The organism is Bradyrhizobium sp. WSM2254 (assembly GCF_000472645.1).
Lineage (GTDB): Bacteria > Pseudomonadota > Alphaproteobacteria > Rhizobiales > Xanthobacteraceae > Bradyrhizobium > Bradyrhizobium niftali.
In genome coordinates this window covers 115,344-169,744 of sequence record NZ_AXAB01000020.1, presented here as the reverse complement: position 1 = coordinate 169,744, position 54,401 = coordinate 115,344, and the positions used below count along the sequence as shown (strand labels likewise).

The 54,401-nt window shown below is 64.4% G+C and carries 48 protein-coding genes and 1 other RNA gene (1 of these 49 only partly in view); 14 read left to right on the top strand and 35 right to left on the bottom strand.

Annotated elements, in window-relative coordinates; all coding sequences use genetic code 11:
* A partial coding sequence (locus tag A3M7_RS44210) for an IS30 family transposase (RefSeq protein WP_210164296.1) occupies positions 1-334 on the top strand: 334 nt, incomplete at its 5' end.
* Positions 335-336: 2 nt separating this feature from the next.
* Here the strand turns inward: A3M7_RS44210 and A3M7_RS0115575 are convergent.
* Both A3M7_RS0115575 and A3M7_RS0115570 read right to left on the bottom strand, forming a co-directional pair.
* On the bottom strand, positions 337-2,049 hold the full coding sequence (locus A3M7_RS0115575) for a sulfatase-like hydrolase/transferase (protein ID WP_027544770.1): 1,713 nt from the start codon (positions 2,047-2,049) through the stop codon (positions 337-339).
* A 198-nt stretch (positions 2,050-2,247) separates the two neighbouring features.
* Positions 2,248-2,898 carry a TetR/AcrR family transcriptional regulator gene (locus tag A3M7_RS0115570; protein ID WP_049823428.1) on the bottom strand — a complete coding sequence of 217 codons (651 nt, stop codon included), beginning with the start codon at positions 2,896-2,898 and terminating at the stop codon, positions 2,248-2,250.
* A 106-nt stretch (positions 2,899-3,004) separates the two neighbouring features.
* Here A3M7_RS0115570 and A3M7_RS0115565 point away from each other — a divergent pair, with 106 nt between their 5' ends.
* On the top strand, positions 3,005-3,625 hold the full coding sequence (locus A3M7_RS0115565; protein WP_027544768.1) for a hypothetical protein: 621 nt from the start codon (positions 3,005-3,007) through the stop codon (positions 3,623-3,625).
* A gap of 9 nt (positions 3,626-3,634) precedes the next feature.
* Here A3M7_RS0115565 and A3M7_RS0115560 read toward each other — a convergent pair whose 3' ends face one another.
* The gene (locus tag A3M7_RS0115560) at positions 3,635-4,486 is read right to left on the bottom strand and encodes an SDR family oxidoreductase (protein ID WP_027544767.1); all 852 of its coding nucleotides are present in this window, start codon (positions 4,484-4,486) and stop codon (positions 3,635-3,637) included.
* On the opposite strand from A3M7_RS0115560, the gene A3M7_RS0115555 reads away from it, so the two are divergent.
* The gene (locus A3M7_RS0115555) at positions 4,485-4,667 is read left to right on the top strand and encodes a hypothetical protein (RefSeq protein WP_027544766.1); all 183 of its coding nucleotides are present in this window, start codon (positions 4,485-4,487) and stop codon (positions 4,665-4,667) included. The genes A3M7_RS0115560 and A3M7_RS0115555 overlap by 2 nt on opposite strands.
* 224 nt (positions 4,668-4,891) lie before the next feature.
* On the opposite strand, the gene A3M7_RS0115550 is transcribed toward A3M7_RS0115555, so the two are convergent.
* The 10 genes from A3M7_RS0115550 to miaA form a co-directional block, all read right to left on the bottom strand.
* Positions 4,892-5,992, bottom strand: a complete 1,101-nt coding sequence (locus tag A3M7_RS0115550; protein WP_027544765.1) for a DUF2336 domain-containing protein — start codon at positions 5,990-5,992, stop codon at positions 4,892-4,894.
* Positions 5,993-6,044: 52 nt separating this feature from the next.
* A complete protein-coding gene (locus A3M7_RS0115545) occupies positions 6,045-9,428 on the bottom strand; it encodes a PAS-domain containing protein (RefSeq protein WP_245284253.1) in 3,384 nt (1,127 codons plus the stop codon).
* A gap of 357 nt (positions 9,429-9,785) precedes the next feature.
* Entirely contained in the window at positions 9,786-10,805 is a 1,020-nt protein-coding gene (gene ilvC / locus A3M7_RS0115540; RefSeq protein WP_027544763.1) for a ketol-acid reductoisomerase, read from the bottom strand.
* Between the two features lie 132 nt (positions 10,806-10,937).
* Positions 10,938-11,540 carry a LysE family translocator gene (locus A3M7_RS0115535; RefSeq protein WP_027544762.1) on the bottom strand — a complete coding sequence of 201 codons (603 nt, stop codon included), beginning with the start codon at positions 11,538-11,540 and terminating at the stop codon, positions 10,938-10,940.
* Positions 11,541-11,547: 7 nt separating this feature from the next.
* Complete coding sequence (locus A3M7_RS0115530; protein WP_027544761.1) at positions 11,548-12,423, bottom strand: EamA family transporter; 876 nt, start codon at positions 12,421-12,423, stop codon at positions 11,548-11,550.
* Between the two features lie 48 nt (positions 12,424-12,471).
* The gene (locus A3M7_RS0115525) at positions 12,472-13,167 is read right to left on the bottom strand and encodes a class I SAM-dependent methyltransferase (RefSeq protein ID WP_027544760.1); all 696 of its coding nucleotides are present in this window, start codon (positions 13,165-13,167) and stop codon (positions 12,472-12,474) included.
* Positions 13,168-13,170: 3 nt separating this feature from the next.
* On the bottom strand, positions 13,171-13,713 hold the full coding sequence (gene ilvN / locus A3M7_RS0115520) for an acetolactate synthase small subunit (RefSeq protein ID WP_011089241.1): 543 nt from the start codon (positions 13,711-13,713) through the stop codon (positions 13,171-13,173).
* A gap of 151 nt (positions 13,714-13,864) precedes the next feature.
* Positions 13,865-14,818 (bottom strand): threonine dehydratase, encoded by a 954-nt coding sequence (locus A3M7_RS0115515; protein WP_027544759.1) that lies wholly within the window; start codon positions 14,816-14,818, stop codon positions 13,865-13,867.
* Between the two features lie 206 nt (positions 14,819-15,024).
* Positions 15,025-16,800, bottom strand: coding sequence for an acetolactate synthase 3 large subunit (locus tag A3M7_RS0115510; RefSeq protein WP_027544758.1), 1,776 nt, complete (start codon positions 16,798-16,800; stop codon positions 15,025-15,027).
* Positions 16,801-17,129: 329 nt separating this feature from the next.
* Positions 17,130-18,086 (bottom strand): tRNA (adenosine(37)-N6)-dimethylallyltransferase MiaA, encoded by a 957-nt coding sequence (miaA, locus tag A3M7_RS0115505; protein WP_027544757.1) that lies wholly within the window; start codon positions 18,084-18,086, stop codon positions 17,130-17,132.
* Between the two features lie 11 nt (positions 18,087-18,097).
* Here miaA and serB point away from each other — a divergent pair, with 11 nt between their 5' ends.
* On the top strand, positions 18,098-19,003 hold the full coding sequence (gene serB / locus A3M7_RS0115500; protein WP_027544756.1) for a phosphoserine phosphatase SerB: 906 nt from the start codon (positions 18,098-18,100) through the stop codon (positions 19,001-19,003).
* Positions 19,004-19,098: 95 nt separating this feature from the next.
* Here serB and A3M7_RS0115495 read toward each other — a convergent pair whose 3' ends face one another.
* From A3M7_RS0115495 to A3M7_RS0115440, 12 genes are all read right to left on the bottom strand, one after another.
* The gene (locus A3M7_RS0115495) at positions 19,099-20,625 is read right to left on the bottom strand and encodes a Do family serine endopeptidase (protein WP_027544755.1); all 1,527 of its coding nucleotides are present in this window, start codon (positions 20,623-20,625) and stop codon (positions 19,099-19,101) included.
* Between the two features lie 143 nt (positions 20,626-20,768).
* Positions 20,769-20,975, bottom strand: coding sequence for a DUF2065 domain-containing protein (locus A3M7_RS0115490; protein ID WP_027529575.1), 207 nt, complete (start codon positions 20,973-20,975; stop codon positions 20,769-20,771).
* 69 nt (positions 20,976-21,044) lie between these two features.
* The gene (hflC, locus tag A3M7_RS0115485; RefSeq protein ID WP_027544754.1) at positions 21,045-21,941 is read right to left on the bottom strand and encodes a protease modulator HflC; all 897 of its coding nucleotides are present in this window, start codon (positions 21,939-21,941) and stop codon (positions 21,045-21,047) included.
* Positions 21,938-23,080 carry an FtsH protease activity modulator HflK gene (gene hflK, locus A3M7_RS0115480; RefSeq protein WP_027544753.1) on the bottom strand — a complete coding sequence of 381 codons (1,143 nt, stop codon included), beginning with the start codon at positions 23,078-23,080 and terminating at the stop codon, positions 21,938-21,940. Before hflK ends, hflC begins: the two co-directional genes overlap by 4 nt.
* Before the next feature lie 153 nt (positions 23,081-23,233).
* Positions 23,234-23,743, bottom strand: coding sequence for a dihydrofolate reductase (locus A3M7_RS0115475; RefSeq protein WP_027544752.1), 510 nt, complete (start codon positions 23,741-23,743; stop codon positions 23,234-23,236).
* Positions 23,743-24,228, bottom strand: a complete 486-nt coding sequence (locus A3M7_RS0115470) for a GNAT family N-acetyltransferase (protein ID WP_027544751.1) — start codon at positions 24,226-24,228, stop codon at positions 23,743-23,745. Before A3M7_RS0115470 ends, A3M7_RS0115475 begins: the two co-directional genes overlap by 1 nt.
* A gap of 5 nt (positions 24,229-24,233) precedes the next feature.
* The gene (locus A3M7_RS0115465; RefSeq protein WP_011089252.1) at positions 24,234-25,028 is read right to left on the bottom strand and encodes a thymidylate synthase; all 795 of its coding nucleotides are present in this window, start codon (positions 25,026-25,028) and stop codon (positions 24,234-24,236) included.
* A 171-nt stretch (positions 25,029-25,199) separates the two neighbouring features.
* Positions 25,200-26,183, bottom strand: a complete 984-nt coding sequence (locus A3M7_RS0115460; RefSeq protein WP_027544750.1) for a tripartite tricarboxylate transporter substrate binding protein BugD — start codon at positions 26,181-26,183, stop codon at positions 25,200-25,202.
* 122 nt (positions 26,184-26,305) lie between these two features.
* Entirely contained in the window at positions 26,306-27,820 is a 1,515-nt protein-coding gene (locus A3M7_RS0115455; protein WP_027544749.1) for a tripartite tricarboxylate transporter permease, read from the bottom strand.
* Between the two features lie 7 nt (positions 27,821-27,827).
* Complete coding sequence (locus A3M7_RS0115450) at positions 27,828-28,589, bottom strand: tripartite tricarboxylate transporter TctB family protein (RefSeq protein WP_027544748.1); 762 nt, start codon at positions 28,587-28,589, stop codon at positions 27,828-27,830.
* Between the two features lie 94 nt (positions 28,590-28,683).
* Positions 28,684-29,214: a chromate transporter gene (locus tag A3M7_RS0115445; protein WP_027544747.1), complete on the bottom strand. Its 531-nt coding sequence runs from the start codon at positions 29,212-29,214 to the stop codon at positions 28,684-28,686.
* Positions 29,211-29,816 carry a chromate transporter gene (locus A3M7_RS0115440; protein ID WP_027544746.1) on the bottom strand — a complete coding sequence of 202 codons (606 nt, stop codon included), beginning with the start codon at positions 29,814-29,816 and terminating at the stop codon, positions 29,211-29,213. Before A3M7_RS0115440 ends, A3M7_RS0115445 begins: the two co-directional genes overlap by 4 nt.
* Positions 29,817-29,912: 96 nt before the next feature.
* Between A3M7_RS0115440 and ssrA the strand changes: the two genes are divergently transcribed.
* The 7 genes from ssrA to A3M7_RS0115410 all read left to right on the top strand — a co-directional run bounded on the left by ssrA (position 29,913) and on the right by A3M7_RS0115410 (position 35,451).
* Positions 29,913-30,280: a transfer-messenger RNA gene (gene ssrA, locus A3M7_RS45865) on the top strand.
* A gap of 114 nt (positions 30,281-30,394) precedes the next feature.
* Positions 30,395-30,913, top strand: a complete 519-nt coding sequence (locus tag A3M7_RS0115435) for an SspB family protein (RefSeq protein ID WP_027544745.1) — start codon at positions 30,395-30,397, stop codon at positions 30,911-30,913.
* 89 nt (positions 30,914-31,002) lie between these two features.
* Positions 31,003-32,436, top strand: a complete 1,434-nt coding sequence (fumC, locus tag A3M7_RS0115430) for a class II fumarate hydratase (RefSeq protein ID WP_027544744.1) — start codon at positions 31,003-31,005, stop codon at positions 32,434-32,436.
* A 278-nt stretch (positions 32,437-32,714) separates the two neighbouring features.
* Entirely contained in the window at positions 32,715-32,903 is a 189-nt protein-coding gene (locus tag A3M7_RS0115425; protein WP_027544743.1) for a DUF4169 family protein, read from the top strand.
* Positions 32,900-33,151, top strand: a complete 252-nt coding sequence (locus tag A3M7_RS0115420; RefSeq protein WP_018640860.1) for a ribbon-helix-helix domain-containing protein — start codon at positions 32,900-32,902, stop codon at positions 33,149-33,151. The genes A3M7_RS0115425 and A3M7_RS0115420 overlap by 4 nt, the downstream gene beginning before the upstream one ends.
* 115 nt (positions 33,152-33,266) lie before the next feature.
* Positions 33,267-33,542 (top strand): FeoA family protein, encoded by a 276-nt coding sequence (locus A3M7_RS0115415; RefSeq protein WP_011089262.1) that lies wholly within the window; start codon positions 33,267-33,269, stop codon positions 33,540-33,542.
* A gap of 37 nt (positions 33,543-33,579) precedes the next feature.
* Positions 33,580-35,451 (top strand): ferrous iron transporter B, encoded by a 1,872-nt coding sequence (locus tag A3M7_RS0115410; protein ID WP_027544742.1) that lies wholly within the window; start codon positions 33,580-33,582, stop codon positions 35,449-35,451.
* A 211-nt stretch (positions 35,452-35,662) separates the two neighbouring features.
* Here the strand turns inward: A3M7_RS0115410 and A3M7_RS0115405 are convergent, their stop codons facing one another.
* From A3M7_RS0115405 to A3M7_RS0115390, 4 genes are all read right to left on the bottom strand, one after another.
* Entirely contained in the window at positions 35,663-39,910 is a 4,248-nt protein-coding gene (locus tag A3M7_RS0115405) for a patatin-like phospholipase family protein (RefSeq protein WP_027544741.1), read from the bottom strand.
* Positions 39,897-41,108, bottom strand: coding sequence for a caspase family protein (locus tag A3M7_RS0115400; protein ID WP_027544740.1), 1,212 nt, complete (start codon positions 41,106-41,108; stop codon positions 39,897-39,899). Before A3M7_RS0115400 ends, A3M7_RS0115405 begins: the two co-directional genes overlap by 14 nt.
* 40 nt (positions 41,109-41,148) lie before the next feature.
* Positions 41,149-42,627 (bottom strand): hypothetical protein, encoded by a 1,479-nt coding sequence (locus A3M7_RS0115395; protein ID WP_156936884.1) that lies wholly within the window; start codon positions 42,625-42,627, stop codon positions 41,149-41,151.
* Between the two features lie 525 nt (positions 42,628-43,152).
* Positions 43,153-43,908 (bottom strand): outer membrane protein, encoded by a 756-nt coding sequence (locus A3M7_RS0115390; RefSeq protein ID WP_027544738.1) that lies wholly within the window; start codon positions 43,906-43,908, stop codon positions 43,153-43,155.
* A 619-nt stretch (positions 43,909-44,527) separates the two neighbouring features.
* Between A3M7_RS0115390 and A3M7_RS0115380 the strand changes: the two genes are divergently transcribed.
* Positions 44,528-45,025: a GNAT family N-acetyltransferase gene (locus A3M7_RS0115380; protein ID WP_027544736.1), complete on the top strand. Its 498-nt coding sequence runs from the start codon at positions 44,528-44,530 to the stop codon at positions 45,023-45,025.
* A gap of 13 nt (positions 45,026-45,038) precedes the next feature.
* Here A3M7_RS0115380 and A3M7_RS0115375 read toward each other — a convergent pair whose 3' ends face one another.
* Positions 45,039-45,407, bottom strand: coding sequence for a cupin domain-containing protein (locus A3M7_RS0115375; RefSeq protein ID WP_027544735.1), 369 nt, complete (start codon positions 45,405-45,407; stop codon positions 45,039-45,041).
* Positions 45,408-45,431: 24 nt separating this feature from the next.
* Complete coding sequence (locus tag A3M7_RS0115370; protein ID WP_027544734.1) at positions 45,432-46,031, bottom strand: TetR/AcrR family transcriptional regulator; 600 nt, start codon at positions 46,029-46,031, stop codon at positions 45,432-45,434.
* A gap of 99 nt (positions 46,032-46,130) precedes the next feature.
* Here A3M7_RS0115370 and A3M7_RS0115365 point away from each other — a divergent pair, with 99 nt between their 5' ends.
* Entirely contained in the window at positions 46,131-46,868 is a 738-nt protein-coding gene (locus A3M7_RS0115365; RefSeq protein WP_027544733.1) for an SDR family oxidoreductase, read from the top strand.
* A gap of 295 nt (positions 46,869-47,163) precedes the next feature.
* Here A3M7_RS0115365 and A3M7_RS0115360 read toward each other — a convergent pair whose 3' ends face one another.
* The 4 genes from A3M7_RS0115360 to A3M7_RS0115345 all read right to left on the bottom strand — a co-directional run bounded on the left by A3M7_RS0115360 (position 47,164) and on the right by A3M7_RS0115345 (position 53,988).
* A complete protein-coding gene (locus A3M7_RS0115360; RefSeq protein WP_027544732.1) occupies positions 47,164-47,406 on the bottom strand; it encodes a hypothetical protein in 243 nt (80 codons plus the stop codon).
* Positions 47,407-47,506: 100 nt separating this feature from the next.
* A complete protein-coding gene (locus A3M7_RS0115355) occupies positions 47,507-48,625 on the bottom strand; it encodes a DUF2336 domain-containing protein (protein WP_027544731.1) in 1,119 nt (372 codons plus the stop codon).
* Positions 48,626-48,977: 352 nt separating this feature from the next.
* Positions 48,978-52,610 carry an AsmA-like C-terminal region-containing protein gene (locus A3M7_RS0115350; RefSeq protein WP_027544730.1) on the bottom strand — a complete coding sequence of 1,211 codons (3,633 nt, stop codon included), beginning with the start codon at positions 52,608-52,610 and terminating at the stop codon, positions 48,978-48,980.
* 145 nt (positions 52,611-52,755) lie between these two features.
* On the bottom strand, positions 52,756-53,988 hold the full coding sequence (locus A3M7_RS0115345) for a cytochrome P450 (protein ID WP_027544729.1): 1,233 nt from the start codon (positions 53,986-53,988) through the stop codon (positions 52,756-52,758).
* 133 nt (positions 53,989-54,121) lie between these two features.
* Between A3M7_RS0115345 and A3M7_RS0115340 the strand changes: the two genes are divergently transcribed.
* On the top strand, positions 54,122-54,401 hold the start of the coding sequence (locus tag A3M7_RS0115340) for a TetR/AcrR family transcriptional regulator (RefSeq protein WP_027544728.1). Its footprint extends 332 nt past the window's final position; only the first 280 of its 612 coding nucleotides appear in the window; it begins with the start codon at positions 54,122-54,124; its stop codon lies beyond the right edge, outside the window.

The following is a 54,401-nucleotide window of genomic DNA, read 5'->3' as shown; positions in this document are numbered from 1 at the left end:
CGCCCACCTTTCCTTGCAGAGCCTCTTGATGAAGACCTTCTTCTGCGACCCCCACGCGCCGTGGCAAAAGGGCGGCATCGAGAACGCCATCGGCCGCTTGCGCCGCTTCATCCCCCGAAAGACCGACCTCGAAAAGCTCCCAACCAAGCGCTTCCGCCAGTCCGTTGCCACCTACAACAACACCCCGCGCAAATGCCTTGACTTCAGAACCCCGGCAGAGGCCTTCTCCTCTCAACTGTTGCACTTCGAGTGTGAATCCACCTCCTGGCTTTCGCCAGGACGACAGTCGAGAGACATGGACGCTCCAAAAAACGCCCGCTCGCAAAACGCGTGAGGCTACAGCCCCCGGATCATCCCGGCATTGATCAGCAGCCGGTTCAGGCGCCGCGCTTCGGCGCCGTCCTTGCAGCCGTAGAAGATGCCCTTGCAGCGGAGCATGATGTCTTTCTGCTCGGCGAAGGACGGGTCGAGGGGGATGCCGGCGGCTTCCTGGATCACCAGCGGCAGATACGCGCCGTCGATCGTGTCCATCACGGCCTCGCTCTTCACCGGCTCGAAATTGACGGCGTCGATCGCGTAGTAGGTCGCGTAGAGGCGCGGATCGTAGGCGTCGAGCTTCTTGCCGAGAGCTCCCTCGTCGAGCCCGGGCTCGAGCAGGTTCGGCGCAAACTCGGGCTGGTGATCGCCGTAGCGCACGATCAGGAAGGGCTCGCCGGGAAAGGTCTTCTTGAGGCCGGCGACGAAAGCCTTGTACTGCTCGGCGCTCATCGCCTGCCGGCGCAGATATTCGTCGATGGAAGCCACATTGCCCGGCGCGCGCCAGTTCGGCAGCAAATCGGGACGGAAGCGCGTCTCCCAGGGGAAATGATTGGCGCCGAGATAGACGAAGGTGAACAGCGGCTTGTTCGGCGTCCGCTCGCCCATCAGCCGGAGCGCCTTGTCGTAGAAGAACGAATCCGGCTCGACGTCCTTGGCGCCGAGATCCTTCGAATCGAGGAAGCGCTCGACGCCGGTCGTCATCTGGAAGCTGCGCGCGCCCATGAAGCCGCCATAGGCGGGATAGAGCGACAGGGTGTCGTAACCGCAGCGGCGCAGCGCCAGCGGCAGGCCGCGCTCGACGCGGCCTGTTGCGATGCGCGTCACGAAATAGGCGAAGCGCCCGAACGAGCGCGAGGAGAGGCCGGCGAGCACGTTGTATTCGGTGAACCAGCTCGGCCCGCCATTGCTCTCGGCCATAAACGTGCGCTGCTTGCCGTCCCACGACTTGAAGTGGTTGCCATAACCCTGTGGCACCTTGATGCCCTGGGCGGCGCGGATGTCGAAGCTCGATTCATCATGGATCATGATGATGTTCGGCCGGCGGCCTGCGGGATGGCAGGCGTCAACCAGCGGCATGTTGAGCCGCTCATTGGTCGAGGCGGCCGATTCCATGAAGCCGTACTGCGCGAAGTCGGACACCGCGCTGACGCCGGAGCGGAAGAACTTCGACAGATAGCCGTCGTCGTAATAGCCGCGCCAGGCCTCATCCGGATGATAGAGCGAATAGCCGACCAGCGCGGCAAGACAAGCGAGCTTGCAGGCGAGCGCCGGCAGGCGGCGGATGCGGAACGGATCGAGCCACCACAGCGCGTACATCAGCGGCAGCGTGACGAGACCGGCCAGGATCACCGACCAGCGCAAATTCGGAAAAATCGTGAACAGGAACGCGACGGTGTCGCGGTCGATCATCATCAGGTCGATGAAGTTCGCCGTCATCTGCACGACGTCGTGCTTCAGCCGCGACAGCAGCACCAGCACGACGACCATGGTCAGCGACAGCGCGCCTGACAGCGCCGGCCGGCGCAGCAGCGTGATCCAGAAGAAATTGAGGATGCCCCAGGCGAGTGCGAAGGAGAGGCGCGAGCCGAAATCGGTCTCGGTCTCGTACATCAGCGCGAGCGCCGCCAGATGCGGCGCGGCGACCGCGAGCAGCCGCCAGATGCCGAGCGCAGCGACGCTCGCCAGCACGGCAGTCGTGGCAGAAGGACCTGGATTGGGCGCGGACGCCATCGACACACGCAACTGCTGGTCCGGCGCGATGATCCTAGCCGTCTGGCCGGCCCGAAGGCGGCTAGGGCATCCGGCGCAGCCGGAAGCCTGCACCGTGTCATAAAACTGTAACGGAACAGTCAAGGACAGGCAACGCGCGCACGCGATCCAACCTTCTTAATCTTAGCGGCGGGCGAATGTGTCGCGCGGCAAGCAACTCTAGGGTTTGGCGATCCCGGCGATGAACAGGTCGATGACCCCCTCCGCCATCCGCTCGATCTCACCCTCCTCCACGCCCCAGCGCGGAAAGTGGCCGTCGAGATTCATCCGGGCAAAGCCGTAGACCAGGGCGCGGCCGGCGATCTGGATCCGCTTGAGGTCGGCCGGCCGCAGCAGGCCCTGCTCCGCCGCCTCGGCCAGTATTCGCTCCGTCAGGGCGATCAGCTCGGCATTGTCGCGCGTCAGCTCCGCGGAGCTGCCATGGGCGAAATAGCGCCCCGTCGAGATGATCTCGAAATGCGCGGGATTGCGCATCGCCCAGCGCAGATAGGCGAGGCCGAAGGCCCGGAAGCGGCCGAGCGGATCGGCGACCGGAGCCTCGCCCATCGCCCCCTCGATCTCGGCACGAAAGCGCCGCTGCGCCTCCCCGGCCACCGCGGCCATCAGGGCATCGCGGTTGGGGAAGTGCCGGAACGGCGCCCCCGGCGATACCGCGGCCCGGCGCGCGGCCTCGCGCACGGAGACCTCGGCCCCCTCAGCCGCCAGTTGCAATGCGGCATCGATCAGCACGCGGCGGAGGTCGCCGTGGTGGTACGACCGGGCTTTGGGTGTTTGGCGGGCGCGCGGCCTGGAGGTCTGACGGGCGGGCATTCGGCCTTCTAGCATCACCCGAACGTGAATGTAAGCAGCGATTACACCATTGACGGATATGCCGGCTGTAAATGTAATCGATGATTACATAATGGAGGAGACCACCATGTCACAACGTCAAAGCTGGCTCGAAGGCTGGCGGCTGCTGGCTGCCCTCACCCTCAGCCTGGTCGTCCTCAGCCTGTGGATCGCCTCGATGCGGCAATTCGAGGCCGAGGGCGTGCGGATGGTGATCCGCTTCACGGCGCGCAGCTCGCTCACGCTGTTCTGCCTCGCCTTCAGCGCCGCGGCTCTCGCCCGGCTCCGGCCCAATGCCTGGACGCGCTGGCAGCGTCGCAACCGCCGCTATCTGGGCTTGAGCTTCGCGGCCTCCCACGCGATCCACGCGGTCGCGATCGTCGCGTTCGCCAACATGGATCCGGCCGGCTTTGCGGAGGCGACTTCCGCCGCCTCCTACATCTTCGGCGGCATCGGCTATGCGTTCATCATCGCCATGAGCGCGACCTCGTTCGATCGCACGGCAGCGCTGATCGGGCCGCGCGCCTGGCGCGCGCTGCACCTTGTTGGCGGCTATTACCTCTGGTTCCAGTTCATGGTGTCGTTCGGCAAGCGCATCCCGGCAATGCCGCTCTATGCCGCGTTCCTCGTCCCCTTGCTCGCCGTGATGGCGCTGCGGCTGATCGCGATGGCCGCCCAACCGCGCGGACGGACGGCCGTGGCAGGCTGAGCGGCCGGTTCAGCTCTGCGGCAGTAGCCCGAGCCGCTTGGCGATAATGCGGTCGAGCATCCGTTTCGGCAGCAGGGGCCCGATCAAATGGCGCATTCGGTCGGGCGTGATCTGGTAGCGGACCTTGGGATTTGGGCTGGTCAGCGCCTCGAACACGATTTCGGCGATGCGCTCGGCGGGCAGGCCCTTGGCGCCGAGCGCCATCATGAAGGCCATGACCTTGTTGAGCGCCGGCAGATAGGGCGAGTTCTGGTAGACGGAGAGATCGATCTGCTCCGCCTTGCTCCAGATCGGCGTCTTCACCGCGCCGGGGGCGACGATGATGACGTCGATGCCGAACAGCATCAGCTCGCGGCGCAGGCTCTCCGACAGGCCCTCGATCGCGTGCTTGGAGGTGCAATAGGGCGCCGACAGCGGGTTGCCGTTCTTGCCCGCGACCGAGCTGATCATCACGATCCGCCCCTTCGGCCCCTTCAGCGACGGGTCGGCGCCAAGCAGCGGCCCGAACGCCTGCGTCGCGATCACAGGGCCGATGACGTTGATGTCCATCTGGCGGCGGAAATCATCGGCCGACAATTCGAGCACGGGACCTGCGACCGCGATGCCGGCATTGTTGACGAGGCCGGCCAATGTCTCGCCGCCCAGCGCCTCGCGCACCTTGCGCGCGGCGGCCAGCACGGCCGCCTCGTCGGTGACATCAAACAGCAGCGGCGTGAAATTGGCGCCGAATTCACCCTTGAGCCGGTCGGCGTCGGCCTGCTTGCGGACGCTGCCGAACACGCGATAGCCGCGCCCGACCAGGAATTTCGCAATGGCCGAGCCGATGCCGGTGGACGCGCCGGTGACGACGACAGATCGCATGTGTTTCCCCCTCAAGTTCCCGCAATCATGTAGCAGGAAGGCGCTGGGGCGCAATGCCGCTCAAACTCTCAAGCAGGCGCAGCAGGTGTCGATTCTTAAGAAGAAGTGCCACGCGAACGTCGCGCTGCAAGAATCATCGCGCGATCAGAATGCGGATGAAGAGCCGATTCTTTGCCCCTGAAGGCGCTAGGGTTTTGCGGTTTGAACGCTGGAAGAAACGCAGGAGAAACGATGCGAGACCAAGAATGTGCTTTAAGCGCCAATTCTTCGTCTTGAGCGCAGGCTTCAAACATCGAAGAGTTTGAATGAAGCAACAAAGCTTGAGAGGAGATGCAAACGGCGAGACGTCCACCTCATCACGGTTCGAATATACCGGATGAGCGCTTAATGATTGGTTTGCTTGCGCTAGTGGACAGGACCCTGGCCGGCCCGCTCGCGGAGCCGGTAGAATTGGAGCGCAGCCTTCGCGGTACTTGGCTTCAACCGGAGGAAGCTCGCAAAGCACTCGTCCAATCGCTCCTTCGCCTCATGGGCCGAACCAGGCTGAAACGTCAAGATCGCCTTCGTCGTGTCCCAGGACAGACCGATGGCCTTCGCGAGAATGAGAATCTGCTCGGGCTCAGAACGAACCAGCGCGCGCTCGATCGCTCCGATCGGCAGACTGCTCATGAGCGACAGCGCGACGGCGGTCTTGTCGAAGCTTCGCTCGCCGATGAAGCCGAGGACGCGTGCCTCGTCCAGTTGCCCGCTCGAATGCAGGGAGCTCACCTCGGCCCACGCCCGGGCATGCTCGCTCGAGCCTGCCCGCGCCACCGTCTGAAGCTCATCGGAGCTCTCCGCAATGGCACTCCGGATCAGCGCCGCCTGGCGCGGATCGGCCGCCTCCAGCTTGCGCCTCACCATCTCGGACGCATGGGCGAACAATTTCAGCAAGCTCTCGCGGGGGATATCGGGGCGAGCCCAGATGCACATGGCGAGCGCGCCATTGTCCCGGGCCCGGCTGGTGAGCCTGGACATTCCCTGGACCGAGAACCTGGCCCCACCGTTACCGGCTGTCCGCATCGCAACGTCACTGTTGCCGCGCTCGACCAGGACGTCGGTGACGGGTTCCGTCAACCGGCTGCGGCCGGCGATGGCCAGCAGGTGATCCTGGCTCTTGGTCCGCGCGTTCTCCGCCAAGCTCGCCTCGTCGAGCTGTGGCGAGTGCTCCAGGACCGGCACCGCCACCTCTGGCGCGTCGTCAAACGCCAGCAAGCGGATCGTCCGGCGCGGCGCGTCAGGCAATCTGGAAAGCCGGCTCCCGAAGGTCGCCCGGGCGGCGCATTCGATATTCTTCAGGAGCGTGCTCATCACCCCGTCGAACAGACCGATCTGCTCGTCGGTGAACTTGCCCGAACCCAGCACGAAGAGATCGGCGACCTGGCGCAGGAGTTCGGCGCGCTTCGACAGCTCCGGGCTCGCCAGCGCGATCTCGAGTTGATCGATCAGGCCGGTCTCCAAATTCATCTCTCGTGACCTCGTGGGTTGAGTTGCCTGTGTTCCGACGGAGGTCATGAGATCACGCGACGTTTTGTGCCGGCAACGGCATATCGAAACTGACTTCAGAGTTCGGCACGGGTCGCCCGAACAGATATCCCTGGACCAAGTCCACTCCCGCCGCTCGAAGGGCCTCGAATTGCGCAGGGGTCTCGACCCCCTTGGCGACCGTGGCGACATCGAGACCGCGCGCCAATGCGACGGCAGAGGCGACGACTGCCGCGCAGTCCTTTCGCGTTGCGCAGCCCTGCGCGATCGTCCGGTCGATCTTGAGCTTGTCGAACGGGAAGCTCTGGAGGTAGCTCCCCGCGGAATAACCCACGCCGCAATTGTCGAGGACGACGCCGACGCCAAGGTTCTTCAGTTGCCGGACAGTGAGCAAGTGAGCCGACAGATTCCCCTCCAGGAGCGCAACGTCCGGTATTTCGAGCTCAAGGCGCTCCGGCGACAACCCCGACTCGACCAGCGCGCACAGGACGACGTCGAGCACGTTGCTCCTGTGGAACTGGGCGGCGCTCACGTTGACGGCGACCCTGATGTGCGCTGGCCAGGCAGCCGCGTCCAGGCAGGCCTGTCGCAATATCCATTCACCGAGCGGCACCATCAGTCCGGCCTGCTCGGCGACATCAAGGAACTGCAAAGGCGCCAGCACGCCCTTCGACGGGTGATGCCAGCGCACGAAACATTCCAGCCCCGTCATCTTGCGCGTCCTGGCGTCGATCACCGGCTGGTAGTGCAGCTCGAACTCGTTGCGGGCCATCGCTTCCCGCAGTTCGCCTTCCATCGACTTCTGTGTGTCGGCAGCCTGCGTCATTTCGGGCTGGAAGATGCGGAAATCGTTTCGGCCCGCAGATTTCGTCACGTAGAGCGCGACATCCGCCTTCTGCAGCAACGTCTCGGCGTCGGCGCCGTGCTCCGGCGCGAAGGCGATGCCGACGCTGGTGCCGACGCTGACGCGATGGCCGCCAAGATCGAAGGGTTGCTCGATCAGGCCGATGATCCTCAGAGCGAGAGCAATCGCGCCCTCGCTCTGATTTTTTTCGTTCTCCTGGATGATCGCGAATTCGTCGCCACCGAGCCGCGCCAGCACATCGGTATCCCGCAACGATGAACTCAACCGCCGCGCCACCTCGACCAGCAGCTGGTCGCCCGCGGCGTGACCGAGCGTATCGTTGACGGCCTTGAACCTGTCGAGATCCAGCATCAGCACGGTGAACGTCGTGCCATGACGCTGCGACCGCTTTGCAGCATCGTCGAGCTTTTCGGAGAACACGGCGCGGTTCGCAAGACCCGTGAGCAGATCGTGCTGCGCCAGATAGGCGATACGCTTCTCGTTTCTCGCTCGATCGGTAATATCCTCGTGGGTCGTGAGCCAGCCGCCATCCTGCATCATGTGGCGCGCAATCGCGACCACCCTGCCGTCGGCAAGTTCCCGGATCTCGCTCAGCTGCTTCACGTTCTGGCTGAGGTAGACGTCCGGCGCCACGTCGGCAAAATACGTCCCTTTTTCGCGGCGATATTCGAGAATCTGCGCCAGCGAAGTACCTGGCCCGATCTGATCGCCGCTCAGATGATAAATTTCGGCATAGCGTGCGTTTGAGACCACGATCCTCTGGTCCGCATCGAACATGCAGAGCCCCTGGGACATGTTGTTGAGGGCGGCATCGAAGCGCGTATTGATCGCCTCCAGCTCCGCTGCCTTCTGGGCCAGCATCTGCTCGCCGCGTTTTTGCTCGGTGACGTCTTCGTGCGTCGCGACCCAGCCGCCATCCGGCAGCGGCTTGCGCTGGATCAGGATCTGGCGGTGGTCTTTCAACGCGTAGTCCTGCTGCCGCTGGGTCGGCATGAACTGGACATGCTGGTCGACCGTCAGAGAGCTCGTTTCGCCGCGATCCGCATAGTATTGCAATATCCGTTGCAGCGGCGTGCCTGGCCGCACCAGCTCGTCCGGCAGATCGTACATCTGCTGATAGCGGCTGTTGGAGACGACCAGGTTCTTGTCGGCATCAAACAGGCACAGACCCTGATGCATGTTGCTGATTGCGACATCGAACCGCGTGTTGATGAGCTTCAGCTCGGCGGCATTTTCGGCCAGCAGGATCTCGTCTCGCCGCCTCTCGGTGATGTCCTGATGGGTCGCGACCCAGCCACCGTCGGCCATGGGCGTGCGCAGGATCGAGATGATCCGGCCGTTGCCAAGCGTGAAGATTCGTTGCGCCCGGTGCTTTGCCCCCTCGAGGAATTCCTCCGCATCGAGGTCGGCTCCCGTCGCCTTGTAGTGGCCGACGATGCTGCTGAGCAGCGTTCCAGGTTCGACCTGCGACTCCGTGAGATCGTACATCTCGCGGTAACGGCTGTTGGCGACCAATAGCCTCTCGTCGGCGTCAAACATGCTGAGCCCATGCGGCATGTTGCTCAACGCGGCGTCGAACCGGGCACTCGCAGCAGCAAGCGCATTCGTTTGCCGCCGCAGCAGGAATGTGCCGATCAGAATAATGGTGACGATCGCGGCGGCTAGCGGGCCGAAGGTGTAGAGATGGCGGTACCATGGCTGCAACGCGTAACTGCGCGTGTAGGTCACGACCATGACCAGCGGCAGGCCGGGCACGGCCTTGTAGCCGGCAATGCGCGCGATGCCATCGATGGGGCTCGTGAGCTCGTATGAGCCCACCTCGGAGACCGGCAGATACTTGGTAAACAGCGGGCCGCCGGCGACCGACTTGCCCAGGACATCCTTCTGTTCCGGTACGCGCGCGAGGACCCGTCCGGTGCGATGGAGCAGGACCACCGAGCCGTCCGGGCCCAGGTCGATCTTGCGATAGATCTTCAGCAGAAAGGATTGGTCCAGCGGCGCAGTAACGATGCCCGCAAAGCTCCCATCCGGGTTGTTCAACCGGCGCGACGCAGCACTGAACCATTTGTCGCCGCCCGCCGAGCGATAGGGTGGCGCAACGAACAGTCCGGTGCCGGTGCCGTCGCGTTGCGCGATGAAGTGCGACATGTCTGAGATGTTGCTGCGCGGCAGCGCGTGATCATAGGAATGTGCAACGACGGCGCCGGACGCATCGGTCCAGCCGACCGCGACGAGAATCGACGAGCTCCTGACCAGTTGACGCAGCGCGATATTGGCCGCACCGGGATCAGCGTATTTTCCGGACAAAGCGTCCTTGCGGATCGCCTGCGCCTCAAGCAGCACGCGATCGATGTCTTCGAACGTCACCGCGGCATGCTCGGCCAGAATGGCCGAGAGATTGAGCGCGTCGGTTTTCGCAGATGCGACTGCTTCTCGATAACGGATGCCCAGATCAACGAGGAACAAGGCGAAGACAACGAGCGAAAACACGACGCCCAGGATCGTGACGGACGATCCAGGCGATCCGGCCAGCCTTCGCCAAGCGTTCAGCATTGTCCATCTGCGGTACGAGCAATGGCTCACCCTCGCCCGGCCGCGCTAAGATTTGGTTGATCTGCCCATCGCAATTCGATCCCGTAGTCGTACGGAAATCAGGTCAGCAATGGTGTCCTAATACTTGGGGGCGCTGAAAAACAGCCGATGCTGCTGCAAAACCGAAGCCGGTTTGGGCCGGAGCCTCGCGCGACACGGGGGACCGGCGCGCACGATCAGCGAGCTCACACCGGCGCGAGGCGGACATCGCCTCCCCGCGTCATTCCCAGGGCTGGCGTCCGTGCAAACCCGGGAAACTCATGAACATGGATCGAGGTCCGGGGGCGCGAGGTCGTCGCGCCCCCGGAATGACGGTGCTTAGTTCTTGCTCTTGTCGACCAGCGCGCCCTTCTTGATCCAGGGCATCATGTCGCGCAGTTTGGCGCCGACTTCCTCGATCGGGTGCTGGGCGAGCTTGGCGCGGGTCGCCTTGAACGAGGTCTGGTTGACCTTGTTCTCGAGCATCCAGTCGCGGGCGAACTTGCCGCCCTGGATGTCGGCGAGAACGCGCTTCATCTCGGCCTTGGTCTCCGCGGTGACGATGCGCGGACCGGTGACGTATTCGCCATACTCGGCGGTGTTGGAGATCGAGTAGTTCATGTTGGCGATGCCGCCTTCGTAGATCAGGTCGACGATCAGCTTCACTTCGTGCAGGCACTCGAAATAGGCCATCTCCGGGGCGTAGCCGGCTTCGACCAGCGTCTCGTAGCCACCCTTGATCAGCTCGACCAGGCCGCCGCAGAGCACGACCTGCTCGCCGAACAGGTCGGTCTCGCACTCTTCCTTGAAGGTGGTCTCGATGATGCCGGCGCGGCCGCCGCCGATGGCGGAGGCGTAGGACAGGCCGAGGTCATGGGCGTTGCCCGAGACGTCCTTGGCGATCGCGATCAGGCAGGGCACGCCGCCGCCGCGCTGATACTCCGAGCGCACGGTGTGGCCGGGGCCCTTCGGCGCGATCATCAGCACGTCGAGGTCGGCGCGCGGGTCGAGCAGGTTGAAGTGGACGTTGAGGCCGTGCGCGAAGACGAGGGCGGCGCCCTTCTTCATATTGTCGTGCAGGTGCTCGCGATAGATGTCGCCCTGGAGTTCGTCCGGGGTCAGCATCATGACGAGGTCGGCCCATTTCGCGGCTTCGGCGACTTCCATCACCTTGAAGCCGGCGGCTTCCGCCTTCTTGGCCGAGGCCGAGCCCTTGCGCAGCGCAATGGCGACTTCCTTGACGCCGGAATCCTTCAGGTTCAGCGCGTGGGCGTGGCCCTGGCTGCCATAGCCGACGATGACGACCTTCTTGCCCTTGATCAGGTTCAGGTCGGCGTCGCGATCGTAATAAACACGCATAGTCGTTTCCTCATTCAGGGCCAGAATCGGCCAAAGCTCAGTGTCCGAAGGGTGAAATTTGCGGATTTCGGGGGCTGTCTAGAGCATTTTCAGCCCCTAGGGAAACCCGTTTCTGCATGGAAATCCGCGACATCATGCATCCATGAAAACGGGGTAGAGGGAGGCGAGCAGCAGGAGTGCCATCACGACGTTAAAGGCGCGGACCAGCCGCTCGGAGGTCAGGACCGGCCGCAGCGCAGTGCCGAACAGGGCCCAGACCACGGTCGAGACCGTGCCGACGAGCAGGCTGATCAGGGTCTGGATCGCGATGTTGACCGGAAACTGGGCAATCGCCGCATAGGCGGTGATGGTGCCGATCACGATCACCCAGCCCTTGGCGTTGATCCACTGGAACATGGCCGCGCCCCAAAAGGTCATCGGGCCGCGGCCGCTCTCGCCGTCCGGCGTGGTCGGGCCGGACATGGCGATCACGGCAGCAAGATAGATCAGGTAGACCGCACCGGCATATTTCAGGATGGTCTGGAGGATCGGATAGGCCAGGAACACGGTCCCTAGCCCGAGGCCCACCGCGGCGACCATGAAGGCAAAGCCGATGACGATGCCGGCGATGTGGGGGATGGTGCGCCGGAAGCCGTAGGTCAGGCCCGACGCCAGCAGCATGATGTTGTTCGGCCCGGGGGTGAAGTACATCACCACCATGAAGGCGAGGAAGGCATAGAAGAGCGAGTAAGCCATATTCACCTCACGCGATCTTCGGCAGGACTTGCGGGCGCTTCGCCAGCACCATCACCGCGATACCGCCGATCACGGTCAGCATGCCGGCGAGCCTCAGGGGTCCGAAGCGTTCGCCGAACACGATGCTGGAGGCGGCCGAGCCGACGAACGGCACCAGCAGAGCGAACGGCACCACTTGGGCAGCTGGATAGTCGCGCAGCAGCCGGCCCCACAGCCAATAGGCGATGCTGGTGGAGATGGCGCCGATCATCAGCAGGCAGACGAGACCGGTCAGCGACATGTGGATCAGGGACTGGAAGGTCGGCGCCGGCCCGTTGACGACGAGCGAGAGGGCGAACAACGGGACCGCAGTGGCAAGGCAAAGCCAGGCAAACAGGTCGAACATCGGAACGCCGCGCGCGCCGCGCAGCAGAATGTTGCCGACGGCAAAGCTGACCGGCGCGATCATCAGCACCGCGAAGGCGCCGACGCTGAAATCGTAGCCGACGGTGCCGCAAATCATCAGCAGGCCGGCTGCGGCGATGACGATGCCGAGGGTCTGCATCGGCGTCGGCCGTTCGCCGAAGGCGATCGCGGCAAAGCCGATCGTGAACAGCGCCTGGCTCTGCACGACGACGGAGGTCAGCCCCACCGGCACGCCATGGGCGATGCCATAGGCCTGGCTCAGGAACTGGCCGAGAAACAGCGTGAAGCTGATCGCGATCAACAGCGACCAGGCGACCTTCGGCTTGGGAATGAACAGGCACGGTACCGCGGCAATAATGAAGCGCATCGCCGTCATCAGCTCCGGCGAAAACTCGTCGAGCGCGATCCGGCTCGCCACGAAGGCAAGCCCCCAGATGATCGCCACCAGGAGGGCGATGAGGATGTCGGCCGGCTTCATTGTTGTTTCCGGTTCTGCCCTGTCGTGCAGCCCTGTTTCTTTTCTGGTCTAGCCTTGCTCGCCGGCTTTCGGTTTCCGCAGCAGATAAGTGCCGTGCATCGGCGCGTGATAGTCGGCCGAGACCAGCGTGAAGCCGACGTCGGTCAGCATCCGCTCCATCACCCAGCCGAAGGTGGAATACTCGTCGCGCATATGCGTGACCACGCCCTCGCGCGAGAAATCGTGGTTCTTGATCTGGAATTCTGCCCACTGCTCGACGTCGCGCTCGACCGCGTCGGGCATCGAGGCATAGACGATGTCGCGCAGATAGAAGCTCGCCCCCGGCTTCAGCGCGCGAAAGATCCGCGACATCGCCACCACTTTCCAGAAATCAGGCAGATGATGCAGCGTGAACTCGCTGACGATCAGATCGTAGGATTCCGGCCGGTAGGCGAAGCTGAGCAGGCCGGCCGATTGCGTGCGCACGGGCGCCTTGCGGTCCCGCGCATAGATCTCGGCGAGCGCCAGCATCGCCGGCGAGATGTCGATGGCGTCGACCTCGGCGCCCATCAGCGCAGCTTCGGTGGCGAGCACGCCGTTGCCGCAGCCGATGTCGGCGATGCGCCAGCCGCGCTGGACACCGAGCATTTTCAGGGCGGCGCGCGCCCGCAGATCGGCATCGTCGTGGCTGTCGTAGATCGACGCCACCGCGGGCTCGATGCCCATCCGGTTCCGCTCGTTATAGTACCAGTCGCGCGCCAGCATGGCTCACATCCCTTCAGGCCCGCGGCCGATCGCGGCAACGCCCGTGCGCGACACCTCGACAAGGCCGAGCGGGCGCATCAGATCGATATATTGATTGATCTTGTCCGTATTGCCTGTGATCTCGAACACAAAGCTCTCGGTGGTGGCGTCGATCACGCGGGCGCGGAACGCATCCGCCAGCCTGAGCGCCTCGACCCGGTGCTCGCCCTGCCCACGCACCTTCACCATCGCAAGCTCGCGCTCGATCGAGCGCTTGGTCTGGGTCATGTCGACGACGCGGTAGACCGGGATCATGCGGTCAAGCTGGTGCTTGATCTGCTCGATCACCATCGGCGTGCCGGTGGTGACGATGGTGATGCGCGACAGATGCTTCTGCGCCTCGGTCTCCGAGACCGTGAGGCTCTCGATGTTGTACCCGCGCCCGGAGAACAGGCCGATGACGCGCGCGAGCACGCCGGGCTCGTTCTGCACGAGCACCGAAAGCGTGTGCGTCTCGTTGGGATCGTGACGGTCTTCGATGAAGTAGGCGGATGCGGGCTGGTTCATTGTCGTCCCCTCTATTCTTTCCTGTCATGCCCCGCGAAGGCGGGGCATCCAGTAGTCACCGGCATAGTGAGTCTCACATCTGCCGCGGCGTACTGGATCGCCCGGTCAAGCCGGACGATGACAGTAGTGCAATTGGCGAGCGCTCGCGCAATCATGCGACCACCCATCGCTTGAACAGATCGAAATCGATATTGCCGCCGGACAGCACGAGACCGACGCGCTTGCCTGACAATTTTGTCTTTTCCTGAAGTGCCGCGGCGAGCGGGGCTGCTCCGGCGCCTTCGGCGAGATTATGTGCATCGGTCCAGAGCGCACGGATCGCGAGCGCTATCTCATCGTCCGTCACCTGGACGATACGCGAGGCACCATTAACGATGAGCGCGAGCGCATCCGCATCGGGAGCACGGGTCGCCATGCCGTCAGCGAGCGTGTTGCTGCTGTTGGTGTTCACCACGGCGCGCGCGGCAAAGGACAGAGCGTAGGACGGCGCCTCGGTCGACTGCACGCCAACGATCTCGGTCTTCAGGCCGAGCAGGTCACGGGCCATGATGCAGCCGCAGATGCCGGAGCCCTGCCCGATCGGCACATAGAGAATGTCGAGATCCGGTGCGGCCCGGAACAGTTCGAGCGCATAGGTCGCCACGCCAAGCACGACGTTGGGGTGGAAAGCCGGCACCATGTGAAGGCCGTCGCGCTCGGCCCGACGATAGGCTTCTTCGCGGGCCTCTTGGAAGTCGTCGCCATGCTCGACGAGGTCGCCACCGAAGGCGATCATCGCGCGGTTCTTCTCGATCGAATTGCCGCGGGGCACGTAGATCGTCACCGGCAGACCGTGACGACGCCCGGCAAAGGCGATGCTCTGGCCGTGATTGCCGCGCGTTGCCGAGATCAGGCCACGTGTTGCAGGCTGCTCGCGCTTGAGATGGTGGACGTAGGTGAGCCCGCCGCGCACCTTGAAGGCGCCAGTCGGTGTGTGGTTCTCGTGCTTGACCACGACCTGCGTGCCGAGCCGCTGGCTCAGCAGCGGCCAGGCATGCGCCGGCGTCGCCGGCACCGCCTGCCGCACGATGTCGTGTGCGTGCTCGAGCTCGTTCAGGTCGAACATTGTAACCCCGCATGCGGTCTGCTCCCTCGCCCCGCTTGCGGGGAGAGGGTTGGGGTGAGGGGGACTCTCCGCGGGGACGGTGACAGAGAGACTCGCGGAGACTCCCCCTCACCCGGATTGCGCTCGCGCGCAATCCGGCCTCTCCCCGCATGCGGGGAGAGGCGAAGAAAGAGCGCTCGTCGCTGCTGCGTCATGACCCTACCGACTCACACCAGCGCCTTGCCGCCCGCGAACGCCTTGGCCGTCGCCTCGTCGTTCGCCTGCTCCGGCAACAGCATCTCGTTATGCGCCTTGCCGGAGGGGATCATCGGGAAGCAGTTTTCGAGCGCCGCGACGCGGCAGTCGAACAGCACCGGACGCTTGACCGAGATCATCTCCTGGATGGCGCCGTCGAGATCTGAAGGCTTGTGCACCTGGATGCCGACGCCGCCATAGGCTTCCGCGAGCTTGACGAAATCCGGCAGCGCTTCCGAGTAGGAATGCGACAGGCGGTTGCCGTGCAGCAACTGCTGCCACTGCCGCACCATGCCCATGTACTGGTTGTTCAGGATGAAGATCTTGATCGGCAGTTCGTACTGGACCGCCGTCGACATCTCCTGGATCGTCATCTGCACCGAGGCATCGCCGGCGATGTCGATGACGAGGCTGTCCGGGTGCGCCACCTGCACGCCGACCGCGGCCGGCAGGCCGTAGCCCATGGTGCCGAGCCCACCCGACGTCATCCAGCGATGCGGCTCCTCGAAGCCGTAGAACTGCGCCGCCCACATCTGGTGCTGGCCGACCTCGGTCGTGATGTAGGTATCCCGGCCCCGCGTCGCCTCGAACAGGCTCTGGATCGCGTGCTGCGGCAGGATGACGTCGTTGCTCTTCCTGTAATAGAGCGAGTTGCGGGCGCGCCACTGCGCGATCTGCTGCCACCACGCCTTGATGTCGGGCTTCTTCGCCTCCGCCTTGAACACCTGGAGGATGTCGCCGAGGATGTTGCCGCAATCGCCGATGATCGGCACGTCGACCCGGATGTTCTTGTTGATCGAAGACGGATCGATATCGATGTGGATCTTCTTCGAGCCCGGCGAGAACGCATCGACGCGGCCGGTGATGCGGTCGTCGAAGCGCGCGCCGACGCACAGCATGACGTCGCAATCATGCATCGTCATGTTGGCCTCATAGGTGCCGTGCATGCCGAGCATGCCGAGCCAGTTCTTGCCCGACGCCGGGTACGCGCCGAGGCCCATCAGCGTGGAGGTGATCGGAAAACCGGTGACCTCGACCAGCTCGCGCAGCAGCTTGGTCGCTTCAGGGCCGGAATTGATCACGCCGCCGCCGCTATAGATCACGGGACGCTTGGCGTTCGCGAGCAGCGAGACGGCCTTGCGTATCTGCGTCGCATCGCCCTTCACGCGCGGCGCGTAGGAGCGGTGCACGTCGGACTTGCGCGGCGGATGATAGGTGCCGGTCGCGAACTGCACGTCCTTGGGCACGTCGACCAGCACCGGGCCCGGACGGCCCGTGGTCGCAACGTAGAACGCCTCGTGCAGGACCTTTGCGAGATCGTTGACGTCGCGCACCAGCCAATTGTGCTTGGTGCAGGGACGCGTGATGCCGACCGTGTCGCATTCCTGGAACGCGTCGTTGCCGATCAGATGCGTCGGCACCTGGCCGGAGATGCAGACCAGCGGGATCGAGTCCATCAGCGCGTCGGTCAGCGGCGTCACCATGTTGGTGGCGCCGGGACCGGAGGTCACCAGCGCAACGCCCGGCTTGCCGGTCGAGCGCGCATAGCCCTCGGCGGCGTGGCCCGCGCCCTGCTCGTGCCGGACCAGGATGTGCTGGACCTCGCTCTGCTGGAAGATCTCGTCATAGATCGGAAGCACCGCGCCGCCGGGATAGCCGAAAATGTCGGTCACGCCGTGATCGATGAGCGCGCGGACGATCATCGCGGCGCCGGTCATCTGGTTCGGATCGTGGCTCTTGTCGGTCATTGGCTTGCTCCGGATGCGCTGTTGCCAGCGGCTTCGTTCGTGTCGGGTTCAGGAAATAAAAAAGGCCCCGAAGAGGGCCCATGCACACCGCCTGTCATGTGGATGGCAGCTAGCCATCCCCGGCGGTGTGCCTGGGTACGACGGCGATAAGGAGCTTGGTAATAATGTTACGCATGGCAGGTGCCCGGCTTCCCAAAGGTTGCGCGAAACATAGCGACCAAAGCCTGGATGTCAAGGCAATGCGGCCGTTCCCGCGCGATTTTGGCAGTGTAGCGGTGTTCCCGGGGTTCGGCGAGAGGTAAAATTCGGGAACCCGGCACAAAAGCACGTCAGTCGGGGTCCTGCGCCGCGTTCACGGTCGCCGCCAGCCAGCCCCTCGCCTCCTCCAGCTTCACCCATTCGAACTCCGGCAATTGGTGCCGGAACCAGGTGAACTGGCGCTTGGCGTAGTGGCGGGTATCGGCGCGGCCGATCGTGGCCGCCTCGTCCAGGCTGAGCTCACCGCGCAAATGCCGGATCAGGGCCGGCACGCCGTGGGCCTTCATCGCCGGTAGCAAGGGATCGAGCTTTCGGGCGGTGAGGCGCTCGACCTCCCTCAAGGCGCCGGCACCAAGCATGGCGTCGAAGCGGGCATCGATGCGGGCATAGAGCTCGTCACGCTCGGGGGCGAGGAACACCGCGCGAAAACTGTCCTGCGGCAACAGCGGCGGCTGACCCTCCTGGTGCCAGTCGAGCAGCGAGCGCCCGGTCGCCTCGACCACTTCGAGCGCGCGCGCGATCCGGGTGCGGTCGCGCAGGTTCAATCGCTCGGCCGCACGTGGATCGCGGGCCGCGAGTTCCGCATGCAACGCCTCGACACCGTTCCGCTCCAGCCGCGCGCGCACGTCTTCGCGCACCTCGGCGGGGATCGGCGGCACCACGGAGAGGCCCGCCGTCAGCGCCTTGAAATAGAGCCCGGTACCACCGATGAAGATCGGCAGGCGGCCTTGGGTTCTCGCCTCTTCGAGCGCCGTCGCCGCATCGTTCACCCAGGCGCCGGCCGAGAAATTCACGGCGGCATCGACGTGGCCGTAGAGGTGATGCGGCACGAGCGCCTCGTCTGCCCGTGTCGGGCGCGCCGTAATGATGCGCAGGTCGCGGTAGACCTGCATGGAATCGGCATTGATGACAACGCCGCCGGTGGCGAGTGCCAGCTCGAGCGCCAGCGCCGACTTGCCGCTGGCGGTCGGGCCTGCGATAAGCACGGCCTTGCCGACATGGCTTCTGCTGACTTGCCTCTCGCTCACGAAAACCTCAAATGTCCCTCGTCGCCACGCTGATCTGCAATCCCGATAGTCCCGCGCTCGACTCTACCATCGTCGACGGCGCCCGCGCCGTGCTGCCTCAGGCGGCGCCTGCGCACTGGCTGTTCGACGGGGTTGCGGTCGACATTCCCTTCAGCGCCGACAGTAACCTCGAAGGCGACCGTCACGCCATCGAACAGCGGTTGCGCGAGCTTCGCGGCGACCTGCCGATCGACATCGTCGTGCAGCCTGCCGGCGCCCGGCGCAAGAAGCTTTTTCTCGCCGACATGGATTCCACCATGATCGGCCAGGAATGCATCGACGAGCTCGCCGATCTCGTCGGGATGAAGGCCCATGTCGCCGCCATCACCGAGCGCGCGATGCGCGGCGAGATCGAGTTCGAGCCGGCGCTGCGCGAGCGCGTTGCGCTCTTGAAGGACCTGCCCGCCAGTGTCGTCGACGAGGTGCTGGAAAAGCGCATCACGCTGACCCCGGGCGGCCGCGCGCTGGTCGCGACCATGCGAGCGCACGGCGCCTATACCTGCCTCGTCTCCGGCGGCTTCACGCTGTTCACCAGCGCGGTCGCCGCCAAGATCGGCTTCCAGGAGAACCGCGCCAACGAGCTGATCGTGCGCGACGGCAAGTTCACCGGCGAGGTCAAGGAGCCGATTTTGGGCCGCGCGGCCAAGCTCGCGACGCTGGTGGATCTGATGGAGTCGTTCGATCTCGACGACATCGACTCGGTCGTGGTCGGCGACGGCGCCAACGATCTGGCGATGATCCAGGCGGCGGGACTGGGTGTGGCCTATCACGCCAAGCCGGCGGTGGCCGCCGCCGCCGCGGCACGGATCGACCATGGCGATCTCACCGCGCTGCTGTATGCGCAGGGGTATCGGCGCGAGGAGTTTGTGGAGGCCTGACACAATCGTCGTTCCGGGATGGTGCGAAGCACCAGACCCGGAACCTCGAGATTCCGGGTTCGATGCTTCGCATCGCCCCGGAATGACGGATGAAGTTACTGCACGCTCAGCGCAACAAACCGCAGCTCGCCGTCGGCGTTGGAGACCAGCAGCAGCACCGACTTCTTGCCGTCCTTCTTGAGCTGGTCGACCCGCTTCTGGATGTCGGCGCCGCTGGAGACGGCCTCCTGCGCCACCTCGACGATGACGTCGCCGGCGGACAGGCGCTTCTCGGCAGCATCGGAATTGGCGTCGACATTGGTGACGACCACGCCCTTGACGCTGTCCTTGATCTTGTAGCGCGTGCGCAGGTCCTTGTTCAGCGCGGCGAGATCGAGGCCGAGCGCTTTCTGCGTCACCAGCTTCTCGGGCGGGGGCTCGTCGGTCTTCACCGCGGCCTGCACCTTGTCGGGATCCTGGAGGCGGCCGAGCGTGACCTTCTTGGTCTGCTCTTCGCCCTTGCGGATGATGATGACGTCGACTTCCTTGCCGACCGCCGTGTCGGCGACGACGCGGGAGAGATCCTTCGGATCCTTGACGTCCTTGCCGTCGAACTTGACGACGACGTCGCCGGGCTCGATGCCGGCGGGCTTGGCCGGGCCCTTGTCGTCTACGCCCGCAACCAGCGCGCCGCGCGGCGGCTTGATGTTGAGGCTCTCGGCGATCTCGTCGGTGACGCTCTGGATGCGCACCCCCAGCCAGCCGCGGCGCAGTTCGCCGAACTGGCGGAGCTGGTCGACCACGCCCACGACCGTCTTCGACGGCACGGCAAAGCCGATGCCGATCGAGCCGCCGGAGGGCGAGATGATCAGCGTGTTGACGCCGATGACGTCGCCATCGAGATTGAACAGCGGACCGCCGGAATTGCCGCGGTTGATGGCCGCGTCGGTCTGGATGTAGCTGTCATAGGGACCCGAGGAGATGTCGCGGTTCTTGGCCGAGACGATGCCGGCCGTCACCGTACCGCCCAAGCTGAACGGGTTGCCGATCGCGACCACCCAGTCGCCGAGGCGCAGCTTGTCGGAGTCGCCGAACTTCACCGCGACCAGCGGCTTCGACGGCTTGAACTTCAATACGGCGAGGTCGGTCTTCTTGTCGACGCCGACCAGCTCGGCCTTGATCTTGGTGCCGTCGTTGAGGATGACGTTGATCTCGTCGGCGTCCGCAATGACGTGGTTGTTGGTGACGACGACGCCTGACGTGTCGATGATGAAGCCGGAGCCGAGCGAGTTGGTCTTGCGGGGCGGGCCGTTGTCGCCGCCCTTGCCGCCGCCGCCGGGACCACCGGGACCCCTGCGGTTCTTGAAGAAGTCGTCGAAGAACTCCTCGAAGGGCGAGCCGGGCGGCAGTTGCGGCATGGTGTTGCTGCCGCCGCCCTTGGCTTCGACGGTCTGTGAGGTCGAGATATTGACGACCGCGTCGATCACCTTCTCGGCGACGTCGGCGATGCCCTCCGGCCCGCGCGCATGAGCCGGCGAGCCGAACGCGCCGAAAGCACTAACGGCGAGCGCGGCCAGCCCAATTCTCACGCCAAGTCGCGCACGATGGCGCAAGCGGGACGGGGCAATGATGGCAGCGGTCATAGCGATCTCCAGAGAAAGGGATTCGGCGCCAAGACTGCGCTCGAACGGGGGCACGGCGCAAGCGCGGAGCTTCACGGGCCTCAAGACCCGCATAATACGGCGAAAACCGGTTCCTTGCCTTCACTTTGGCGTTGGCGCGAGGTCTAGATCGGGCGCCGCATCACCCAGATCAGGATCAGGCCGGCCACGGCCGAACCGATCCCGACCACCCGCAGGATGTTGTCCGGCGTGGCGATGGCGCTCTTCATGGCCTTGCGCATCCAGTTCGGACTTGCCGCGAACATCAAGCCTTCCAGCACGAACAGGATGCCTAAGCCGATGAGGAAGTCGGCGAACGCAATGGACCTCATCGGATTGGAACCTCCCGTTGTACTGTTCTTCTGGACGAAGGGCGGCCAGATCTGCCGCCCTTGTCAGGCTTACGGCTTTGCCGGCGCCGCGGTCGCCGCCTTGCCGGACGGGTTACCAAAGAACCGGAAGAAATCCGAGTCCGGCCGCAGCAGGAAGCGGGTGTCGTTCGCGCGCAACCCGTTCTCGTAGGCCGTCATCGACCGGTAGAAGGCGAAGAAGTCGGCATCCTTGCCGTAGGCTTCCGCGAACAGGCGGTTGCGCTCGGCGTCGCCGACGCCGCGGGTCTGCTCGGCCAGCGACCTGGCTTCCGCCTCGATCACGGTCGCCTCGCGGTCGGCCTTGGAGCGGATCTCCTGTGCCTTCTGGCCGCCCTGCGCCCGGAACTCGGCGGCTTCCCGCTCGCGTTCCGTCTTCATGCGCTGGTAGACCGCCTGGCTGTTCTGCTCCGGCAGGTCGGCGCGCCGGATCCGGACGTCGACGACCTGGATACCGTAACCGTCGGCCTCGCGATCGAGCTGGTCGCGGATGCGCAGCATCAGCTTCTCGCGGTCGTCCCGCACCACGTTGATGAAGGTGACCTCGCCGAGCACGCGGCGCAGCGCCGCGTTCAGAAGCGTGGTGAGCTGGATGTTGGCGGCCTGGATCGAACCGACGCTCTGATAGAAGCGCAGCGCATCCTTGATGCGATAGCGCGCGAAGGCGTCCACCACGAGCCGCTTCTGGTCGGATGCGATCGCTTCCTGCGACGGGTTCTCCAGATCGAGGATCCGCTTGTCGATGTTGATCACCGAGTTCCACGGCGCCTTGAAGTGCAGGCCGGGATCGGTGACGACGTCGACGGGCTTGCCGAACTGAAGCACGATGGTCTGCTCGGTCTGCTGCACCGTGAACAACGACATGTAGCCGACGATCACGACGAGCAGGAGCCCGAGGAGGGTGACGATACCTGTGACCGGAGACCTCATCGGCTACCTCCGCCCGTTTGCTGACCGGCGGCAGGAGGCCGCTTCGTCGTCAATTCGCCGAGCGGCAGATAGGGCACGACGCCCTGGCCCGAGGGGCCGCCGTCATAGACGAGCTTGTCCGCGCCGCCGAGCACGCGCTCCATCGTCTCCAGGTAGATCCGTTCACGCGTCACTTCGGGCGCCTTCTTGTATTCCTCGTAAACCTTCAGGAAGCGCGAGCTCTGGCCCTTGGCCTCGGCAACCGCCTGCTCCTTGTAGCCTTCGGCGGCCTGCATGATCTGCGCCGCACGTCCGCGTGCCTGCGGCACCACCTGGTTGGCGTAGGTCTGTGCTTCGTTCTGCAACTGCTCGAGATTGGCGCGCGCCGCCTGCACGTCGCGGAAGGCGTCGATCACCTGCGCCGGCGGATCGACCTTCTGCATCTGCACCTGGCTGATCTGAATGCCGGCGCCGTAGCTGTCCAGAGTCTTCTGGATCAGTTCCTGCACGCCCTGTTCAGTGACGTTGCGCGCGCCGGTGAGGATCGGCTGGATCTGCGAGCGGCCGATCACCTCGCGCATCGCGCTCTCGGCGACCGCCTTCACGGTGCCTTCGGGATTCTGGATGTTGAAGAGGAAGTCGCCGACGCCGCCGGTGTCGGGCTTGATGCGCCATAGCACGGTGAAGTCGACGTCGACGATGTTCTCGTCACCGGTGAGCATCAGGCTCTCTTCGGGCACGTCGCGAATGGAGCGGCCGCGCCGTGCCGGATCGTCGATCAGCGTCATGCCGATGGAGATGGTGTTGACGCGCAGCGCCTTGGGCAGCAGCACTGTCTCGATCGGATAGGGCAGATGATAGTTCAGGCCCGGATCCACGGTGCGGACATGCTTGCCGAAGCGCAGCACGACGCCGCGCTCTTCGGACTGCACGCGGAAGAAGCCCGACAGCAGCCAGAACGCGAGGATGATCAGGATGATCAGCGTGATGCCGACGCCGGAGAAATAGCCGCCCGGCATGATCTGCTGGAGGCGGTCCTGGCCACGCCGCAGAAGGTCTTCCAGATCCGGCGGCCTCGGCCCGACCGGTTGCGGGCCTGAGCCCCATGGTCCCTTTGGACCCGAGCCCCATGGGCCACCGCCCTGATTCTTCCACGGCATTCGACGCTCTCCTCGGCAGGGTGGAATTGCCCCTGCCCGCTTTGTCCGGTCCGGCTTTATAGGGGACAGGCAGGTCCCTTACAACGCAACCCGGGCTGTCTTTGCAGCTAAGCCCGGGGGCGGAAAAGTCAATGTTAACATTGGCGAATGCGGTTAATGGCGCGGCCGCCGACGATATGTCACATAGGAGAAATCGGCGCTGTCGTCCGGTCCGGCAGGATGACGGATGCGCGCCGTCTCCTCCCATTTTGCCGTGTCGATGGCGAAATGCGTGTCGCCTTCGGGGCGCGCATGCACTTCGGTGATTTCGAGGCGATCGGCACGATCCAGCCATTGCCGATAGATCTCGGCGCCGCCGATCACCGCGATCTCGGTGACCGAACGCCGCAGTGCATCGCCGCGCGCAACCGCCTCCGCATCCGCGGCCGATATCGTGACGACGGCCCCGGCGGCGCGATAGGCCGCATCGCGCGTGATCACGATGTTGGTGCGGCCCGGAAGCGGCCGGCGCAGGGATTCGAACGTCTTGCGGCCCATGATCACGGGCTTGCCGATCGTGAGCGCCTTGAAGCGCGCCATGTCGGATTTCTGCCGCCACGGAATCGCGCCGCCAGCGCCGATGACGCCGTTCTCCGCAATCGCGACGACGAAGACGATCTCCATCAGGTCTCGCTCCCGGCAAGCCGCGTCAGCGCAGGACCGGTGACTCGGCACAGCGTCCAGTCGTCCATCATGACGGCGCCGAGCGACTTGTAGAACGCGATCGACGGCACGTTCCAGTCGAGCACCGCCCATTGCAGGCGCGACCAGCCGTTCTCGACGCATTCCTTTGCGAGATAGACCAGCAGCGCCTTGCCGAGGCCTTTGCCCCGATGCGACGGCCGCACATACAGATCTTCGAGATAGATGCCGTGACGGCCGCTGAAGGTGGAGAAATTGGCGAACCAGACCGCAAAGCCGACCGCCTCGCCGTTCCACTCGGCGATCGCGCAATAGAGCTGCGGTCTGTCGCCGAACAACGCGTCCGCGATGTCAGCCTCGGTCGCCTCGACCTCGTGCGAGAGCTTTTCGTATTCGGCGAGCTCGCGGATGAAGGAAAGAACGAGCCCGGCTTCCCCCGGACGCACGCGGCGGATGTTGAGCGACATCTGCGCTAGACCGCGACTTCCGCCTTGATGTGCGGATGCGGATCGTAACCGACGAGCTCGAAATCCTCAAAGCGGAAGGAGAAGATGTCCTTCACGTCGGGGTTGATCCGCATCACCGGCAGCGCACGCGGCGCGCGCGTGAGCTGGAGCTTCGCCTGCTCCAGATGGTTGGAATAGAGATGGGTGTCGCCGAACGAATGCACGAAGTCGCCGGGCTTGAGGCCGGTGACCTGCGCCACCATCATGGTCAGCAGCGCATAGGAGGCGATGTTGAAGGGCACGCCGAGGAACACGTCGGCCGAGCGCTGATAGAGCTGGCACGACAGCTTGCCGTTGGCGACATAGAACTGGAACAGGCAGTGGCACGGCGGCAGCGCCATCTTGTCCACCTCGGCCGGATTCCACGCCGAGACGATCAGGCGGCGTGAATCCGGATTGCGCTTGATCATGTCGACGACATTGGCGATCTGGTCGATGCTGCGTCCGTCCGGCGCCGGCCACGAGCGCCACTGATGACCATAGACCGGGCCGAGGTCGCCATTGGCGTCCGCCCACTCGTCCCAGATGGTGACGCCGTTGTCGCGCAGATATTTGATGTTGGTGTCGCCCTTCAGGAACCACAACAGCTCGTGCACGATCGCCTTCAGCGGCAGCCGCTTGGTGGTCAGCATCGGGAAGCCGGCCGACAGATTGAAGCGCATCTGATGGCCGAACACCGAGAGCGTGCCGGTGCCCGTCCGGTCGGTCTTCTCGGCGCCGTCTGAAAGAATCCGCTCGAGCAGGTCCTGATACTGGTGCATGTGCCATAGAGCCTTTGGGGAGGCGGCGAACTTAGCGGCCACCCCCGCGCTGCGACAGCGGCGATTCGCTGCCTGCACCGATTATACCCGGAAAAAGTGAGCGTTTCCGGTGCAAACGGCAAGGGGCGGAACTCGCGTCCCGCCCCTCCTCTATCGGCTTGAAAGTGCTGCCTAACTTGCCGGCTTGAGCACCGGGGTCCACTTCGCGATCTCGTTCTTGACGAGAGTGGCCAGCGCCTCCGGCGTCCGGTCCGCGGGACCGGGGATGACGCTGCCGAGCTCGAGCAGCCGCTTGCGCACGGTCCCGTCGTCGAGCGCCTTGACGGCGGCGGCGTTCAGGCTCGCCACGATCGCCGGCGAAGTTCCCTTCGGGGCGAACATCGCGTTCCAGGCCTGGGCCTGGAACGCAGGCAGGCCGGCTTCCGTCGTCGTCGGCACGTTCGGCAGCGACGGATTGCGCTCGACCGTTGCGATCGCATAGGCCTTGATGGTGCCGGCGTTGATCTGCGGCACGGCGTTGACGATCTGGTCGCACATGTAGTCGACCTGCCCCGCCACCAGCGCGTTCATCGCGGGGCCGGTGCCGTTGAAGGGCACGCCGACCGGCTTGATGTCGAGGATGGAGTGCAAGAGTTCGCAGGACACGTGCGAGACCGAGCCGACGCCGGCATGCGCCGCGTTCACCTTCTCGGCATTGGCCTTCACGTAGGTGACGAACTCCTTCAGGTCCTTCGGCGGAAAATCCTTGCGCGCGAGGATCAGGATCGGCGTGCCCGCGAGCAGCGCGATCGGCTCGAAGTCTTTCTCCGGATGATAGGCAAGCTTCGGATAGAGCGGCACGGATGCGGCATGGGTGCCCATATGCCCGGTGATCAGCGTATAGCCGTCATTGGCCGCGCGCGCGGCCCGCGCAGTCGCGGTGGTGCCACCGGCGCCGACCACATTCTCGATGATGATGCTCTGCCCGAGCGTCTGCGCCATGTGCGCGGTGACGATGCGCGAGATCACGTCGGTCGGGCCGCCGGCTGCGAACGGCACGATCATGGTGATGCCGCGCGTCGGATAGGTCTGCGCCTGAGACGGTGCGACAAACGCGCACAGCGATGCAAGCGCGACGGCACATGCGCCCGTAGCGAGCGCGCGAATAGAAGTCATGTCGTTTCCCCGGGACGCAAACAAAAATGCCGGCCACAAGGGCCGGCATTTTCATGTCACGAAGTCATCACACAAGTCGATTCGACTTCCGAATGCGGCGCGCGAACGCAGGCGCGACGCGATCAGTTCTCGGATTCGGTGAACACCTCGTCGCGCTTGGCGCGCAGCGCAGGCAGCACCGTGAGGATCAACAGGCTCGCCGCGATCGCCAGCAACACTGCCGACAGCGGACGCGTCAGGAACACGCTCCAGTCACCGCGCGAGATCAGCAGTGCGCGGCGCAGGTTCTCTTCCATCAGCGGTCCGAGCACCATGCCGAGCAGCAGCGGTGCCGGCTCGAAATCGTGCTTGATCAGCCAGTAGCCGACGAGACCGAACACGCCGGCGAGGATGACGTCGACCGGCGCGTTGTTCACCGAGTAGATGCCGATCGCGCAGAAGATCACGATCGAGGGGAACATCAGCCGGTAAGGCACGCGCAGCAGGCGGACCCAGATTCCGACCAGCGGCAGGTTGATGATGATCAGCATCAGGTTGCCGATCCACATCGAGGCGATCATGCCCCAGACGAGGTCCGGCTGCTTCTGCATCACCTGCGGACCCGGCACGATGCCATGGATGGTCATCGCACCCACCATCAGCGCCATCACCGCGTTCGGCGGGATGCCGAGGGTGAGCAGCGGGATGAAGGAGGTCTGCGCCGCCGCGTTGTTGGCGCTCTCCGGCGCCGCCACGCCCTCGATCGCGCCACGGCCGAACCGCGACGGGTTCTTGGCGATCTTCTTCTCGAGCGTATAGGCCGCAAAGGACGCGATCACGGCGCCGCCGCCCGGCAGGATGCCGAGGATCGAGCCGAGCACGGTGCCGCGCAGGATGGCAGGCGCGGAGTCGCGCAGATCCTTCCTGGTCGGCATCAGGCCGGTGATCTTCTGCTGCACGAGGTCGCGGTTCATCTCGGCGCCGGCGTCGAGGTTGCGGATGATCTCGGCAAAGCCGAACACGCCCATCGCCACCGTCGCAAAGCCGAGACCGTCGGCGAGCTCCGGAATGTTGAAGGCCATGCGCGAGGCGCCGGTCTCGATGTCCGAGCCGACCATCGACATGAGCAGGCCGAGCACGATCATCGCGATCGCCTTCAGCACCGAGCCCTTGGCCAGCACGACCGCGAAGATCAGGCCGAGCACCATCAGCGAGAAATACTCGGCCGGGCCGAAGGCCAGCGCGAGCTTAGTCAGCGGCGCGCCGAGCACGGCGATGAGCACGGTCGCGACGCAGCCGGCAAAGAACGAGCCGATCGCGGCGATCGCCAGCGCCGGGCCGGCACGGCCCTGCTTGGCCATCTGGTGACCGTCGATGGCGGTGACGACCGATGTCGCCTCGCCGGGTATGTTGACCAGGATCGACGTGGTCGAGCCGCCATATTGCGCGCCGTAATAGATGCCGGCGAGCATGATCAGCGCGCCGACCGGCGGCAGTCCGAAGGTGATCGGCAGCAGCATCGCCACCGTGGCGATGGTGCCGATACCAGGGAGAACGCCGACCAGCGTGCCGACGAGGGCGCCGATCAGACACATCAGGAGGTTGATCGGAGAAAGCGCGACGGCGAAGCCGTGGGCGAGGTTGGCAAAAATATCCATCACGCCCTCACTGGATCAGGAAACGCGGAAACATCGGCATCGGTAGCCCGAGCACGTAGGGGAAGAGCAGCGCGCAGCCGAGCGTCAGGCAGGCGCCGACGATGGCGGCCTCCAGCCAGCGCGTCTCGTGCGAACCCATCGCCGCGATCATGAAGCTCACGAAGGCGGAGACCACGAGGCCGAGCGGCCGGATCGCCAGGGCGAAAAACACGATCGAGGCCATCACGAACAGCGGCCCGCGCCAGGAATAATGGGCCATCGCCGGCCCGTCGGTCAGAAGGCCGGTCAAGGCGATGCCCGCGGACAGCGCGACCAGCAGCCCGCCGAACATGCGCGGCGCGGTGCCCGCACCGAAGGAGAAGCCGCGCATGCCCTGCAAATCGCTCGAGGCCCACAGCGCGAACAGCGCGAGCGCCATCAGAATGACGCCGCCGACATAATCCTGAGCCGACCGGATCGTCATGAATAGAGAGACGATGGCCACCACAAGGATCGGGTAGGAATAGATCAGCGCCAGCAGCACGTCGGATGACGCCTTCTTGGTCTCACCGCCGACCGATCCGATCAGTGCCGCGGGAGCGCCCGCGACCAGCGCGGTGGCGTGGCTGATCAGGACGGTGGCCGGGCCGCGTCCCGCGCCCCAGCCAAAAATCGTCCCGATCGACCAGATGAATTCGAATATCTGCGGCGCAATGGCCAGCAGACAAAAGCCGAGCGCCACCGAGGTGTTTCGGGTGGCTGTCGCTGAGTGGCCCATCGTATCGGCCATGCATGTCTCCTCCGCGACCCGTAAGTCACGCGCAGTGTTGTTCTAATCGGCTGGAAATGGATCCCTCGCCCGGATCACTGCCTAGCGATTTTCATTACACAATGCCAGCAAAACCCATCAAGCCTCCGGCGAGCAGGAGCCACAGTGGATTGATGCGCGAGACCGCTGCGAGCACCGCAACCATCGCGGTCAGAAGCACCGCGGCAATTGTGCGATCGGTCGCCTGGGCCAGGATCAGCGCACTCGCCGCCATCAATCCGATCGAGAGCGGAACCAGTGCAGCCTGGATCAGGCCGGGCCAGCGCGATTGGCTGGGCCGGTTCAAGAGCCGGCTGACATAATAGGCAACCAGCGCGGTCGGCAGGCACATCGCCAGCGTCGCTGCCAGCGCGCCGGGGATGCCGGCGACCGCATAGCCGATTAACGTCACGATAAGCACGTTCGGACCTGGCGAGAGCTGCGCGATCGCGTAGGCATCAGTGAACTGCTTGTCGGTCATCCAGTGATGCACATCGACCGCGATGCGGTGCATCTCGGGCACCGCCGCCGCGGCGCCGCCGACCGCGAACAGCGACATCAGAGCGAAGGTGGAGATCAGCGCCCAGATCGGGTTCTCGGCGTTCACGCTGCTACCTTCCGCCGCAGGAGGAAGGTGGCGCCGACACTCACGGGGATCGCGACCAGCAGCACCGCCTGGAGCGGCAGGCGAAGCACGCCGATGGCGAGGAACACACTGAGCATCAGGATGAGCGCAACCGCGTCCATCCGCTTGAGCAGCGGCGTCATCATGCGGAAGACCACCGCGATCAGCAGGCCGACCGCCGCGCAGGAGATGCCCGCGAGGATGCGGCGCAGCACCTCCACATCGCCGAACCGGGCGTAGACGATCGCAAGCACGGTCATGATCAGCGTCGGCGGCAGCAGCAGCCCGGCAAAGGCGGCAACGCCGCCCGCGATTCCGCGGAGCCGCGCGCCGAAGACCATCGACAGATTGACGATGTTGGGGCCGGGCAGGAAATGGCAGAGCGCGAAGGTTTCGTTGAACTCGTCCGCCGTCATCCAGCGGTGCTGCTCGACAATCGCCCGCCGGGCAAACACCAGGACCCCGCCGAAACCGGCCAGGGACATCCGGGCGAAGGCCGCGAACAACGCGGCCAGGCTGGGCGGAGGGCCGCCGGCTGCGGCACGATCCGGCTCTTGGGCGGCCGGTGCTGAATCCGTGGACATGTCAGGAGCTTAGAACGCGGGCCGCAGCGAGGCCAAGATCGGACCTGTGGCTGTCCGGAACCTATCCCAAGGGAACCGCGCCATGCCCGCCCCAAACCCCTGTCTTTCTAAACCTTTGCCCCCTATATTGAGGGTGCCGGTTCGCCGGCTATGGAAATAAACGGTCGTCGTAATAAACCATTCGGACCCGGGGGCGGTACCCGGCGCCTCCACCAAAGCCCACGAGCGGGCGAGCCCTAGAAGCGGGTTTTGGCGGGGGCGAAATAGGATCGACGAGGGCGTAAAGGGCGTGCTTTTTCCCGGTATTGTTCCGCCGTTATCGGGCTACTGCAATAGTTGCCAACGACAACTTTGCTCCGGTTGCTCAGGCTGCGTAACGCAGTTTGAAAGACCATCTTAAAGTCCTAACGGGTTAAGCTCCGTTAGGCGGGGTTCGGAGGCACCTGGCAACAGAAGCCTCCACTTACCTTTGATTTCCTCCCCGGCGGGGACTCCTGCTGACCCGTCAGGCGCAGTACTATTGCGACTTGGCGAGTCGGGCCGGCAGGGCCCAACTCCTGGAATGCAACAGGACCACCATGGCGACCGATCATATCCGATACGATGTGCTGGCCCGCGACGCGCTGCGCGGCGTGCTGCGGAAGGTGCTGACCGACGCCGCGTCCCATGGACTGCCGGGCGAGCATCATTTCTTCATCACCTTCGTGTCGAAGGCCGAGGGCGTGAAGCTGTCGTCGCGCCTGCTGGCGCAATATCCGGAAGAGATGACGATCATCCTGCAGCACCAGTTCTGGGATCTGACCGTGCTCGAGGACCGCTTCGAGGTCGGCCTGTCGTTCGGCGGCATTCCGGAGCGGCTGATCGTGCCGTTCAGCGCCATCAAGAGCTTCCTCGATCCGTCCGTGAAGTTCGGCCTCCAGTTCGACACGTCCGATGTCGCCGAGGTCGTGCCGGAGACGTTGCCCGCGGCCCCTGCCCCTTCGGCCGTGTCGGTGCCCGCGCCCGCCCTGGAAAAGGCGGAGACCGCGGAAGAGCCGACCCCGCCGAGCCAGGGCGGTGCCGAGGTCGTGCGGCTCGATCGTTTCCGCAAGAAATGATCTAGGCTGCAGCGCAAGACCTCGCGCCTGGCCAGACTGCCTATATAGAAGAGCACATGAAGAGGCCGCGCGGCATTTCGCGCGGCGGAATGGATGTGCTCATGGCCAAAGCTGCCCGCTCGAAGACCGCCCGCCCCGCGACCCGCATCGAGACCGACAGTTTCGGTCCCATCGAGGTCCCCTCCGATCGCTATTGGGGGGCGCAGACCGAGCGCTCGCGGCAGAATTTCCGCATCGGTACGGATCGCATGCCGATCTCGCTCGTGCATGCGCTCGGCATCGTCAAGCTCGCCGCGGCGCAGTCCAACCGCGAACTCGGCCTGCTCGACCAGCGCCGGGCCAATGCCATCATCCGCGCCGCGCGCGAGGTGATCGACGGCAGCCTCGACGATCATTTTCCGCTCGTCGTGTGGCAGACCGGCTCGGGCACGCAGACCAACATGAACCTCAACGAGGTGATCGCCAACCGCGCCAATGAGCTGCTCGGCGGCGAGCTCGGCGCCAAGAAGCCGGTACACCCCAACGATCACGTCAACATGAGCCAGTCGTCGAACGACTCGTTCCCGACCGCAATGCACATCGCGGCCGCAAGCCGCATCACCGCCGATCTCGTTCCTGCCCTTGGCGAGCTGCTTCGCGCGCTGCGCAAGAAGGAGAAGGAGTTTTCCAGGATCGTGAAGATCGGCCGTACTCATACGCAGGACGCGACGCCCCTGACGCTCGGCCAGGAATTTTCCGGCTATGCCGCGCAGGTCGAAAGCGGCATCGCCCGGCTCAAGGTCGCGGTGAAGGAGCTCTATCCGCTGGCGCAGGGCGGCACTGCCGTCGGCACCGGCCTCAACTCGAAGCCGCGCTTTGCAAGACTGTTCGCAAGGCACGTCGCCGGGATCACCAAACTGCCCTTCACCAGCGCCGCCAACAAATTCGAGGCGCTGGCCTCGAACGACGCCTATGTGCTGGCGCACGGCGCCATCAATTCGGTCGCGACAGGGCTGTTCAAGATCGCCAACGACATCCGCCTGCTCGGATCGGGCCCGCGCTCGGGCCTCGGCGAGCTGATCCTGCCGGAGAACGAGCCGGGCTCCTCGATCATGCCGGGCAAGGTCAATCCGACGCAATGCGAGGCGATGACCATGGTGTGCTGCCAGGTGTTCGGCAATCACACCGCGATCACGGTCGCCGGCAGCCAGGGTCATTTCGAGCTCAACGTCTACAAGCCCGTGCTGGCCTACAACATGCTGCACTCCATCCGCCTGATGGCCGACGCCGCACGCTCCTTCACCGAACATTGCGTCAGCGGCATCCGCGCCGACGAAAAACGCATAAGTGAGCTGATGCAGCGCTCGCTCATGCTGGTGACCGCGCTTGCCCCGAAAATCGGCTACGACAACGCCGCCAAGGTGGCCAAGACGGCCCATGCCAACGGCACCACGCTGAAGGAGGAAGCGCTGCGGCTCGGCTTCGTCTCGGCCGACGAATTCGACCGCCTGGTGCGCCCGGAGAAGATGACCAGCCCCGGATAGGATTCCGAATTCCGATAGTCATCCGTAGTGATACGGGCGCTCGACCGGCAGAATTATGCGGCTTTGGGGACGGGATTTGATTACCGTCAATGTTCCGGGAAGACGGCGTGTTACGCAGCTCTTCTGCCCTAGACAGGGCGAAATTCATTGTTTGATGGCCCGAAGGGCCGATTGACGAGGGCAAGCGAATGGCGATCAAGTCTTGTCGGGTGCGATGCGGCACCCTGTTTCTGAAAGTTTCATCCTGCCTGAAGAGGATCGGATGATGGAGACGCGGCATGGGGAACGTCATCAACCTGAATCGTTTCCGGAAGCGCGCCGAGCGGGAAGCCTCGGCGAAGCAGGCGGACGTCAATCGGGCGAAGTTCGGCCGCACGAAGGCGGAGCGGTCGGCGGAGGAGACGCGCGCGGACAGGGCGAAGGAGCACCTGGATCAGCATCAGATCGATCGCGAGGAGCAGCCATGAAATCGCCCGTCGTGAAACGGTCGATCGTCGTCGCCGGTCACAAGACCAGCGTCAGCCTGGAAGAGGCGTTCTGGAACGGCATGAAGGAGATTTCGGGCCTGCGCAACATGACGCTGTCCGAGCTCGTCGGCGAGATCGACGGCAATCGCCAGCAGGGCAATCTGTCCTCGGCGATCCGCCTGTTCGTGCTGGACTACTTCAAGAGCCGCGCCATGGCCGCCCAGCCGGACAAGGTCCCGGCCCAGTAGCCGACGAGGCGTCTTTTCGACCCGCCACGGCGGCCGCACTTTAAAATCACTCTAAGGTGCAGCTTCCGCCGACCGGCGCGCTTGACCTCAATGCCCTGCGTTGAAAATACAGGGCATGACCGACACCAATGATACGCGCCCTCACATGCCGCTGGGTCTGGCCCTGCGCGGCTACACCGGCGTCATCCAGCATCTGTCCGCCCGGGACACCGGTTCGGCGCTCTCGGACATCGAGCTCGAGAGCCGGCTGATCGAGCTCGGCTTCGTCGAGGGGGCCCGGGTCGAGGTCCTGCACGAGGGGCTGGTCGGGCGCGACCCCATCGCCGTGCGGGTCGACAGCATCACGATCGCGGTCCGCCGGCGCGAAGCCATGGCCATCATCGTCGCCTAGATAGCGACCGGACGCCGCATCCCGGACCAGTGATCCCATGGAATTACCTCTGCTGCATCTCGCCCTGGTCGGCACGCCAAACAGCGGCAAGACCTCGCTGTTCAATGCCCTGACCGGCAGCCGGCAGAAGGTCGCGAACTATCCGGGCGTCACCGTCGAGCGCAAGGAAGGCTTCTTCGTCACGCCCCAGGGACGCCAGGTCTCGGTGGTCGACCTGCCCGGCACCTATTCGCTGCGCGGCCGCAGCCCGGACGAGGAGATCACCCGCGACTTCGTGCTCGGCAAGGCCTCCGGCGAGACGGTGCCCGACCTCGTGCTGTGCGTGGCCGATTCCACCAATCTGCGCCTGACCATCCGCCTGCTGCTGGAGCTCAAGCGCACCGGCCGGCCGATGATCCTCGTGCTCAACATGTTCGACATCGCCACGCGCCGCGGCATCACTGTCGACGTCGAGCGGCTTGCCAAGGAGCTCGGCGTGCCCGTGGTCACCTCGATCGCGGTGCGCAAGGGCGGCACGGCCGATCTGTTGACGCTGACCGACGAGATCTCGGCGAGGCTCGCCGCCGAGCCGGCGGAGAACACCTGGCGCGCGCTCACCGTCGGCGAACTGCGCTCCACCCAGCGCGAGGCCGACCGCATTATCGCCGATTGCGTCAGCCTGCCTGCTAGACCCGACACCTGGACCGCGCGGATCGACGCCGTGGTGCTGCATCCCGTCGGCGGGCTGATCGTGCTGGCGCTGATCCTGTTCGTGATGTTCCAGGCGGTGTTCGCCTGGGCGCAGCCGCTGATGGACCTGCTCAAATCAGGCTTCGACGTGCTCGGCGAACTCGTACACGACACCCTGCCCGCCGGCCTGCTGCAGAGTTTTCTGCAGAACGGCGTAATCTCCGGCGTCGGCAGCGTCATCGTGTTCCTGCCGCAGATCATCCTCATCTTCCTGTTCATCCTGCTGCTGGAAGATTTCGGCTACATGGCGCGCGCCGCCTTCCTGATGGACCGCATCATGGGCGGCGCCGGCCTGCACGGCCGCGCCTTCATTCCGCTGCTGTCGAGCTTTGCCTGCGCCATTCCCGGCATCATGGCGACGCGCGTGATCGACAACAAGCGCGACCGGCTGACCACGATCCTGATCGCGCCGCTGATGACCTGCTCGGCGCGCATCCCGGTCTACACGCTGATCATCTCCGCCTTCATTCCGGCCAGGGACGTCTGGGGCTTCATCAACCTCCAGGGCCTCGTGATGTTCGGCCTCTACGTCGCCGGCATCGCCAGCGCGCTTGCCGTCTCGTTCCTGATAAAATTCTTCATGCTGCGCGACTATGCGCCGGCGCCGTTCATGCTGGAGCTGCCGGACTACAAGATGCCGCGCCTGAAATCGATCGCGATCGGCGTCTACACGCGCGCGAAGATGTTTTTGCACCGCGCCGGCACCACGATCTTCTCGATGATGGTGCTGATCTGGTTCCTGGCCTCGTTCCCGCAGCCGCCTGAAGGCGCTACCGAACCCGCCATCAACTTCAGCCTGGCGGCGATCATCGGCAAGGCGCTCGAGCCGCTGCTTGCCCCGGTCGGCTTCAACTGGCAGATCGCGGTCGCCCTGATCCCGGGCATGGCGGCGCGCGAGGTCGCGGTCGCAGCGCTCGGCACGGTCTATGCGATCGAAGGCGGCAAGGAAGCGGCCGAGCAGATCGGCCAGGTGCTGGCGACGAAATGGTCGCTCGCCACCGCGCTGTCGATGCTGGCCTGGTACATCTTCGCCCCGCAATGCGCCTCGACGCTGGCCGTGATCCGGCGCGAGACCGGAAGCTGGCGATGGATGGCGGTGACCTTCACCTACATGCTGGTGCTGGCCTATGCCGCGAGCCTCGTGACCTACAACGTCGCGGTGGCGCTGGGAGCGGGATAGCCCCCTCGAAACTAAAAACTGCGAAAACAACCCCATGCACAGTAGACGGGGGGCGTGAAATCAATGGCTTACGTGTGCGCGAGAATCATCCGCCCATGGCCGCGATGGAGCGCAGCCACGAAATGCACCTGTAGACCCGTCGGGCAAAACAGGAACAGGGTGGCATCATCGGCCCGGCGAAACGATCGCGAGCGGTGCAAACCGGACGGCGCTAATGACGCAGTTCTCGCTCCTGGGCCATTCGGTATTCGCGGCGCGCGGCAAGATAGTCGTGCACGCGCTGTTTCAGATCCATCAACGAGAATGCCTTGGCTGCTGGCGCACCGTCCGTATGGTGTCCCCGCTGAAAAAGCATGTCGATGATATGACTTCCCAACGCACGGTAGCTCTCGGCTCCCTCTTCATCGAACTGCCGGGCGGAAACGCGCTCGCGCGGGAACACAGCAGGGTGCCGGGCCGCATAGCCCCTTACATCGAGCGGCTCGCTACCATCGAGCTCCGGCCGCAAATAGATGAGAATGCCGGCGGCCCCGGGGCCTTCGGGGTAGCGAATATAGCCCAACGCACAGCACGCACCTACGCTCGGTGGCGGAGCCCGCTGAAGCTCCAGGTCGGTCATGTCGATCGCGACGCCAAAATCCACCCTGACCCTTCGGATCACGCGACCGAGATTCTCCAGCGAATCGGCGCCGGCATCGCTGACGACGATGAATCTGCATCGGCGCCGGATCATTTCGTAAAGCCCCAACGGGTCAAACCCGTCGCCACTCGAGACATGGACATAGTCTCCGGGCGCCCTGCCGAATATTTCCTCGACGACAGGTGTAAACGAAAGGCGCGGCTGGGCTCTGCGCGATGCGGCGTCGCTCTTTGGATTGCCGAGCCACAGCCCATGACGGACGCCGAGCAACGAGAACATGAGCGCGACCAACGGTGTCGTGTGCCGCGCGATCTCACGGTCGATGGATGCCCCGGATACCACCATCGCCGTGCCAAGCGTGATGCCACCTTCGGAAGCGCCATAGTCGGCTGACGATCGGTAGCCGAACAGCGCGCTCCCGCTCGCCAGCGGAGTCACGGTGAACGGTTCGCTGCCCTGACGAGATTTGTCGCCCAGGTGATCGAGCGCCATGTTGAACATTGGAAACAGGAAACGGGCACGCTCCGGCTGTGTCGAACTCCAAATGTCTGCCATAGCCAGATCATGGGTGTCGCGAAGTGACGAATCCGGAGGCGAAGAAGCGGGGCCCGCAGCCACTCCGAGAAAACGTCGCATGGATTTGCTGCGATGAACCTCGTGCCGCGAAAATGCGCTGAGATCTATCCAATAAGCGGCAGCTACCGCCAGCACGCAGAACAGCGCCGTCGCCAGCAGCGCGGCAACGAGCTTGGCGGCCGCAACGGACAAGCCGGACATGGGAGCAGCCAGACTCCTGATGATGAGGTCGGCATTTGCGGACAAGATCACGACCAGGATTGCAAGCAAGGCGACCGCCGCAACTTCGGCGACATAGATCGATATCATTCCGATCAACCTGCGCCATCTCGAAAACTCCAGGGAGCCAAAGCCCAACGCCAAAGCGAGAGCACCGGACACCCCCCCAACCGCACCGGAAATGCCCGTGATCGCAACGACGATCGGGAGCGACGCTTCCGCCGCAGCCGGTCCGAAGAAATCGAGTGGCGCGAGAATCGCCCAGACAACCAGGATCAGAGAGAGGCTTCCAATTGACGCGGCCTGCCAGGCCCTGTCCCGTTCACTTCCTCGCAAACGGCTCGTCAGCCCGAGATACAATATGTCAGCCAGGATCAAGGCCAGCAGGATCAGGCCGACAACCGCGATTGCCAGGCCCATTTCGGGCTGAATGATATCTTCGGGCCCGGGCGGAGGCGGCTTGTAAAGTATTTCAGCAACTTCTTTGCACGTCGCCGCGAAAACGAGTCCACCCGTGGCTCCAGCGATCATGGTGCTGATCCAACGCCACGATGCCGACGAAGGACGCTCGCTTCGTTGGGGCGCAAGGACCCGAATGGAGCTTAGTCCGAACAGAGCAGCACCTGCCGCGGCCGCAGCCCCCATGAGTTCTGGCCAGCCCGAATTCAGCCAGACCGGTACCGATGCACAAAGCAGGATGCCGCAAATGCAGATCAAGAGCAGCGGCTCTTTCACATCGAGAATGCCTTCAGAACTGCGGTTCGCAGTTTGCTCGATCCTGCTCGCTTCGCGCTTCGCCAGTGCGACGAACAGCACGATCATTGCCGTCGCGAATATCGACCACAGGGCGAGCCTATCGCCGTCCCAGCAAAAGACGACAAACGCCAGGTAGACCTTTGGTATGGACAGGGCGGCCAGGAAGAGCGGCCCGTACACGAGCCACGTCAAGAGCAGGTTGCGCGCGTGTCTTCCGTGTTGTGTCCATAAACCCCTGGACAGAAATCCACGCCTGTTAGTGCCGTTATCGTCAAAATCCAGCAGCCCGGCGACAGCCTGACCGTCAGCGGACTGGCTCGAGACATGAGGTTCCGCGGCCAGTGCATTCAGCACCCAATCATCGTCCTTCGCGTGATATCGCCAAGCGGACAGCCACGCGCCGATATAGCTACCGCCCGACACGCCCGACAAATAGTGAAACTGGCGAAGCAGCCCGAAGCGAGCCATGCCCTGCAAAATGCCGAGACCAAAAAAAGCGCCGCGTGGGCCGTCACCGGCCAGGCACAGCGCAGCGCGGGGATGATCAAGCGCATGAACGCTTCGATAGATCCCATCCAACGTCTTGTCTTGCAAATAACCGTCCGGATGCAGTGCGACGAACTCTTCGGCGAGGACATCTGCGAGGGTGCGCGCGCCTCGGCGCTCGATCGAGAGAAGGCCCTTCTTATTGAATTTGGCGAATAGATCGCCGATCGCCTGGGCAAGGACCACCTGGGGCATCCCAAGCGCCTGCGTGATCTCATTCGCGTCGAGAATTCGCCTCGCCTCTGCCCGTGCGCTGCTATTGATCCAAGGCGCCCTTATCCATGCCAAGAACGATAGAAACAGGCCTCTCACGCCGCCGACACCGCTGCCCTCAAGCGCAAGATCTGCCGCCGAGGCACTGCTCCTCGCAACGTTATGGAGGTACTTGAGCAACTGCTGCTCCGATGCCGGAAGGGTCTCTGTCTGCAACTGCTCCGCGGCCCTCGTGAACTGCGCCAGTGTCTCCGCATTCCCCACGACAAACGCCGGCAACGTGGCCAGTTCGATCGGGGCAGCAGGCGGAGCACTCCAGGTCAACTTCTCAGGCACGCGCCAGCTCAGCCAGGCTCCCCTCCCCCAGAGGCGCTCGACGATACGCGAGGCGTACGATCCTGGCAGGACCAGCTTATCGCCTCGGTCCATCAGGATGTTCCAGCTGCTGCGCAACATCGGCGCCTGCGAAACCGCATACCCCTCGATGGAGACACCAAGGCGCAGGTAGAGCGCCATCACATCCGGATGGTCGCCGATGAGGACCCGCAGGCGATCGACCAGTCCCCGCAACAGAGCTTCGTCACCGGCTGGAGACTGCGCCAGGAGATGCGCGGCATAGAGCCCGAACATGGGGTCGAGCCCCGGCTTGGTATTCCCGGGGTCATCCTGACCGTTCCTGGCGCGACCTATCGCCCGTTTCAGTTCTGCCACCGGAACGCCGGAATATCGGCGATCAGCAAGCGCCTGCCGCAGCACCTCGACCCAGGCGGCCTCCGGACGGTCACTGCGGAATCCCTCCCCCAAGGGGGCCATCAGAATGCCTGCGTCCGACAAATCCAGGTCCAGCTCGGCCGGCGAATCGTCGTGCGCTCGAGCAAGGATGAAGATCTGAGTCTGCCACTTGTGTGCGACAACGATCGTCTGTTCGACCGATGGATGATCGCCGCGATCGAGCCGCAGGAGATAGGAGCCTGGGTTGAGCGCCAGGCTGCACGCAGCAGTCGCGCCATCCTCCGACCGCTCCATCGCCCACGACAAATTCCGTAATTCCTTGCCAAGTCCGTCGCAGAGCGTCAGCCCGGCCCCAAGCCCTTCCTTCTGGCGCGCATTTCTTGCGCGCACCACGACCAGCAGTCCGCCGCCGTTCCCGACCTGATGCTCGGGAAAGCGGGTGCTGAGGTTGGTCACGAAAGCACTTCCCGGATCGGAGGCCTCCTTGCCTTTCAATCCCAGGAATACCGGACTCAGGATATTGAGGTTGAGCTTTGGAGCACTCCGCGGCGAGGGTGACTGGAAGGGCGTAGGAGGCACTTCAAAAATCTTCTCGGCACTGGCACGTCCCGCAATCGATCTTATTTTGTAGATCCCGGGCTTCAACCGGGCTTTCAACGCGCCGACGGATTTCGCGACCTCATTCAGATCTTGATCGAATACGTAGAGCTCCTCGACCGGATAGGACGGCTCGGCGACGACTTCGACCTCCAAGGCCTCCAGATCAGAACTTGACATGTTCCACCCGCCCCACGTCGATTTCGAAGAACCGGCTCGAGCCGTCGTCGGCCTTCAACTTGTAGAGTCCCAGACGCAGGCGGACGCTGACGGGATCCGGTCCGGCATCGAACACCCGATCATGTTGCGGATAATTCGATCCAAAGAGCTTCACTGTCGTCCCATGGTACCTGGCTGAGAATGAAAGGGTTACATTCGGCGGCTCCTGTGCCGGCCCATCGAAAAATACGATGTCCGGCCGGGCTGCATGCAGAAACCTCGGGCGCTGCTCCGGCTTCAGGAGCTGTACGCCGTTCTCGATATGATTCATGAGCGTGCTCGCGGTGAGACGGCCATCGGCGTCCCGTGCCGCTCCTCGCTCCAGCGCCTGCATCAGGACGAAGCTGAAAATCCCGCGAACGGCAGGCGGTTCGCCAAGCCTGCGTTCGTAAGCCTTGGAACCGAGACCGGTCGCTGCTGCGTAGAAGACCTGCACCCGATCATGATCCCCTTCAAGGATGGGAAATGACGGAGCATTCGGCACGATGTTGTTTTTTTGATCACGACAACAATCGGCGAACAGTACGATCTCGTCGAACGCACCGGCGGTCCTGAACCATTCGGCATACCCGTGGCCGGACAAATGCTGCATGTCCGTCCTGACGGCATCGGCCATCAGAAGTGCCGCATTCTCCATGATTGGCGTGGCGGCACGGGTCGGCGTAATGCCGTGGCCGGACAGAAAAATGTAGAGTCGGCGTCCCACGCGGCGATCCAGCGCGGCCCAGGCTTTTGCACTATAGGGGTGGAACGCGCTGTGGACGTCTGAAAAGTTCGGCCGATGGACCGGCGGCTGATCCGTGCCGGAGGACAGGATCTTGGTCACGTTCGCTGCGGGTAGGCAGCCGCCCTCCCCGGACAGCAACCAGCGGGCGAAGGCTTGCGCATCCGTTTCGGCACCCCCGAGCGGATCGAACCCCTTGTATCGATTGATACCGACGACGATTGCATAGTCTTCGTATCTGGGCCGACGAACCCACACAGGTCTCGACGATTGAACCGTGAGCGGCTCGGCGCGCTGCTTGTCGAGGTATAGAGTGAACTGACGAGGCCCGACACGCGTAACGTAGAACGACCCGTCGACGGTATCGCATGCGTCGAGCCCAAAGACCTTGACCTCCTCGCGATCAACAAGGCCATGCGCGACCGATGTCGCCACGATCGCCGGAGAGTTTGGGCCCGCGGAGGTCGCCTCCCCCTCAATCCATTTGTTCGTATCCGAAGCCATTTGAAATGATATATTTTACACTATTCATCGTCGCAGCCGCGTCTATCCAACCGCCGTGGGATCGCATGTCGCATGCCATTCCAAGCCCCCGGTCGAAGGGGGCCCAGACAAAACTATGAGGCCGGCTGCATATATCGAATTGACGGACTGCCGCGACGTATTCCAGGCCGCGCTCGCTGAAATCGGACGTGTAAAACCTTTCCATGCCCGCCAGAGGCATGTCCGCTTCTTCTTCCAAGACACCTGAAACGAGATACAGAAGCGAGCCCGGAAACAGCTTGCCAAAAAGCTCGTCCTGGCGCTCGAACTGATCGCTCATCCCGAAGCTACGGAAACCGTCGACCTGGCCGCCCGCCGCCCTCAGGGTCTCGGCCAGGGTCTTCATATCGACGGCAGCAGCCACGAGTATCAAGCTCACGCGAACTGCTGGCGCGGCAGTCCGCATCTCCCTCAGAAGCCTGCATGCATAGATCGATCCCGCACTGTGCGCGACAAAGGTCAGTTTGGGTGGCGTCTCGCCGCCCATGAGCCGGACGATTTCGCCGACAAAGGCGGTGCCGCCACATTCGGGCGAGAAGCCGAAAGCCGCGTCGATGTCCTTCTTCATCTGATCCCAAAAGAACTTGCCAACGTTTCCGAGATAGAATCCGCGGAGAACCTCCTCGACGACCGTCAGATAAAAGCCATGGTGACGCTTTCGGGAAAATCTGCTGACGACGCGACCAAGCACGATGGCAGCTCTCGCGGTCATCAGGGCCATTGATATGACGCCCTTGGCGACGTCGTCCGGCGCGCCGCGTTCCGCCCGGGGGTCCTCCAACACTTCGGGAGACATGAGGGTCTGGCCGGCTGCCGTGCCGTTCCGAACGGCCGTCTGCAACTGGAGAACGTCAGCTTCGAATCCGGCATCGCTCTCGAGCATCTGCTCGAATTGACGGTATTCATCCAGAGAAATCGACGTATCTGACGGAAGATCCGGCGCAACGCCGGCGAAGGGTGCGGGCTTGATCATTTCGCGAATGATTTCCGCCTCAGGCGGCATGGCCTCGATCGAGCGGGCGCCGTCGTCGCCGTTCGCCGCCGTTACCTTGGCTTTGGAGCCCCGACTGACGGCAGCAACGATCCGTTGAAATATGGTCTCGCGGAAAATGGCGGGCATATTGCGCTCGATGACCTCGAACCAGCCCGATTCCCATATGAAGAAAATCGGATAGGCGCCTGCCGCCTGATAGATCGGAATCAGTTGCCGAGCTGCGCCAAGGCCTGCGGCCTTGTCGACCAGACCTCCGTGAAAATGAACGACAATGTTCTTCGCGCCTTGCGCGGAAGCCGCCTCGAAAATGGCACGCAGCTCTTCACGGCTGGTGTCATCGAATCTGCCGGCAGACAGCACGACTGTATGACCATCCGTAGCCACCAGAAGCTCCATCCCGTCCGGCGGCGCATTCATTCACCGCGTGTGTTTGACGAAAGTACCACCAATATAGCTTCCCCGGCAGTTCTCGTACAGCGTTTTGATATGTCGGGCGGCCGTGCCCGTCTCGGCGTCCGAAAGCCCGGCGGTGCATTGCCTGCAATCGTGGGCCTCGTGCTATTGATCGCTCGTTCGCCACCCAGAACGACGCGCGGGAAATCCCCTCACCTACATGCAGGCGGCGGTGTTCTGACCTTGTAGCCAACGGGTCGGCGCGAAGCGCCGCCCGATGCCGCCATCCGGGACCTTCGACGCGGATGGTTTCCCGGATTGCGCCTGCGCTCCATCCGGGCTGCGGACCTCTGTCCCGTTGACCCGGGCATCGGGAAGCGTCCCCAACGATTGATCGCGGCCCGCATCCTCGACAAGTCCGCACAGTTTACCCGCGCCTGACCTTGCGACATCGCAGGAATTGACGCCGGACCTCCATCGTTTTCTTCGGCTTCCCATGAAAAGGCCCCGGTCGATGCCGGGGCCTGAGTTCAACGGGAAGACACGCACTCAATAGCGAGCGGCGACCGGAGCACCGAAACCACCGAAGCGGTAGTTCAACCGAAGCGTAACCATGTCCACATCCTGGCTGATCCCGCTGCCGGTGAGCGTGACCCCGCCGGGTGTGACCACGCCTGCGAAGCCGAAATTGTCGCGTCCCATCCAGAGATGGTCGTACTCGATACCGGCCGACCAGTTCGGCGCAAAACCATATTCCCAGCCGACACCCAGGGCGCCGCCCCAGCGCGTGTGACCTGCCGAAGCCAGTCCGACGCCGGTGACGTTGTTGAATATATCGAATCGATTGCGGGTTACGGCGGCGCCGCCCTTCACGTAGAACAGCGAAGCGTTCCATGCCCAACCGAGCTGGGCTGTGAACAGCCCAATGGCGTCGGTCTTGCCTGTGGTCGAGATCAACGGATCGATCAGGCTGACGCGCGTGTTCTTGATCTCGGCCCAATCGCCCTGAGCTTCCAGACCAAGCACAAACTGATTGGTTTGCCAGCGGTACCCGATCTGTCCACCGGCGAGACCACCGGAGCGATCGGCGCAGCCACCTGCGACCGTCCCAGCGGGCGTTACGAAGTCGACACAACCATGGCTTTGCCCCCAGCCACCGTTGGCCCCGATGTAGAATCCGCTCCAGTTGTAGACCGCCACCACTGGTGCCGGCGGCGGCGCCTTGACGGCCATGTCGGCCGCCATGGCCGGAGCCGCCATACTCAGTGCCACGATGCCGATCGCAGCAGTCGAAAACTTCCTCATGGTCTCGTCCCCTTTTTGCTCTTTCGTTTGAATTCGCCGTCTCGTCCAAAAATGAGCACCCATGCTGGGACTAGGGTGCATAAGGTTCGCGAATGTGAGAAACTTTACCCGGGCGGGAGTCTCGAAACCCGTATCAAAATGGCAACACCCAAGCGCCATCTCTATGCACCGTAGCGTGCTTAATCGGTGCTCGACGCTTCTGGCGGCAGAGGGCGCCCATCGTCGCCGAGCCACGCATGGATTTCTGGCGCCGGAATGAGCCGCCTCGGAACGTGAGGATTGATCGTACCTGCAAAAACAGAGAGGCCTTCATCGAGCTTTGCGCGCGCGAACAACTTGGCTTCGTCCTCGGTCGCGAACGTCCGCGTCTCGCGCGGACTGCGCTGCCTCGGCAAAACGCCACGTTGTCGAACTTCAAAGCTGACGTACCAAGTCGGGATCATCGCACCTGATCAACCTGTGAACCTCGAAGTCGGGTTGTGGCGCGATCGTCATCCGCGTATTTGATGCAGATCAAACCTCGCCCGTCACACCGGCGATCGGGAGGTCGAGTAAAACGTCGGCAGGACGGTATCGTCGGCGCAACAATCGATGCTCACTTCGAACGCGGCTAACCTCATTGGATCACTTCCACACCAACAGACTGACGGCCGAGAAACTGCGCGACGATGATCTCGCCGACCTCGTCACGCTACATCTCGATGCCGATGTGTCGCGCTATCTCGGCGGGGTGCGGGCGCCCGACATCACGCAGACCTATCTCGCGACCAACATGGCGCATTGGGACCAGCATGGCTTCGGACTCTGGACGCTGCGAACGCAAGACGGGACCTTCGCCGGGCGGGCGGGCATCCGGCACATTCTGGTGGACAACGTCGACGAGATCGAGATTGCCTACGCGTTCAAGCGCGAGTTGTGGGGCCGGGGATTTGCAAGCGAGATCGCGACCGCGCTGACGGACATCGGGCTGTCACAACTGAAGCTGCCCTCTCTCATCGGAATCGTGTTCGTCAGCAACGGCGCATCCCGCCCTGTGCTGGAGAAATCGAACTATCTGCTCGAGCGGAGCACGATCCGTCACGGCGAAGACGTCGTGATCTACCGCATCCGGCGGTGAGAGCGCCGCAGCCTCAGGGCTCCAGCGTGTAGGAGCGTCCGGGTTCGAGCACGTAGATGGTCAGAAAGCGGAGCGGACGTTTCGGGTCGCAATTGCGAAAGAGGGTGTGCGGAAGATCCGCCCGATCCTGCAACGTCTCGCCCGCCCGGTATAGTCGCGGCTCATCGTTGCCATAGGCGGACTCGGCGACACCTTCGACGATGTAGACCGCGCCCGCAACGGGATGCCGGTGGAGCGGCGCGACCCCACCCGGCGGATAGGTGACCTCGACGACCATGAGTTCCTGATTACCCGGCAATGGAAGACGTTCGAGAACCTTGCGCGTGACACCGGCAAACCCGGCTTGTTGGGCGCTTGCCTGACCGTCGGTACGTTCACTCATTGGGTGCCTGTCTCGTAGACTTGGTTATTTGTGGGCTGCTCCCGGCCACGCGGCCATGGCCGCCTTGGCTGTACCTCCCAACTCCGCCGTCGTGGCGCCGTCCTTGGCCTGGATGGCCATCCCCTGGAAGACGCTGAGATAGAACCGGCTCAGGGCATCAATGTCCGTCGCAGCGGGCAGTTCACGGTTAGCGACCGCAGTTTCGATCCGCGCGCGCAAATTATCCAGCATTTCCAGCCGGACTTTCCTGATCACACGGGCGATGGAGGCTGGCCATTCGTCGCTGACGGCTGCCAGCACGGCCATGCAGCCCGCCGGTGTCATCCGAGATTTTGGCAGGGTCTCGGTCGCCGCGGCCAGCAGATTCTCGACACCCTCGCGCGCGGTTGCTCCTTCCGCGAGCTTGTCCCAAACCGGCTGCCCATGAGTCAGCACGTAATGCTCGATCGCCGCAAGATAGAGCGCCTCCTTGCTCTCGAAGGCCGCATAGAGGCTCGGCGAGCGGACGCCCATGGCCTCGCAGAGGTCGTGCATCGAGGCCGCCTCGAACCCCTTGCGCCAGAACAGGAACATGGCGGCTTCGAGTGCCGCCTCGCGGTCAAATTCTCGTGGTCGTCCCGCCATCGCAGCTCTTTCTGTAATGATCAACACATAATTGGCTTGACGCGGCCGATCAAGTCTCCACATATTCTGTGTCGATCGTTACAGAATTGGAGAGATCAGATGACGCTGGCAGGAAAACGGGCCCTGGTGACGGGCGCAAGCAGAGGTATTGGTGCGGCCATTGCGAAAGCCCTGGCGGCGGAAGGCGCGGACGTTGCGATCACTTATGAGAAGTCCGCGGACAGCGCCGCGCAGGTGGTTGACGCCATCAAGGCCGGCGGACGCAAAGCCGTGGCGATCCAGGCCGACAGCGCCGACGTCGCCGCCGTCCAGGCCTCGGTCGACAAGACCGTCGCGGCGCTGGGCGGGCTCGATATTCTGGTCAACAACGCCGGAATTCTGCGCTTGGGCGGCCTCAACGACATTTCGCTTGGGGATATCGATGCGCTGCTGAACGTCAACGTCCGTTCGCCGATCGTCGCGAGCAAAGCCGCGCTGCGCCACCTTGGCAAGGGCGGCCGCATCATCACCATCGGCAGCTATTTCGCCGACCGCGTGCCTTCGCCGGTGCTCGGCGTCTACGCTGCGACGAAGTCGGCGCTGACCGCGTTCACGAAGGCGCTGGCGCGCGAGGTCGGCCCCAGGGACGTCACCGTCAACCTCATCCAGCCGGGCTCGATCGACACCGACATGAACCCCGCAAGCGGCCCGACCGCGGAGACGTTGAAGCAGTTCATGGCGCTCGGCCGGTACGGCGCGACGGATGACATCGCCAATGCGGTTGCGTTCCTGGCGAGCGCAAAGGCCAAATACATCACCGGCTCGACCTTGACGGTTGACGGCGGCGCGAACGCGTAAAGTATTTTCGAGCTACGTCGCTCTTGGCGCGTCATGTGCCGATCGAAGAAGCAATGACGGCGCCCCAGACTCCGTCATTGCGAGCCAACGGGTCCGCGCGAAGCGCGGCCCGATGACAGGCTCCGCGAAGCAATCCAGGCTCTTTCCGCGGAGACAGTCTGGATTGCTTCGCTGCGCTCGCAATGACTGCTCGGAAATAGTCGCGTAGCCCAGATGGAGCGCAGCGTAATCCGGGTCTTCTTGCGCAGACACAGCGGCCCCGGATTGCGCTGCGCTCCATCCGGGCTACCGAACCCTACCTGAAATATCCCAGCACGAGATCGATATCCGAGCTGCCGGCCACCGTGCCGTTCAGTTCGGCGTCGATGACGCGGCGGCAGGCTTCGATCGCGGCGTGGTCGCCGAGATCGTTGGCGGCTTCCAGCACGAGCCAGGCGGCATCGACCGAAGCCTTGTCCGGAGCTCCGCCGCCGACATCGGTGGCGAAGGCGTTGTTGAGGTTCTTCTTGCGAACGGCGGTGCCGAATTGAGGCAACATTTGCAAATACTCCCCTGCCAATTCCGGGATGATACTCGGTGAGCCTGCTCAGTGGACCTGCTTAGTGAACATGCTCAATGGACTTGCTCAGTGGACTTTCTCAGTGGACTTGGAGTTCGGGCTGACGGCCCGCATCGGCACCCGCGCCGGTCTTGCGCGACTGGTAGAACTTCAGGATGCTGCGCGAGGTCTCGCTCTTGAGCCGGCTGAACTCGCGCTCATTGTCCTGGAGCTCGCGCGCGGTGATCAGATGATCCTTGGCGCCGAGGAACAGCAGCGACATCGTCGTGTCCCAGGAGAAGTTGAGCGCCTTGCACAGCACCAGGATCATCTCGCGGTTGCGGTCCATCAGCGCGCGCTCGATCACGTCGACCGGCAGCGCCGACAGCAGCGACAGGCCGATCTGCACCTCGTCGAAGCGGTGCTGGCGGGCATAGTTGGAGATCGAATCCTGGTTGAGGTTGCCCTGGCGGTACTGCGTCGTCACCACGCGCTTGGCGACGAAGTAGCTGCGCGAGGACGGGCCGAACTTGGATTGCAGGTCGCCGGTGACCTCGGTCACCGAGCTCTGGATCTGCGCCATCATCTCGGGGCGCTCGCTCTCGAGCCGGCGGCGGACGTCTTCCGACGCTTTCGAGATCAGCTGCTGGAAGATGTGGCGCGGCACGTCCTTGCGCAGGCCAAGCTGCTCGGCAAGAATCGAGTCGCCCTCGGCGCGGCGGACCATGTGCAGCAGGCCCGAGCCGGAGAAGCGCGCGCCCTCGTTCCTGGCGACCGACGTCACGACCTCCTGGTCGCCGCGCTTGACCAGCACGTCGGTCACGGCCTCGCCGATCGACTTGCGCTGGGCAATCGCGAGCAGATGCGACTGGCTCTTGGTCAGGGCGCTCTCGACCAGCATCTTCTCGTCGATGCGGGTGGAGTCGCGCAGCACGGGACCGGCGACCGCGATCTCGTCGTCGAGAGCGAGCTGTTCGATGACGTTGAGCGGGGCGTGATCGCAGGCCGACATCAATTCGGAGAGCTGCGTCCGCGCGGCAACCTCGATCTCGTCGGCGAGCCGGCCGATGACCTCGCCGAACATGCTGATCTCGTCGTCGCTGTAGCGGCCGGTGATCAGGATGTCGGTCGCATGCCACAGCGCGCGTGCCCGGCTCTCGTCGGTGCCGCGCGCGATCGCGTCGTCCAGATCCTGTAGAAGCGATTTCGCCCCGTTCATGTCGATCACCCCAGTTCTTGGTCGTTCTTTGGCGAGCCATCCCGCCTGTGTTGGCGCGACGGCGAATTCCTCTGGCGACCGACACTAGGGAACAAACGCGAGAATCCGGTAAAGTCGGCAGATCAGTTTTGCCGACGAGAATTCATTCAAATGCGGGGGAATGTGTTTACCGGCGGGCAAGGGCTGCGCTTGCTGAACAGGCTTGAGGCAGTTTGCTTCCCCGGCGTCATGGCCGGGCATAGCCGTCCGAAGGACGGCGTCGCTTCCGCTCGCCTATGTCCCGGCCATCCACGCCTTGCTGCACGAAGAACGTGGATGCCCGGGACAAGCCCGGGCATGACGAGTGCTGCGTTCACGGGTTCGACGGCGTCAGCACCAGCGGCGGCTTCGGCTTGGGCTTTGCGGGCGCAGGGCCCGGCGCGGGCCTCACCTCGATCGGCGGCGGCAAGGGCGCGACCTGCTGGCTTGCGAGCGGCGGGCTTGGCGCTGCGGGAGCGGCTTGCGGCACCTTCGGCATCGGCGCGGCCCTTGGCTCGAGCTTGGCCTTGGGCGGAGCGCGGCGCGGATCGCGGCCGGGCATCGGCACGTCCTGCAGCGACGGCTCCGGCGCGGGGTCCGGAGAGACCAGCGTCGGCAGCGCCGCGGTCGCCGGCGGCGGCTCGCCGCGCTCGATCGCGTCCAACCGGCGCGTCTCGCGATCGATCGTGCGCACCGCGAGCCAAGAGGACAGCGGCCCGAGATCGACGGTGCGATTGAGCTTGTCGGGGGGGCCCGCCGCGAACAACTGGATTTCCGGCGGTGCACCGGAGAGCCCGGTCATGATCGGCGTCAGGCTGGCGCGGATGTCGGCCTGGTCGGCGGGAATGTCATAGCCGCCGGAGACGATGGCGCGGGCGTTCTTCGCCTCCAGCGGCGTGGCGCCAACGCGCAGCCGTCCGTCGCGGATCGTGAACGGGATCTGCGCCGAGGCGACCGCAATGGGACCCGCCGCCAGCGCGGGCTCGACGAGCTGCCGCAGCCTGTTGTCGTCGGCGACCTGGCCGCCGTCGCTGGCGCGGATGGCGATCTCGAAGGCACGCGGGTTGAGGCCGCTGATTTCCGCAGACTCCAGCGTCACCGTGCCGTTGCCGGCGAGCGCGCCGGTCAACGCCGCGACGCTGCGGCCCTGGCTGGTCAGGGCCATCTGCACCGAGGCCCGTCCCTTGGGCAAAGCGAGATCGCGGTAGCGCAGCGTGGTCGCATCGACATTGCTGAGCTCGATACGGGCGTTCAGCGCAACGCCACCGGCGCCATTGCGCGCGTCAAAGCTCGCCGACATCTCGCCGCCGCCGACGCCGCCCTTCAGCGCATCGAGCGCGAGCGACTGGCCGTCGCTCCGGATCGTCCCGCCGAAGGGACGCAGCTCGACGCCGCCCGGCAACGTGCCGCGCAACGCTTGGAAGGCGATGCGGCCGCGCCAGCCACCAAGGAGCCACGCGCTCAGCGGCTCGCCGGCGTCGCGGCCCGCAGCGCCAATGGCCACCGCAAGCGTGGGCACAAGATCGAGCGAGTCGAGGCCGACTTCGCCGTCGACGCTCTTCTCCTGGTCGAGCGTCACCGCCAGACGGCCTCGCAGATGCGAGCCGGCCGCGCTGCTGTCGAGATCGTCGAAGGTCAGTCGATTGCCTGATAGCGCGACGCGGGAGGACAGGCTGACGGTCCGCGCCGATTTGTCGGCCGGGCCGGTCCCGAACAGCGGCGCGAGGTTGACGTTGCGCACGCGCAGATTCACGGATGCCTTTGGCTCCGGCGCGGACAATTCGACGCTGCCCTGCGCGTCCGCGTCCAGCCCGCCGCCGCTCAGCTTTGCGTTCAATTGCAGCGGACGGCGCCAGGCGCCGCTTAACCGGCCTTCGAACTGCGAGGTGCCCTCGCCTGCGGCCACCACGCGATCAAGGCCGAGCAGAGCCAGCAGCGCGCCGGCCTGCGGGGTCGACAGTTTCGAGTCGAGCGTGAAGTCGCTGTTGCGCAGGCGGTCGATGTCGATGCCGTTGACGGCCGCCACCGGCGTCTGTGCGGCCAGCGTCACGGTGGCCTTGAGCTGCGGCGCGTCGAGATCGAGCACGGCGCGCGCGTCGCTGCGATCGGCATGCTCGGCGTTCTTGTCGAGGCTGAGGTCGAGCTTCAGGCGGGTCGCACCGGGCAGCGGCGCGATGGCATCGAAGCGCGCGCGCACCGACGGCGCAAACGGCTCGATCAGCGCGGTGAGCTCGCGCAGCGAATTGGCCGAGGATTTCAGCGCGAGCTTGCCGGTGGCTTTGGTGCGGTCGAAGCTGCCGCTCGCCTCGGTGGTCACGCCGCTGGTCTGGCCGAACCGCAACTGCTCCAGCGACAGCGACGCCGGATTGTAACCGAGCTTCGCCGCGAACGGCCGCAGCTCCTGGCCGGCGGAGATCGCACGGCCGACATCGAGCGAGAGCTTTGCCTCCTCCGGCCATTCGCCTTGCGGCCCGCCAAGCGCGCGGACAAAACTCGCGGCGGCGTCGAGATCGAGACGGTCGGCCTTGAGCTCGGCATCGATCCGCGAACCCTTGCTCGCGCCGGTCTGGACGAAAGCAATTCGTCCCTCGACGGCGCCGCCTTCGATGTCGGCCTTCAGCCTGTCGATGGCGAGATGGTTGGCGGCAATCGTCACGTCGCCGGCAAGGCGCAGCGGCCGGGTGCTGCGGCGGTTGACCTCGCTGCGGCCCTGGAGCCAGGCCACCAGCGTATCGGGATCGGAGGATTCGACGCTGAGCCGGCCGCTGAAACTGTCGGCGCCGGGCGCCGCACCGTTCAGCGAGAGCTGCGTCATGCCGGGCGCGCGCAGCTCGAGCCGCTGGAACGTCCAGGACCGGCCGTCGGTCTTGAGCTCGGCCGCAATGTTCTGGAGCGGACGGCCGCCCAGCATGATCTGGTCGGAGTTGAACTCGATCTGCGCCGGGATCGGCGCCTGCGGGATGACGGCAAGGCCGGCGCGCAGCGCCGGCAGGATGCGCAGCGGCTCGGCATCGTCCTTGCCGGCCAGCTTGTCGGCATCGAACTGGCGCGCCGACAGCACCGCGCGCAGCAGCGGCGAGGCGCCGAACTTGAGGTCGCCGACGCCGCCGGCTTTCAACGCGTTGTCCTCGGCGCCAAAGCTCGCGTCGATTTGGTCGAGTTTGGCGCCGGCGGGATCGGCCTTGAGTTTTGCGGTGAGCTTCCAGGGCGTCGGCCCGGCCTCGCCTGCCTTCTTCGCCGCCGGCACCGCGATCGTCAGCGCGCCGTCGAATTTCGGCAGGCGGTTGTCGAAGGCGAGCACGCCTTCGAGATCGGCGAGGATGGCGCGCTGGCCCGGATCGATGTTGAGGTGGAGACGGGTGGCGCTGCCGTCGGCGCTCGGGCCGGAGGAGATGCGGAACGGATAGCGCACCCCGGAGGCGATGAAACTGCCGTCGCCCCGCACCGAGCCGGCCAGCGAGCGGACGTCGCCGGAGAAGGCGATGTCGCTCAGCTCCAGCGTCGAGCGGCTGGCGGCATCGTGCAGGGCGATGCGGCCGGTGAGATTGAGGCGCTCGATCGCCAGCGAAGCCAGATTGAACGTTCCGCTCGCGGTGGAGGGCAAATCGACCCGTCCCCTGGCGTCGAGGCCGAGATCGACCGCCATGCCATTGACAGTCAGCTCGGTGGCGCGCCATTCGCCGCGCATCAGCGAGGAGAGGCTGAACTCGACGTCGAGCTTGTCGGCGCGCAGGCGGCCGAGATCATTGTTGCCGCCGAACGTGACCGAACGCAGCCGCAGCGTCGGCGCAGGCAGGAGCCGCGCGTCGAGTTCGCCCGCCACCCGCACCGGCACGCCGATGATCCGGCCTGCCTCCGCCTCGAACTGGGGCCTGAACTGGTTCCAGTCGATGAAGTAGGGCCCGATCAGCGCGGCCAGAAGCGCAATGATGAAGGCAATCGCCAATCCGAGCAGCGTCGTCTGCACGGGTCTCCCCTCGGCCAAATCGGCATCCGGGCCAAACCTTGCCCCTTGGAAGGCTTCAGGCGCGCCGGAACAGCCCCTTATATAGGGGGAAGTGTGGCGAAGTCACAGCGACTGTTGCGCGCGGAGGTTAACGCGTGCCGCCGCCTCACCAGCTCGCCGGCAAGCTCTTCAGGCCGCGCAGCACGAAGGTCGGCCGCCATTCCGGGTTCTCGACGTCGTCGATGCGCAAATCCGGCAGCCGGCGCAGGAGCGTGGCGATGGCGATCTCGGCCTCGATCCGCGCCAATTGGGCCCCCAGGCAGAAATGGATGCCGCCGCCGAACGACAGCGGCTTGACGTTGGGACGGGTGACGTCGAGCCGGTCGGGGCGATCGGGGTAGACCGCCGGATCGCGGTTGGCCGAGCCGAGCAGGCAGAGCACGGTCTCGCCCTTGGGGATTTTCTTGCCGCCGAGATCGTCGATGTCCTCGAGCGTGACGCGCCCGGTCATCTGCACCGAGGAATCGTAGCGCAGGAACTCCTCGATCGCACCCACGATCAGCTCCGGCCGCGCCTTGAGCAGCGCAAGCTGGTCCGGGTTGCGATGAAGCGCGAGCAGGCCGTTGCCGATCAGATTGACGGTGGTCTCGTGGCCGGCGCCGAACAACAGGATGATGTTGGCGGTCAGCTCCTCGTTGGTGAGCTTGTTGCCGTCTTCCTCGGCCTGCACCAGCTGGGTGGTGAGGTCGTCGGCGGGATTTTTGCGGCGCAGCTCGAACAGCTGCTGGAAATACATCTGCGCCATCATGTTGCCGGCGTTGCCCTTCGCGATCTCCTCCGGCGTGAGCGGCACGGGGTCGAGCAGCCGCCCGCCGTCGCGCGAGCTCTTGTAGAAAACCTCGCGATGATCCTCGGGGATTCCCAGCATGTCGCAGATGATGGTGACGGGCAGGCGGAAGGCGAAATCCTCGATCAGGTCCATGTGGCCGCGGTCGATCACGGCGTCGATGGCCTGGTCGACGATCTCCTGGATCCGCGGCCGCATGTCCTCGACGCGCCGCGCGGTGAAGGCCTTCACGACGAGGCCGCGCAGGCGGGTGTGATCCGGAGGATCAGACTGCAGCATCCAGTGGCTCATGCTGCGGAATACCGGCTCGTCCATGATCTTTTCGCTGTAACGGCGCTTGGAGCGCTCGACGAAATCCTTGCCGAAGCGCTTGTCGCGCATCACGAGGCTGACATCGGCGTGGCGACTTGCGACGAACTGGCCGAACGGTGTCACATGGATCGGATCGATCGCGCGCAGCCGTTCGTAATGCGGATAGGGATTGCGGATGAAGTCCGGCGACAGCGGATTGAACAGCGGATCTCCGCCGGCGGGTTGCGCTTGCTCGTTCATGGTGACCTCAAATCGGTTGCCGCATGACACGAATACGCCGGCAGCCCCCGGCTTGCGCGGCGTAACCATCCCCTTGAAATTATCAACTCGATACATTGTTGTATCGAGTTGCATTCTGCCCTAAACTGGTCCGATGTCAAGGGTGAGAACCAGGCCGACCAGGGACGATACGCGCGACAAGTTGTTCGAGGCGGCCGCGCGGGTGTTCGAGGAAGACGGCATCGGCGGCGCCAGCATCGAGGCGATCGCGGCCGCCGCCGGCTTCACCCGCGGCGCGTTCTATTCGAACTTCAAGAGCAAGGACGAGCTGATCATCGCCATGCTCGAGGACCATGTCGCGCAGTCGATCCGGCGCAACATGGACATCCTCGCCCAGCACGACAATCTCGACGATTTCATCGCCGCGCTGCGAA

Bases quoted from the DNA above. Each gene is read 5' to 3' on its own strand.
- A3M7_RS0115575 (WP_027544770.1), bottom strand. From the start codon at position 2,049: ATGGCGTCCGCGCCCAATCCAGGTCCTTCTGCCACGACTGCCGTGCTG.
- A3M7_RS0115570 (WP_049823428.1), bottom strand. From the start codon at position 2,898: ATGCCCGCCCGTCAGACCTCCAGGCCGCGCGCCCGCCAAACACCCAAA.
- A3M7_RS0115565 (WP_027544768.1), top strand. From the start codon at position 3,005: ATGTCACAACGTCAAAGCTGGCTCGAAGGCTGGCGGCTGCTGGCTGCC.
- A3M7_RS0115555 (WP_027544766.1), top strand. From the start codon at position 4,485: ATGTGTTTCCCCCTCAAGTTCCCGCAATCATGTAGCAGGAAGGCGCTG.
- A3M7_RS0115560 (WP_027544767.1), bottom strand. From the start codon at position 4,486: ATGCGATCTGTCGTCGTCACCGGCGCGTCCACCGGCATCGGCTCGGCC.
- A3M7_RS0115550 (WP_027544765.1), bottom strand. From the start codon at position 5,992: ATGAATTTGGAGACCGGCCTGATCGATCAACTCGAGATCGCGCTGGCG.
- A3M7_RS0115545 (WP_245284253.1), bottom strand. From the start codon at position 9,428: ATGCTGAACGCTTGGCGAAGGCTGGCCGGATCGCCTGGATCGTCCGTC.
- ilvC (WP_027544763.1), bottom strand. From the start codon at position 10,805: ATGCGTGTTTATTACGATCGCGACGCCGACCTGAACCTGATCAAGGGC.
- A3M7_RS0115535 (WP_027544762.1), bottom strand. From the start codon at position 11,540: ATGGCTTACTCGCTCTTCTATGCCTTCCTCGCCTTCATGGTGGTGATG.
- A3M7_RS0115530 (WP_027544761.1), bottom strand. From the start codon at position 12,423: ATGAAGCCGGCCGACATCCTCATCGCCCTCCTGGTGGCGATCATCTGG.
- A3M7_RS0115525 (WP_027544760.1), bottom strand. From the start codon at position 13,167: ATGCTGGCGCGCGACTGGTACTATAACGAGCGGAACCGGATGGGCATC.
- ilvN (WP_011089241.1), bottom strand. From the start codon at position 13,713: ATGAACCAGCCCGCATCCGCCTACTTCATCGAAGACCGTCACGATCCC.
- A3M7_RS0115515 (WP_027544759.1), bottom strand. From the start codon at position 14,818: ATGTTCGACCTGAACGAGCTCGAGCACGCACACGACATCGTGCGGCAG.
- A3M7_RS0115510 (WP_027544758.1), bottom strand. From the start codon at position 16,800: ATGACCGACAAGAGCCACGATCCGAACCAGATGACCGGCGCCGCGATG.
- serB (WP_027544756.1), top strand. From the start codon at position 18,098: ATGTCCCTCGTCGCCACGCTGATCTGCAATCCCGATAGTCCCGCGCTC.
- A3M7_RS0115495 (WP_027544755.1), bottom strand. From the start codon at position 20,625: ATGACCGCTGCCATCATTGCCCCGTCCCGCTTGCGCCATCGTGCGCGA.
- A3M7_RS0115490 (WP_027529575.1), bottom strand. From the start codon at position 20,975: ATGAGGTCCATTGCGTTCGCCGACTTCCTCATCGGCTTAGGCATCCTG.
- hflC (WP_027544754.1), bottom strand. From the start codon at position 21,941: ATGAGGTCTCCGGTCACAGGTATCGTCACCCTCCTCGGGCTCCTGCTC.
- hflK (WP_027544753.1), bottom strand. From the start codon at position 23,080: ATGCCGTGGAAGAATCAGGGCGGTGGCCCATGGGGCTCGGGTCCAAAG.
- A3M7_RS0115475 (WP_027544752.1), bottom strand. From the start codon at position 23,743: ATGGAGATCGTCTTCGTCGTCGCGATTGCGGAGAACGGCGTCATCGGC.
- A3M7_RS0115470 (WP_027544751.1), bottom strand. From the start codon at position 24,228: ATGTCGCTCAACATCCGCCGCGTGCGTCCGGGGGAAGCCGGGCTCGTT.
- A3M7_RS0115465 (WP_011089252.1), bottom strand. From the start codon at position 25,028: ATGCACCAGTATCAGGACCTGCTCGAGCGGATTCTTTCAGACGGCGCC.
- A3M7_RS0115460 (WP_027544750.1), bottom strand. From the start codon at position 26,183: ATGACTTCTATTCGCGCGCTCGCTACGGGCGCATGTGCCGTCGCGCTT.
- A3M7_RS0115455 (WP_027544749.1), bottom strand. From the start codon at position 27,820: ATGGATATTTTTGCCAACCTCGCCCACGGCTTCGCCGTCGCGCTTTCT.
- A3M7_RS0115450 (WP_027544748.1), bottom strand. From the start codon at position 28,589: ATGGCCGATACGATGGGCCACTCAGCGACAGCCACCCGAAACACCTCG.
- A3M7_RS0115440 (WP_027544746.1), bottom strand. From the start codon at position 29,816: ATGTCCACGGATTCAGCACCGGCCGCCCAAGAGCCGGATCGTGCCGCA.
- A3M7_RS0115435 (WP_027544745.1), top strand. From the start codon at position 30,395: ATGGCGACCGATCATATCCGATACGATGTGCTGGCCCGCGACGCGCTG.
- fumC (WP_027544744.1), top strand. From the start codon at position 31,003: ATGGATGTGCTCATGGCCAAAGCTGCCCGCTCGAAGACCGCCCGCCCC.
- A3M7_RS0115425 (WP_027544743.1), top strand. From the start codon at position 32,715: ATGGGGAACGTCATCAACCTGAATCGTTTCCGGAAGCGCGCCGAGCGG.
- A3M7_RS0115420 (WP_018640860.1), top strand. From the start codon at position 32,900: ATGAAATCGCCCGTCGTGAAACGGTCGATCGTCGTCGCCGGTCACAAG.
- A3M7_RS0115415 (WP_011089262.1), top strand. From the start codon at position 33,267: ATGACCGACACCAATGATACGCGCCCTCACATGCCGCTGGGTCTGGCC.
- A3M7_RS0115410 (WP_027544742.1), top strand. From the start codon at position 33,580: ATGGAATTACCTCTGCTGCATCTCGCCCTGGTCGGCACGCCAAACAGC.
- A3M7_RS0115405 (WP_027544741.1), bottom strand. From the start codon at position 39,910: ATGTCAAGTTCTGATCTGGAGGCCTTGGAGGTCGAAGTCGTCGCCGAG.
- A3M7_RS0115395 (WP_156936884.1), bottom strand. From the start codon at position 42,627: ATGAATGCGCCGCCGGACGGGATGGAGCTTCTGGTGGCTACGGATGGT.
- A3M7_RS0115390 (WP_027544738.1), bottom strand. From the start codon at position 43,908: ATGAGGAAGTTTTCGACTGCTGCGATCGGCATCGTGGCACTGAGTATG.
- A3M7_RS0115375 (WP_027544735.1), bottom strand. From the start codon at position 45,407: ATGAGTGAACGTACCGACGGTCAGGCAAGCGCCCAACAAGCCGGGTTT.
- A3M7_RS0115370 (WP_027544734.1), bottom strand. From the start codon at position 46,031: ATGGCGGGACGACCACGAGAATTTGACCGCGAGGCGGCACTCGAAGCC.
- A3M7_RS0115365 (WP_027544733.1), top strand. From the start codon at position 46,131: ATGACGCTGGCAGGAAAACGGGCCCTGGTGACGGGCGCAAGCAGAGGT.
- A3M7_RS0115360 (WP_027544732.1), bottom strand. From the start codon at position 47,406: ATGTTGCCTCAATTCGGCACCGCCGTTCGCAAGAAGAACCTCAACAAC.
- A3M7_RS0115355 (WP_027544731.1), bottom strand. From the start codon at position 48,625: ATGAACGGGGCGAAATCGCTTCTACAGGATCTGGACGACGCGATCGCG.
- A3M7_RS0115345 (WP_027544729.1), bottom strand. From the start codon at position 53,988: ATGAACGAGCAAGCGCAACCCGCCGGCGGAGATCCGCTGTTCAATCCG.